The organism is Priestia sp. USM5, from assembly GCF_058323215.1.
Window position 1 is genome coordinate 1,761,513 of record NZ_JBSGKN010000001.1, and the last position, 57,671, is coordinate 1,819,183.

Genomic DNA, 57,671 nt, shown 5'->3' on the forward strand with positions numbered 1-57,671 from the left:
GTTTGGTGTCGGCCAAGCTTTAGGTGAAGCGATTGTAAAACAAAATCCCGATAAGTTTGCTGAGACAGCTATGCCAACAGATATGCCGAAAACAGGTATGGGCGGGGCATCTGAATCAACGATGAACCCACTAACAGCGATCTATATTGCACTAGGTTCGTTAGCTGTATTAACAGCTGGAGTTATTTTACGCAAGAAACCAGTAAGCAAATAATATTTTTTCTCCTTTTCCTTATGAATTACAAGTCAAGAGTCCTAAAAAAAGAAGAGAGGTTGTTCTCTCTTCTTTTTTATAAACAGCTGTGAAACGAGGTGACGATGTGAAAAAAGCGATTGTTCTCGCCTACTGTATATTAAGTTTAGTCCTGCTTGTTAGCGGCGGACTATATTTTAAAGAACAAATGGTAGAAGCAAAAGAAATGAAGCAACAGAATGCAGCTAAGCAAAAAGAAAAAGAAGCACAATCAAAGGATTTAAAAAGCCGGGTAACGCTTGAAGAGGAATTTGCTGTATTAAAAAAGCATAAAACAGAAGCCAAACAGTTAAACAAAGAATTCAAAGGAATCATTCCTGCAAAAGTGTCCATTCCAGCTATTCATGTGGAGGCTTCAATTGAACAAGTAGGGTTATTAGACAGCGGTGAAATGGCAGCGCCATCTACAGAAAATGGAGTTGCTTGGTTTGAACCAGGAGCTAAACCTGGCGTAAAAGGAAATGCTGTACTAGCAGGACACGTAGACAGTAAAACCGGTCCTGCCGTCTTTTACAATCTAAAAAACTTAAAAAAAGACGATGAAATTACCGTAAGAGATGCACAGGGGACCACGCTTACCTTTGTTGTTAAACGTACAAAAAGCTATCCGCGAGATAAGGCACCTTTAAACGAAATTTTTGGGTACAGCAACAAACGTAATTTAAATCTAATTACGTGTACAGGCACGTTTGACCGTGCAGAAGGAACCCATCAAGAGAGGTTAGTTGTATATACAGAACTAAAAGCTGACCAAGCAAAAGAATTGGAGCGTGAAGCAACTGCACCACAACCTCCCACACATGTAAAGATGAGCGGTAATTTGCTTACGTGGTACGCGGTACGAGAAGGCAATATTATCGGTTACCGAATTTATAAAAAGAACCCAGGCGGAACATTTGTCCATATTGGCAGCGTTTCGGAATTTGAGCGAAAAAGCTTTGCCGACTCCGACGCATCTCAGTCTCGTTATTATGTAACAGCTGTTAACGAGTCAGGAAAAGAGTCTGCCCCATCTAGTATAGCGAAATAACAAAAAGCTCTCTTCAAACGGAGAGCTTTTTGTTATTTTTGATTGTCGATTCAAAAGATCTCTTCTGGCTTTCTATTTATCTAAATGCTATTAGTTTTAATAGATAAATAAAAATTCCTTAAAAATAATACTTGAATAATATAAATATTCAGATTATTATGTACTAATAGTCTTTTTGGTAATTAAAAGGAAAAAAACAAAAAGAATCTAAAAGAAAAGGAAGAGAAAGTATGGCACAACCTAATTTGCAAACAGAGCAAAAACCACATCCAACAACCTTTCTAGACAAACTATTAGGAAGAGTAGAAGCATTCGGAAACAAACTACCTGATCCTTTTATTTTGTTTGTATGCTTAGCGCTTATTATCGTATTAGCGTCTGTTGCTATTAATAGTATGGGAGTAACAGTGGTCCATCCTGGTACTAATAAGACTCTTCCAATTAAAAGTTTGTTGTCGCATGAAGGCATTCAGTATATCTTAACATCGATGCTGACCAATTTCACTGAATTTAAGCCCCTAGGACTTGTACTTGCTATGATGCTTGGAGTCGGACTTGCAGAAAAAGTAGGTCTGCTTGAAGTGGCCATAAAGAAAACGATTTTAAATGCTCCAAAAGCTCTTATTACATACGCCATCATTTTTACAGGAATTATGGCCAACTTAGCGGCAGATGCTGCTTTTGTCATCGTTCCTCCGCTTGCAGCAATGATATTTTATACAGTAGGAAGGCACCCGCTTGCTGGATTAGCGGCAGGATTTGCTGGGGTGGGATCAGGCTTTACAGCGAATCTTATTATATCCGGAACCGATGGATTGTTATCGGGCATTTCTACTGAAGCTGCTAAAACAATTGACCCAAGCGCTGCTGTCAGTCCTGCAGCGAACTGGTACTTCATGGCGGCTTCTGTATTTGTTTTAACTATTATAGGAGCGATCGTCACTGAAAAGATTGTAGAACCTAGACTGGGTAATTATAAAGGAAAAAAACGCAATGATTTTGGTGAAATTAGTGAGGCAGAAGCAAGAGGCTTAAAAAACAGTATCGTTGCTGCATGTATTTATGTCGTTGTACTAGCTGTTTTCTTATTTTGGCCCAACTCTCCTCTACGAAATGAGGACGGCGGAATTGTTCCATCTCCTTTTTTAGATGGTATCATTCCGATTACGCTGCTGTTTTTTGTGGTAGTTGGCTCTGTTTATGGAATAACAGTAGGGAAAATCAAAAGTTCTAGAGATATACCTGCTTATATGACTGATTCGATGAAAGATATGGCAAGCTACATCGTCCTTATTTTTGCGGCTGCTCAATTTATTGCCTACTTTAATTGGACGAATCTTGGAACGTGGATCGCAGTAGAAGGAGCGGATATATTGAATGCATTACATCTAACAGGCTTTCCCGTTGTAATTGGTTTTGTATTTTTAACAGCTCTGCTGAATCTTCTTATTTTCAGCGGCTCTGCTCAATGGGCACTAGAAGCACCTATTTTTATTCCATTGTTCATGCTGTTAGGGTACAACCCTGGATTTATTCAAGCAGCTTACCGAATAGCAGATTCGTCTACCAATGTAATCACTCCTTTAAATCCTTACATGATTGTCATTTTAGCCTTTATGAAAGAATACGAGCCAAAAGCAGGGCTTGGAACCATCATTTCACTTATGCTTCCTTATACTTTAGCCTTCTTAGGAATTTGGATTATAATGTTGATTGTTTTTGCTGTATTCGGTATTCCTCTAGGACCAGGTGTATATATGTATTTGTAAAGAAAAATCCTCTTCTACTCCACGAAGAGGATTTTTTTATGTTAGAAATTCTAACAATTATAAATGATATTTCAGCTTATGTGTACATAGGAAAATAAATAACAAAAAGAAAAGAGGATAAAAAAACAAAAATTTTCTGAATAAATTTGCAAAAAGTAGTTGCTAAATACATATAAATCAAATATGATAGTAAACATAACAAAACATGTTATATAATCTAACATTAAATTTAGGGGTTATTTATTCGTACTTAAGGGGGAAATCATCATGCAAATGGGCGATTCAGTATTTATGTTTTTTTCAGCATTATTGGTTTGGATTATGACACCAGCTATTGCATTGTTTTACGGAGGCATGGTTCGAAGTAAAAACATGTTAAGTACCGCGATGTATAGCGTAGGTTCATTAGCTGTCATATCTGTTCTTTGGATAGTAGCTGGCTATTCGTTAGCATTTTCGACCGGTGGCAATGCTTTTATTGGAAACTTGGACTGGGTGGGATTAAAAGGCGTTGGATTCACTCCAAACGGGGACTACAGCGCAACGATCCCGCATAACATGTTTATGATGTTTCAACTAACATTTGCTGTGTTAACAGTAGCTATTATCTCGGGTGCTTTTGCAGAGCGCATGAAGTTTTCAGCATTTATCTTATTTGCTATCCTATGGTCATTATTTGTATATGCACCCGTTGCACACTGGGTTTGGGGAGTTGGCGGATGGCTTCGTGAACTAGGAGCTATTGACTTTGCTGGCGGAAACGTCGTTCACATTTCATCAGGTGTAGCAGGATTAATTCTAGCTCTTGTTGTTGGAAAACGAAAAAATGCCGATGCTGCAGCACCTCACAATTTACCGCTAACTCTTTTAGGCGGAATGCTGATTTGGTTCGGGTGGTTTGGATTTAACGTTGGAAGTTCCTTAACTATTAACAGCGTTGCAATGACGGCTTTCATTAACACGAATACAGCGGCAGCAACAGGAATTATCGGCTGGCTTGTAGTAGAGTGGATTATTAATAAAAAGCCTACGCTGCTTGGAGCCGTTTCGGGAGCGATTGCTGGACTTGTAGCTATTACACCAGCTTGTGGATTCGTTACACCGTTTGCTTCTATTGTAATTGGTTTTATCGGCGGAGCAGTTTGTTTCTGGGGTATCTTCTCACTTAAAAAGAAAATCGGTTACGACGATGCGTTAGATGCATTTGGTCTTCACGGTATTGGGGGAACATGGGGAGGTATCGCAACGGGTTTATTTGCCACAACTTCTGTAAATGATGCCGGCGCGAATGGTTTATTCTACGGAGACCCAAGTCTACTATGGAAACAGCTGGTGGCTATCGTAGCAACGTATCTATTTGTCGGCATCGCTACCTTCATTATTGTTAAAGTGGTTGGGTTGGTAGTATCTCTACGCGCAACACAAGAAGAAGAAACGCTCGGGCTTGATATTACGCTGCACGGTGAAAGAGCGTATCACGAATCGAATATGTAAAAGGGGTGGGCACAGTGAGTGATGTTTTAACAAAAATTGAAATTATTACGCGCCCTTCAAAGTTTGAAGAGCTTAAGCAAGAACTAGCAAAAATTGGCGTGAGCGGTATTACGGTTACAGATGCGTTAGGATGCGGATTGCAAAAAGGCATTACGGAACTTTACAGGGGGGTCAAAAAACAAGACAATATGCACGCCCGAATTAAAGTGGAAATTGTGGTCTGCGAAGTTCCCGTATCCGACGTTGTTGATAAAGCAAGAAAAGTACTAAATACAGGTCAGCCTGGAGATGGGAAAATATTTATCTATGAATTAAAAAATGCGATTAAGATCCGAACAGGGGAAGAGGGATCACAGGCATTACGAAACAATAGTTAAACTCGGGGAGAAGCGGAAAACAAAGGGTCATAAAAAGGTGCATAATATGCACCTTTTTTTAGGTTAAATAGTTACAAGGCATGTTTCTTTATGGTGACATGCTTTTTTGTTATATATACAGCCAAAGAGTATATTGTAGAAAATAACTATATTTTTATTTTTTCAGCTTCTCTTTGTATATGAGATTGAATCTATTATGAAAGATTGCGAGAAAAAAGGGGTACATAAACAGTAATCTTTTTCATCGTTTCCAGAAATAACATTTTTCACAAAGATATTCGAGATTATTATGGAATTAAATAAAAGCGGAATGACCATTTTGCTCGTTGAACAAAACGCTTATCAAGCACTGCAAATCGCGCATCGAGGCTACGTGATTCAAACGGGAGAAATTATTTTGCAAGGAAAAGGACCGGAATTAATTCACAATGAAAAAATAAAAGAAGCTTATTTAGCTTAAAAAACAAACCGCATCGCGTTTTAACGCTGCGGTTTATTTTTGTTCACAGGGGATGATTTGGATAAAGCAGGTAAGCATTGCTATTATCTGGTTTAGTTTCTTAATTAAGTAGGGAACGTTTAAAATAAGATTATTGAATAAGTGAGTAATTAGATAACCTCCTAGATGAAAGGAATGCTTCAATTTAAAGCTTTTTCATAAAAAACAAAAAAAGTTGAAACTTTTTTCATCAAAAAACGTTTATAAAGTAATAGAAAAAAATGGGTACGGTTATTTACACTCAAAAAGGAAGTGAGAGCGTGGCGACGCTGAAAACTAATTATTTGACTGACTTATGCTTAATCTATAGAGAAAGTCAATTTTATGTAATGCAAATACCTAGTTTCTACAAAAAAATGGCTAGCAAATACTTTCAGTTTCAGCCCCAAGAAAAAATAATTGCGTATTTACACAGCTCTTTTATAGCGGGCCTAGATAAAAGGGGAATTTGCTTTACAAATAAGGGGATTTACTGGAAAAGCAGAGGGATGAAAAAAGGAAAAATGTTATGGGAAGATTTCGCTAATATTCAATCCATTACCATTCGAAAAGAAGAAATGATTTGTTTTAATGACGTGGAGAAATTTCAAGTCAATCAAAACGATTACTCAGCTAGAAAGCTAGTATCTCTATTAAAAAAAATCAAGAAATTTATTCGCACTCATTCCCATGAATATATGTGTCAAGACTATATATATCCATGTGTATCCTCAAAAGAATTAACTTCTATTTGTTCATCTTTTCAAATTCATCAAACACCTGATCCAAAAGATGTGTTGTCGGTAGCAGGACAACTATGTGAAGAAGTTGAAAAAGAGATGCGAAACAGGCTCTATTTACCTGCAAAAGAAAAAATTGTAGCTCATTTAAATACATATCCTCTTCAAAAAACCGAGGGGATTACCGTTTGTTCTAAAGGAATTTATTTCTCAAAATCTTTTAAAACAGTTTATTACCCTTGGCACTTATTTCGCCACGTGAGTATTTCAGTGGAAACAGAGGAATTAAAAATTGCTAAAAAACATTCGTTATCTCTCAACTCAGCTGCCGTATCAAGCGGAGAAGTAATGCTGTTTCTCAAACAAATTAAACAGCATGTGCAGGCTTTGCATGAAAAAGAAATCGATATTAAACAAGATAATAAGTTTGCATGGAAAATGTTAATTTAAAAAACAGGTTAACGGTAATCTGTTTTTTTGTTTTGTAGTTCTTTAGAATCATTTATTTGGAATATTGAAAGACATCATACAAGTAAACAAGACTAGAATATTGGAAGTTAAGAAAATTTTTCCATGACTATAAGGTTAATTTTACCAAAATGTCTTTTTCGTTTGGATAATTATGCTAAAATAGAGCTCGAGTTTATTTTAAGGAGCTGACAACAAGATGGAACGTAATTATTCAATTGATTTTATTAAGTTTTTTGCTACAGTGTTTGTGGTTTGTATTCATGTTAATCCATCACATGACGATTTCTTTTTAGGGAACCAGGAAAATGTGCTAGATGTCATTGTTGACACATTTGCACGATTCGCGGTTCCTTTTTTCTTTATTGTATCAGGGTATTTGTTTATGAATAAAATTCAAAAACATCCAAAACCTTCTGCATACTTAAAAAAATACACGTGGAATATTTCAAAGCTTTATGCATGTTGGTTCATCTTTTATTTATTGTTTGGTGTAGTTCTGCGCTTATTTCAAAACCACGGAACATTAGCAGAGCGAAAAGATGCAGTAGCTGATTATTTAACATCATCCATCACATTCAAAGATATCTTTTATTATGGAAGTGACACAAGCGGATTTCAGCTTTGGTACTTGATTGCGTTAATTTGGGCTGTTGTTATCGTTTTCTTATTTCAAAGATGGAAAAAGATCGGTTTATTAATGATTATCAGCACCGTATTATATGTAACTGGGTTATTTGGACAGTCTTATTCTTTATTTTTTCCACTTTCTTTTCAAACGAGAGATGCCCTGTTCTTTGGTTTATTCTATACAGTATTAGGAGCTATGTTTGCCCTTTATGGTAAGCAAATTCTGTCAGTATTAAACGTAAGGCCCATGATTTATTTAGCCAGCTTTTTTGTGTTTTCAGCGTTAGAGATCGCCGAGCGCTACTGGTTGGTCAATATCCAGCACAGCAAGCCCGGAGACTATTTTATTTCTACGATTTTTTTATCGGCATCATTGTTTTTATTCGTATTAAGCAGTCCAAGTCTTGGCAAAAACTCGTTTTTTTCAAAGGTTGGGAAAAATTCAGTTGGCATTTATGTCGTGCATATATGTATATTAAATGAGACCTATCGATTGCTTCGTTCCATAGATTCTTCTTTCTTTACAAATAGTATCGTCGCATATGTACTTATCGTCCCAGCAGTTTTTTGGTGCTCGTACTATTTATACAGAGGGATTCAATGGACAAAGGGAAAGTTACATGCAAAGCCGCACAAACATTCGTTTACAAAGCTACAGCATAAATAAGAAAAGCACCGGAGCAAGGGACTGACCCCAAAGCTTCCGGTGTTTTTTTGATAAAAAATGAGTAATTTAAAACCTAATTGGCTTGAGCTTCGTCTAATGTATTGAAAAAGAGGTGAGTGAAGTGAACGATTTGCTATTTGCATTAGTAGAGCAAGAAGAGTATGAAATTCTTTTAGAAGAGGCTATGAATGAATATGGTCAATCCATCTTGCAGCTTGTATATTCTTACGTGCGAAATTCTACTGTTAGTGAGGATTTGACACAAGAAATTTTTGTGAAGTTTTATAATTCTCTTTCTACGTATTCTAAGCAATCTAGTTTGAAAACTTGGTTATGGCGCATTGCTATTAATCACTGCAAAGATTATTTAAAAAGTTGGTACGTGCGAAAAATGCAATTTACAGAACATATACATATGATTTTTGAATCAAGCAAAGAAATGATCGAAGAAGAAATGGTAAAAAAAGAGGAGTCTGAAGAATTGGTTCAAACTGTAATGAGTCTTCCATTAAAGTATAGAGAACTCATTTATCTGCATTATTTCGAAGAATACACAATTAAAGAAATAGCTGAGCTTTTATCTATTAATTCTAATACGATTAAAACACGATTACGGCGTGGAAAAGAATTGTTAAAACAAATGATAGAGGAGGGCTAATATGGATGAAAGATTACGTCATCTAAAAGGCTCAATGAAGCAATCTGTATTCCAAAACCTGCAGTTTACTGACAAGCACAAGCAAGCTATTAAGCGAAAAATAAAACAAGAAAACATTTTACTGCCAGCGCTACAGCTTCTGTCAGTTGAAAAAAATGGAATAGAACTTGTTCAAAAACTACGGAGTAGAGGAATTCAAGAGTTTGATGAACAAGAAGGGTTTGTGTACATTCTGCTGCATCAGCTTGAGCAAAAATCATACGTAACAAGCCGCTGGAAAGAAGATCAGAAGAAATACTATCAGCTGAATAGTAAAGGTAAAAAGGTAATGAAAAGCTTAGAAAATGGAAGTCAACGATCAGCTTTTGTCCTTCAAGGGTTATTAGGAGGAGGACAATGAAAAAAGAAGAATTTTTACAGTCAATTACTCAAGAAATAAAACATAAAGAAGCAAAAGAAGCAGTGTATCAAGAGCTTGATGCCCATATTAAAAACTTAGAACGAGAATCTATTCAGCGCGGTGTTTCTCAAGAGGAAGCTGAAAAAAAAGCTGTTGAACAAATGGGCAGTTCAGCGGAACTAAGCAGACGCTTTCAAAAGCTATACCGCACAAAGATTGATTGGATCTTAGTTTCATTATTTGTTGCAGCGTTAGGCTTAGGAATGTTGACAATTAAGCTAGGTTCATCTATATCAATGGAAACCAAACTTATTACTGCATTAATTGGACTAGCCCTGACAGCAGTATGTGCTTTTCAAAACTACCGCAAGTGGAGAGAGTGGGGGTGGGTAGCATTTATAGCTCCTACACTCCTCCTTGTAGTATTTAATCTGCATATATTGCCAGAAAGGATTCAACCAAACGTTCAAGGTACAACCGTAGTAAACCTATCTTTTTTTAGCCTAGATTTAAATTTCATTTTAATATTTTATTTAATAGGTTGGGGATATATTTTACAACGTAGGTCATGTAACGTTCCCATTATAGCAGTACTATTTATTTTAACCTTAGTCTTATACGGGCGTTTAACTAGTATTCCTAATGTGATGATGTACATCATCATGATCGCTTCTATGTTTATATTTAGTGCTCGTAAACATGCTAAAAAGATCACTTTGTTGTTTCTGCTCACACTGTTTATAATTATAGCCGTTATGCTGCTCCTTTCAGGAAGCTCTTATTACTTAAGTCGTCTATCAATTGTGCTGCATCTAGGGAAAGATCCAGCAGGGGCAGGCTACGTCCCTGTACATCTTTCTCGCCTGTTCCATCAAGCTGAGTGGCTTCCTCAAGCTAATCCATCAGAGGGATACCGAATAGGTGGAATCGACACAGAATTTGTATATGCAGGTTTGACCTATGCCTACGGCTGGGGAATTTCAATTTTTATTATGCTAGTGTTGAGTGCTTTATTAGTAAAAATGATACTGTTAATTAAACAGATTCGCGATCCGTTTGGAAAAATGCTTGTTTCCGGAAGCGTAAGCGTGTATGCATTTCAGTTGCTTTATAATTTAGGTATGTCGTTTAATCTCCTTCCAATTATGGGTGTATGGTTGCCATTTATAAGTTATGGTATGGGTCCCACAATTGCAAATGCGGTGTTCATTGGCATTGTGCTTAGTATATATAAAACAAAAGATATACCGATAAAAGAGCTGGCTAACTAAGCCAGCTCTTTTATGATGCAATAGCATACAAAAGCTGCTTTTGCATTTTAGGAGATAAAGGAATATTTTGATACAATTCGTAAATATGATGTTCGTTCCGGTGATAACAAATCCAATCCTTGTATGTTCCTTTTAAGAAGATGCGAAAAAACACGATTCGCTTATTCGTGCCGCCTGTTTTTAATTCAATTTTCAAATCATCTGTTTCTAATGTATACTGTACTGTAGAAGAGGAGAGAGCAAGTTTAGTTGTTTTTTTACTTGTTTTAATGAATTCGGCAAGTTCAATGATCTTCATTTTTTTACCTCACTCTATTGTAAATTAGGGGTATCTTATACGTATGATGTGTACAAAGAAAATAGAATCGTTTTTTTATAGTTTAGAAGAAGGATCTTCAGCCCCTTCGTTAAGGGATTTGCATAAAAGGTTGACGTTTTCTTTGAATACAAATAAAATGCATATTAAGAAGTATTTCCCTCATTGTAACTACAGAAAAAGAAGAATTAAGGGGGCTCAATATGTTGACTGACTTAGTCGTAAGTCAAAAAGTAGTCAAGGTAAATGAATTCACTGTTGTAGGAGTGCCTATTCGAACAGATGAACCTGTGGAAGAAACGGGCACAGGTCTTATTCCTGAGCACTGGCAGACTTTTTATAAACAACAGTTAGCTAATAAAATCGCCAATAAAGTAAATGGTAATACATTTGCTCTTTATACAGAATTTGAATATAATCAAAAAATGGATTTTACATTTGCTCTCGGCTACGAAGTTTTACCCGGCGGCGAACTGAAAGAGGATATGAGAGAGTTCATCATCCCAGAAGGTGAATATATGGTGTTTACAACAGCTGTTGGGCCAGCTAGACAGGTAGTCGTAGAGGCTTGGGCTTATATTCGCGAGTGGGCTAAAAAAAATCATCGTGCCTATAAAATAGATTTTGAACTATATGATGAACGCTGTATTGATCCTGAGTACAGTCAAGTTGATATTTATGTTTCGATTTAATAGCTAGTTTTGCTAAGTAGTTAAGATGCAGAGAAGCGTTTTTTGCTGCGTTCTTACTTTTGACGATAGGAATACAAAAGGGGTTTAGTGAGAGTGATCAGCAACGATTTATTACAAGCTTTAAAAGACGGATATAAACAGAGAATTAAATGGGTACTTATAAGTCAAATGGCACTGTTCATCACCGTAGCAGTCATACTTGTATCAAATTTTGTCACTAAATTTTCGTTTAACCAATTGAGCTTTATTTTTGTTTTGGTTAGTATAAGTTCGCTGTTATCAGGGGTAGAGCACGTATTGTTAAAACGTGAGAAGTGGCAATGGATTTTTGATTTTATTTTAGCTGCTTTTTTTATTGGTTTATCTATTTTTTTACACCGTTAAAGCGCCTGGTTCAGCGCTTTTTTATTTTGAACAGCTCAGCACACAAATTCCGGACCTTTCTAGTATAAACAAAACAAAAATAGGTATTTATGACGAAGATAGTCAGAAAATTTAGTAAAAAAGTCTTGTATCTTGTCTTTATTTCGATTATGATAAGTTTACACCCTTCGTATTCACTTCTTTGGATGTCAGTACCTCTATTTTTACACTACAGAAAAGAGGTGAAGCCATTTCTTCAGTTTTCCTGCTAGCCTGCATATTAACCCTTTTAGCTATTTTATTTAGTAGCAACTACCCTCAAAATTAAAGGAGAGATCCGCGCTTATGTCAAAAGCTCCTGTAAAAAACGATATTGAACTTCAACTATCTGAAACGCACTTTTTTCAACTGCTTGATTTAATTTATTTAGGTAACTGGATGGTCACAGCATGTTCTGGAGTGGAAGATGAGCATGCACAGGAATATACGGATGTAGAAAAACAAATGTTTTCACACGCAGAGCCTTTCCTTGAAAAAGGACCTTTTCACACGCTAAACAGTGAGGTTATGTTTACAGAAGAACATGAAGATTCTCTTCAAGATATTATTGGAGAATACGATAACGAAGTGTTTTGGGAAGCGCTAGCCTATCGCATGGCTAAACGAGATGTGATAGAGCAAATAGGACCCACTAAAGAAATAAAAAATGAAGTTTTTATGCAAATTTTTCATCGAGAAATGGATTATATACGAGAGTTTGAGACAAATGGAATTAAACGAATAACTATACCGCCTTTGCAGTAAAGGAGACAAATCGGCTTTCAACCTTGAAGGCCGATTTGCTGTTAAGCTGAAGCTTTTCTATTCCGCCTAAGAGGCGGGAGAGATCGGTATGTAAAGCTCCGCCATAACCATTCACACGGACCGTAATAGAAATAATAAAGCCACCACTTATTAAGAAAAAGCTGGAGTGTATAGATGATGAGACAAATAACCGTGCTTTCCGTTAAGGTAAGAGTTCCGTATAAACCAAAGACTCGAACCATCCACAGGCAAATTAAAGTTTGGCTAAGGTAAGTTGTTAATGCCATTGTTCCACTATACTTAAAAAGACCCAGCATTGAAGCATAAGGAGAAAATTGCAGGAATAACAGTAAGGTGGTAAGATAAAAAAAACATAGAAAAATGCCGCTCAAACTTGTAAAAAGGTGAATGGCCGCCTGCTGATAGAGTTCGTATCTTAAAATCTCTATTTTTAGCATGGCCAGAATAATAGTTAAAGTGAAACCTGCTGCGCCTGTTATTGACTGAATTTTCTTGAAAAAAGAACGATTTTGTTCGATATTATGTACCAATCCTTTTTTAGCAGTATATAAGCCAAATAACAACATAGAAAATACGGGAAAGATAGAAAACGGTAGATTTAATAGCATAGGCACCACTTCAACATTCAAACGATAAAACAGCCAAGATAAATAGTCTGCTTGCCTGTAGGTGGATAAATATTGGGTTAAGACATGTTCATGTAAAGCTTTATACTCCCACTGAGCCTCCTGCAAGACGTGTGCTGGAATAAAAAACTGCATACAAGCCAAAAGATAAAAAAAGCATAGCAAGCCTATTGCCCACAGCAAAATCGTCTTAGCTTTTCGATTGTAAAAAAAGAATAATAAAAAACCGCCAATAGCATACACATGCAAAATGTCTCCATACCAGAAAAAGACAAGATGAAAAAGCCCGATTAATAGCAAAGCAGCCATTCTTCTTGACCATAAAGCAGCGGCAAAGTACTGCTTTTCTTCAGCTCTATGCAAAAAAATTCCGCATCCAAGTCCAAACAAAAAAGAAAAAATGGTAAAAAACTTCCCTTGCACAAACAGCTGCAAGAACAAATCAATATAAGCATCTATTCCTTCATACTTATAAGAAACATTGTACAGCTGAAAAATAAATATCGGAGAAGTAAAAGCCGGTATATTCACTAAAAAAATGCCCAGCAAAGCAATGCCCCGAATAATATCAAGAACAACAAGACGTTCGTTAAGGGGAAGTGGAGAAGGATTCATCGCTGTCGCTCCTTTTGGTTAGATATGTACATCTTAACACGGCAGTGGCGAAAAAATAGGTGGAAGTACAAAAAAATAAGCGGAAAGATTCATAGCTTTATGGATGAAAAAGTTGGATAATAATGGTATGGTCACCCATATCAAATATGAAAGGTGGAGAAAAAGATGAAAACAGCACTTGTGTTAGGTGGAACGCGTTTTTTCGGAAAAAATTTAGTTCAGACATTGCTTTCTAAAGGAGTACAGGTTACGTTAGCAACGCGAGGTAAAACACCGGATGATTTCGGCGACCGAGTTGAGCGAATTTTTCTTGATCGTGTAGAAAAAGATTCTGTAATCGAAACAACAAGAGGAAGAAAATGGGATGTTATCTTCGATCAAATATGCTATTCTTCACACGGCGCAGCTGTTGCTGTTGAAGCTTTTCGTCATAGTACGAGTCACTATGTACTTACCTCGACTCTTTCAGTATATGGTTCTTTAGAAAAAACGTGTTATGAAGAAGATTTTGATCCATACAAGTATCCTATTTCATATACACGCCGTGAAAATATTTCCTATCAAGAAGGAAAACGCCAAGCCGAGGCAGTATTCTTTCAAAAAGCACCGTTTTCGGTAACAGCTGTCCGTTTTCCAATTGTTATGGGAAAAGATGATTATACGGACCGCTTGCGTTTTCACATAGAAAAAATTATGCATGGAGAAGAAATTGGTGTACCGGCTATTGAAGCAGAAATGAACTTCATTTCACAGGAAGAAGCAGGTGAATTTTTAGTTTGGTGTGCAGAACAGAAGCTAAAAGGGCCGATTAACGCTTGTTCAAATGGTACCATTTCACTCAAAAATTTATTTTCATATATTGAACAAGCAGCGGATAAAACAGCAAGAACAACCTCTCGTTTAACGGATGAAAATAGTTCTCCGTACGGAGTAGATCATTCTTGGACGATGAGCAATGAAAAAGCTAGCTTTTGGGGATATTCATTTACGAACCTGCAGGACTGGCTGCCTTCATTAATCAAAACTGTCGTTGAAAGCGAAAAGAAAGTACCTTTAAGTTAGAGAACAACAAAGACTGCACGTTTAGCAGTCTTTTTGCTGTTACAAGCAGAACATTTTTATTTTATGAGCAAAAAAGGTACGCTAAGTATACATCATTATATAGAAGAAAGAAGGATACACTATGGCAAAACATCACTTTCATTTGCAAGCAAATTGGCCAGGAGGCCGAAATGAAGTGGGAACAATTGAAGCAGGGCAATTAAAAACAAGCATTTCTATTCCACCAGAAATGGACGGGCCAGGAGCCGGGACAAATCCAGATGAAATGCTGCTAGGAGCAGCAGCCACCTGCTACATTATCACGCTTGCAGCGATGCTAGAAAGAAGTGGAATCCATCAGGAGGCTTTAACGATGGAATCAGAAGCTATCGTGGACGTAACGAATGGTGTGTTTACGTACGAAAAAATCATTCATAAACCTCACGTGATCGTCACACCTAAATTTGCGGCCCAAGAAGAGAAAATCAATCGACTTATAAAAAAAGCAGAAACGTCCTGTATGATTTCAAGAGCCATTCAAGGAAATGTAGAGATCGAATTAGAACCTCAGCTCACAGTAAAAGCGTAATGAATCCATTACGCTTTTGTTATGTTTATTTCTAAAAAATAGCACATTTAAGATTGTAAAATACTCAAATTTGAATATAATAATTTAAGTAGCTATCATTTCTGTTCATCAAAAAGATGACGCGAAAGGAGGAACTGAAATGGTTTCATCAGAAAAACATATTCGTTTTATCGTAGCAGGATTGCTGCTCGGTATTTTTATGTCAGCCATGGATAATACCATCGTAGCGACGGCTATGGGGAAAATCATTTCTGATCTAGGCGGATTAGATAAGTTTGTTTGGGTTACGTCCGCTTATATGGTTGCCGTGATGGCAGGTATGCCGATATTTGGTAAACTATCTGATATGTACGGCCGTAAACGGTTTTTTATTTTTGGGTTAACCGTATTCTTACTTGGATCCGCATTGTGTGGTTTAGCACAAAGCATTGTGCAGCTAAGTATTTACCGAGCGATTCAAGGAATTGGAGGAGGAGCGCTTCTTCCGATTGCTTTTACCATCGTATTTGATATTTTCCCTCCTGAAAAACGCGGGAAAATGACGGGATTATTAGGTGCCGTTTTTGGCTCAGCAAGCGTATTTGGTCCACTTCTCGGTGCTTACATTACGGAATACATCAGCTGGCACTGGGTGTTTTACGTGAACGTGCCAATTGGACTTTTATCGTTATTTTTTATTATGCGCTTTTATAAAGAGTCAAAAAGTCATAAAAAGCAAAAAATTGACTGGGCTGGTGCAGCCACTCTTGTCATTTCAGTAGTAAGTTTAATGTTTGCTCTTGAACTTGGAGGAAAAGAGTATGAGTGGTCTTCTCCGCAAATTTTATCTCTTTTTGCTATCTTTGCTGTGGCGCTGTCACTCTTCTTTTTTGTGGAAAAGCGCGCGCAAGAGCCGATTATTTCATTTTGGATGTTCAAGCGCCGTTTATTTGCAACATCACAGATTCTCGCTTTCTTATACGGAGCAACGTTTATTATTTTAACGGTATTTATTCCTATTTTCGTTCAAGCTGTCTACGGAGGTTCTGCTACAAATGCAGGTTTAATTTTAACTCCGATGATGTTAGGCTCAGTAGCAGGAAGTGCGATCGGCGGGATTTTTCTCACAAAAACAAGCTTCCGAAACTTGATGATTATGTCCGTTTTTTCATTTGCAGTAGGAATGTTCTTGTTAGGAACAATGGAACCTGATACACCTCGTTGGATGCTCACGGTATTTATGATTTTGACTGGATTTGGCGTAGGGTTTAGCTTTTCTCTTTTACCAACGTCGTCAACTCATAAGCTAGATCCACAGTTTAGAGGTTCTGCCAACTCAACAAACTCATTTGCTCGTTCTTTAGGAATGACGCTGGGAGTTACGATTTTTGGAACGATTCAAAGCAATACATTTACAAATGAGCTGCAGCGCAATTTTCAAGGTATGGGAAATGGATCACAAGGAGCATTTTCTCAAATAGGAGATCCGAGTGCAGTTTTTCAATCAAGTGCCCGAAACAGCATTCCGCCTCAAATATTAGATAAGATTGTTGATGCTATGTCTACATCGATCACGTATGCATTTATGCTTGCTCTTATTCCAATTGCAGTAGCTATTATTACTGTCTTTTTAATGGGAAATGAACGAGTGGAAGTTCCCCCTAAAAAGCGGGTAGAAGCTAAGGAACCGGCAGCTCAAAAATAGAAAAGGCACGAATTTATTCGTGCTTTTTTTACTAAATAAGATGCATGTCAAGAGGTGAAAGGTGTTATGAGTGTTAAATTAGTCATACTGGGCTTATTAATGGAAGGAAATAAGCACCCTTATGAAATTCAGCAAACCATTAATGAAAGACAAATGAAGCACTATATTAAACTTGCAAGCGGTTCTTTATATTACGCTTTTGATACGCTCGAAAAAGATCAGTTGGTGAAAGTAGTCGATGTGATTCGAGAGACGAACAGACCTGAAAAGACCGTTTATTCTATCACGGATGCAGGAAGAGAAGAATTTGAACGCCTTTATTTTGAACAGCTGTTAAAAAAAGAGCATATGCATAGACCTGTTTATGCTGCTCTTTCATTTACTTCTTACGTGGATCAAAAAAAAGTGGCTTCTGCTTTAGAAAAAAAGATTGAGGAAACGGCAGCTTATTTAGAAAAAATGCAAAATTTGTACCAAGTTAAAAAGGTCGATCATTCCATTGCAAATCTGTCGATCATTATGCGCACGATTATGCATTTGAAAGTAGAACTAACTTGGTTCACTCATTTACTCGAAGCGGCGAAAAGCAGCAAGCTTACAGAAGTAGATGATGGTTATTTTAAAGACGTTGAAAAAATCGTAGATGAGTTTTAAAAAAAGAAGCAAAACACTGCTTCTTTTTTTAAATAGTCATAAAATACATTTTAAGCAATTTAATTTTGCCAAAAGCTAGGTCAATAACAATTAATTAACACCTGATTCGACCTTTAATCAGCTTTACTTATAAAACGCTTTCAAAAAGTAGTAAGACTATTAAAAAAGTAAAAAAAATTAAAGAAATATAGCGATTTCATTTTGATTGACGAGTAAAAGAGTGGTAAAATATAAGCAGATATCAGATACACACGCAGTGAGATTTATCACTCGTTGTAAAGATGTCAGACGATAAGGTAATCGACATTCAAAATGGAAAGATTGTTGAGTACGACAATTATTATAACTCGTTGGGGGTTTTATCATGGGTAACGAAACGTCGAATAGAGGGGAGCCTTGGCAAGGATTTTTGGGTCCGAACTACGGCTATGTATTAGAACAGTATGAGTTATATGAAGAGCAGTCAGATCTAGTAGATCCAGACTTAAAAGAATTATTTGATTATTGGGGTGCTCCTCCATTAAACGAAAGTGAGCAGGTTCAGCAAGCTGAATACGCACAGACTGCACCTTCAGCTAACACATCTAAAATTGCATCGGCTATTAAGCTAGCGGAAAACATCCGTGCTTATGGTCATCTATACGCGTCAATTAAGCCTCTTGAAAGCGAGAAGAAAGATCCTGTCTTGCTTCACTTGGAAGATTACAATTTAACGCAAGAAGATTTAAAATCAATTCCGGTTGATATTTTATGTACGAATGCGCCATCACACGTCAAAAATGGTTTAGACGCAATTAACTATTTAACAGATGTCTACACAAAAACCATTGCGTTTGAATTCCATCACGTACATAACATGGAAGAGAATAAGTGGCTGACTGATATGGTCGAGTCAGGTGCTATTTTCCAACCTCTTTCAAATGAGAAAAGAACTTCTGTATTAAAGCGTTTAACAGAAGTAGAAGGCTTTGAACAATTTTTACATCGTACATTTGTCGGACAAAAACGCTTTTCTATTGAAGGCGTAGATATGTTAATTCCACTTGTAGATGAACTGATTGCACGCTCAGTGGAAACAAGCCCAAAAACGGTTAATATCGGTATGGCTCACCGTGGACGTTTAAATGTATTAGCACACGTATTAGGCAAGCCGTATGAAATGATTTTTGCGGAATTCCAGCATGCGCCTAACAAGGAATTAGTTCCTTCAGAAGGTTCAATCGGTATCAACTACGGCTGGACGGGAGACGTAAAATATCACCTGGGTGCCGACAAACAAATTAAAGCAGAGAACACAGTTCGAGCTCGTTTGACATTGGCTAGTAACCCTAGTCACTTGGAGTTTGTTAATCCGGTTGTGGAAGGGTTTACAAGAGCGGCTCAAGATGAGCGTGATGTGAATGGATACCCGAAACAAGATGTAAAAAAATCGTTCGCGATTTTAATTCACGGAGATGCTGCGTTCCCTGGTGAAGGTATTGTACAAGAAACGCTGAACTTAAATCAATTGACTGGTTATCAAACAGGTGGAACAATCCACATTATTGCTAACAACATGATTGGATTTACAACAGAAAGCGTCGATTCTCGTTCAACAAAATATGCAAGTGACTTAGCAAAAGGGTTTGAAATTCCAATCGTTCACGTAAACGCGGATGATCCGGAAGCCTGTTTAGCGGCTGCTTATTTTGCTTATGAGTATCGCAGACGTTTTAACAAAGATTTCTTGATTGATTTAATTGGATACCGTCGATTTGGCCACAATGAAATGGATGAACCGTCTGTAACGCAGCCGAAGATGTATGAAATTGTGACAAAACGTCCAACCGTTCGTGCTATGTATGCAAAGCAGCTCGAAGAACAAAACGTTATTCAAAGCGGTCAAGCAGATCAAATTAATGAAGAGTTACAAGCGAAGTTAAAAGCAGCTTATGAGAAAGTACCGCCAAAAGCTGAAAAACAACATAGAATTATGGAAATGCCACAAGCAGTCTTCAAAGGAATTTCAGATATTGATACATCTGTTACAAAAGAAGAGCTGTTTGAAGTGAATCAAGAGCTAGTGAAATACCCTGAAGGATTTAACGTATTTCCAAAACTTGATCGCATCTTATCTAAACGTGCCAAAGCGTTTGAAGAAAATGAAAGCGTGGATTGGTCATTGGGTGAGGCATTTGCATTTGCTACGATTTTAAGAGACGGCACGCCAATTCGTATTACAGGCCAAGATTCTGAACGTGGTACGTTTGCACATAGACATCTTGTTCTTCATGATCATAAGACAGGGGATGTTTACTCACCACTACACGCAATGAAGAACGTAAGCGCTTCCTTTGATATTCGTAACAGTCCATTATCTGAAGGTTCAGTGCTTGGATTTGAATACGGCTATAATGTATTTGCTCCTGAAACGCTTGTTCTTTGGGAAGCACAATTCGGTGATTTTGCCAATGCAGGTCAAGTTATTATTGACCAGTTTATTGCAGCAGGTCGTGCTAAGTGGGGACAAAAATCTGGAATGGTCTTATTGCTGCCACATGGCCATGAAGGTCAAGGGCCAGAACACTCAAGCGCTCGTCTAGAACGTTATTTACAGCTAGCTGGAGAAAACAACTGGACAATCGCAAACGTAACAAGCGCTGCGCAATATTTCCACTTACTTCGACGACAAGCTGCCATTTTACAGCGCGAAGAAGTAAGACCGCTAGTAGTTATGACACCAAAAAGTTTGCTTCGTAATGCTTTTAGTGTGTCAAACCTTGAAGAGTTTACAAAAGGCTCTTTCCGCTTAGTAGTAGAACAGCCTGGATTAGGCAAAAAAGAAGATGCAGTTGAACGAATCGTTCTGTGCAGCGGAAAAATCAGCAGTGAGTTAACGGAACGCTTAAACAAAGCAGAAGATGATAAAGATTGGCTACACGTTCTTCGTCTAGAACAAATTTATCCGTTCCCAAGACGCGTAATTGCTGAAATCTTTGCTCGCTATAAAAATTTAAAAGAGATTGTCTGGTTACAAGAAGAGCCTGAAAACATGGGCGCATGGAACTATGTAGAAGATCGACTGCGTGAAGTAGCACCAGAAGGAGCTACTGTTGACTACATCGGCCGCACAAGACGCTCAAGTCCAGCTGAAGGAGATCCAACAGTTCACAGACAAGAACAAGAACGTATTTTACAAGATGCATTAACTAAAAATGAAATTGCTAACGACGTTGTTACACGATAAGGAAGGGGAATGAACCATGGGAGAGATTAAAGTACCGGAATTAGCAGAATCAATTTCTGAAGGAACAGTTGCACAGTGGCTAAAACAAGTAGGAGATTTCGTTGAAAAAGGCGATTATATCGTTGAACTTGAAACAGATAAAGTTAACGTTGAAATTACAGCTGAAGACTCTGGTGTGCTAACAGAACTTCTTGCTGGCGAAGGCGACACAGTGCAAGTTGGTGAAACAATTGCACGTCTTGAAGCGAAAGAAGGAGCTTCAGCACCAGCACCAGCAGCACCAAAAGCTGAAGAAAAACCAGCGGAGGAAGCACCAAAACAAGAAGCTGCTCCAGCTCAGCAAAAAACAGTTGAAGAAGTAGCGCCAGCAGCTGAAGCGCCTCAACAAGGAAATCAAAAACAATGGCTGATTGCTTCTCCTGCAGCTCGCAAAGCAGCAAGAGAACGCGGAATCAAGCTAGATCAAGTACCAACTACTGATCCTCTTGGCCGCGTGCGTAAACATGATATTGATTCATATGCAGATCAAAAATCAAATGAGCAAAAACAGCAGGCACAAGCAAGTAAGCCAGCTAACCCGGTATCTCCGTCTCCAGCGGCAAGTGAAAATAGCGACAAACCTGTTGAACGCGAACGTATGTCTCGTCGTCGTCAAACAATTGCCAAACGTCTCGTTGAAGTTCAGCAAACAGCGGCTATGTTGACAACGTTTAACGAAGTAGACATGACGGCTGTTATGGCTCTTCGCAAACGACGCAAAGACAAATTCTTTGAACAGCACGACGTAAGACTTGGCTTTATGTCATTCTTCACAAAAGCAGTAGTAGCAGCACTTAAAAAATACCCATTATTAAATGCTGAAATTCAAGGCAACGAGTTATTAATTAAAAAATTCTACGATATTGGTATTGCTGTGTCAGCTCCAGACGGTCTTGTTGTTCCAGTTGTACGTGATGCTGACCGTAAAACATTCGCTGGTATCGAAGGATCTATCGTTGATTTAGCGAAAAAAGCGCGCGACAACAAATTAGCATTAAAAGATTTACAAGGTGGAACGTTCACAATTACAAACGGCGGTGTATTCGGTTCATTAATGTCTACACCAATTTTAAACGGGCCTCAAGTTGGTATTTTAGGAATGCACAAAGTTCAGCTTCGTCCGGTAGCAATTGATGAAGAGCGTATCGAAAATCGTCCGATGATGTACATTGCACTTTCTTACGATCACCGTATCGTTGACGGCAAAGAAGCCGTAAGCTTCCTAGCTACTGTTAAAGAACTATTAGAAGATCCAGAATCTTTATTACTAGAAGGTTAATAAAAAGAACCTGCTATTCTCCGAGAGAATAGCAGGTTCTTTTATGTTCGCTTAATGCCTGCAACATAAGCAGGACCCAAAAAAGTCATGCTAGCGAGTGTCAGAGCCATTTCTCTAGGTGACTGCTTCATATCTTGTTCTAGCCAGTGCTGAATGACGCCAAGATGGGCTGACGTTACATAAGACATTAAATGTTCAAGTGGAACAAGCGGAGGCGTTTTACTATCCATGAGCTCTAATTTTTCCAGTATATTAGTTTTCATAACTTCTTTAATTTTAAGATGAAAGCCAGGGTTGCCTTTTGGACCAAGCATAACCTGCATAAAACGCGCATTCTCTTGAATATATTCAAAAAGCGCAATAATAAACGGCAAAGGCTGTTCTTTCAAATTAGCAGATACAATCTCATTTGGATTTGCTTTTTTGATAAATTCTTTTATTTCTTGAATGACTTCATTTTCACTTTTTTCAAGCAAATCGTATTTGTCTTGGTAGTGTAAATAAAAAGTTCCTCGATTAATATCGGCTTTTTTCGTCAGATCTCTGACCGTTACGCCTTCAAATCCTTTCTCTTCCATTAATTCTGTTAAAGCATCTCGGATAAATTTCTTCGTTCGAATAATTCTACGATCTGTTTTTGAATTCCCCACAGTTTTTAAACACCTACTTTTTTCTTTAATAATGAACAGTTATGTGTTTTGTGTTAAGTAAGCGACATTCCCATGATTATTGCATATTGAGAATGCAGGTAAATTTATTATAATTTACATAGTGATCACTAATCAACAGCATGTACATTATCTTTCCGTCAACGTGTATATGCTTAAAGAAGGGAATATCTATATGAAATTAAGTAACCAAAAGCTTATATATCTTTCACCAATTATAGTGGTAGCAGTTATTTTCATTTTTACCCTAACGTTAATTCCTTCAGTAAGCCAAGCACCTAAGAATTTGCCAATCGCATTTGTAAATGCCGACGAAGGAATGACAGTTCCAGCAAAGGGTAAGGTAAATATAGGAGATCATATAAAACAAAATATGAAGAGTTCAAGCGCTGAACAGTCTTCGGTTAAATGGATTTTTGTATCAACTACTAAAGAAGTTGAAAAAGGGTTAAATAATCAAAAATACTACGGAGCGCTTATCATTCCAAAAGATTTCACCAAAAAACAGGTGACTCTTCAGACGGCTCAGCCTGAGGCACCTGCTATTAGATTGTTAGTGAATCAAGGAATGAATACAGCTGCTTCAACACTAGCCAGTCAGGTGCTAAACGGAGCAGTTGATCAGATGAATGAAAATATGCGCTTGCAGCTAGTGAAAAGATTTGAACAAAGCGGAACGCAACTAAGTGCAAACCAAGCATTAGCACTCGCTGTACCGATTCAAAAGACAGTGATAAACGTCAATAAAACAGGGACTCATAGTGTCAACGGAAATGCCCCCGTTTCATTATTTCAGCCGCTGTGGATGGCAAGCATAGCAGGGGCAGCAGTTGTCTTCCTCAGCATCCACAAAATCACGTTTTCTTCTCGCAAAGAGAAAATTGTTAACCAAGTAGGGTTCGTAATCATTGGTGCTACACTTGCTTTAGCTGCAGGTTTCGGGCTAGCGTGGCTAGCTGAAGTAGTTGGAATAAGCGTTCCTTCATTTTTGGATACAGCACTATTCTTAGCTATTGCTTACTTCAGTTTTTTCACCTTGATATCAGCCGCACTTTCATGGTTAGGACTAAAGGGACTTCCGATTTTCGTTATTATTCTATTTTTTGGCGCACCGCTGCTTCCAATGGCCCCAGAAATTATGCCTGATTTTTATCGAGAGTGGATTTATCCATGGCTGCCAATGAGGTTTATGGTAGATGGCGTAAGAGAACTATTTTTCTTTGGAGAACATCTGACATGGAATCATTCTGTATCTGCTCTAGCTCTTATCTCTTTAATAAGTTTGTGTGCTCTGTTTGCTTCTGCTTTACCTGCATCTTCTGTAAAAAAAGAGAAGTCTCGCTCAATATAAAAGATACTGCAACTGAATGAGAAGGAGAGATAATGATGAAGCCACAAATCCTAATCGTTGGTGCCGGACCTACTGGCCTTGTGATGGCCTATAATTTAGCAAGACATAACATTTCTTTTCGAATTATTGATAGAAACGAAGGGCCTGGGCAAGCCTCCCGGGCAATGGCTATTTTACCGCGAACCCTTGAATTTTATCAGCAGTTCGGTTTTGCAGATGAAGTCATAGACCGAGGGATTAAGATGGAAGATGTATACGTCCGAGTAAAGAATAAAATAAAAGCAAAAGTTCATCTAGGATCTTTAGGAGAAGGATTAAGTCCTTTTCCTTTTGTTCTTACATTTCCACAGGACGACCACGAGCGGTTTCTGCTTGAAAAATTAAAAAATCTTGGGATTGAAGTAGAATGGAAGACGGAGTTACTATCTCTAGCTGAACACGGAGAAGGGATAAAAACTTTATTAAAAGCCCAGCAAGAGGAAACCGCTTATTTTAAGTATATTTGTGGATGTGACGGAGCACACAGTACAGTTCGTAAACAAATGAATATAGAGTTTAAAGGAGAAAAATATAAACAGCATTTTTATGTGATGGATGTTCACGGCTCTGGTGAAGTGATGAAGGATCAAAAAATCAGTATTTCATTTAGCAATGAAGAATTTTTGATTTGTATGCCTGTTAGAAGTAAAGGAACGTATCGAATGATCGGCATTATTCCTTCAGCTCTTTTGGATCAAAACGATATAAAAGCTGAAAATATTCAAACTTTTCTTCAACAAACATTTGGTGCTGAGATTGAAAATATAAATTGGTTCTCAACATACAATATCCATCACAGAGTAGCAAGTCGTTTCCGACAAGGGCGTATTTTTCTAAGTGGAGATGCAGCCCATATTCATAGTCCTGCAGGCGGCCAAGGAATGAACACAGGAATTGGAGATGCAATCAACCTTTCATGGAAATTAGCAGCTGTCCTTCAACACAAAGCGGCACTTTCCATATTAGATACATACGAAGAAGAAAGGTTACCTTTTGCAGAGCTGCTTGTAAATACAACTGATCGCGCTTTCAAGCGAATGGTGGCAAGAGATAAAACGAGTCAATTTTTTAGAAAGCATATCTTTCCGCCTGTACTATCCTTTTTATTTCGCTTTCCTTATCCCCGTCACAAAGCATTTACAATTTTATCTCAAATCCGCATTAAATATCGAAATAGTAACCTAAGCAGCGGACAAGGGACAAATGTGCAAAGTGGTGATCGGTTACCTTATGTGGAAGGGAATTTTGAATCTTTACGGTCTTTAAACTGGCAAATACACGTCTATGGAACAGCAGCACAGAAGCTAAAAAAGAGCATGAGAGAAAAAGGCTTCTCTTTGCATGAGTTTTCTTGGAACCCCTATATGAAGAAAGCAGGGCTTCAAAAAGATGCACTGTATGTTATTAGACCGGACGGGTATATCGGTTTTATTAGCAGCGAACAGCGTATAGAGCTTCTTTATCAATATTTGAATACTCATAAAATCCTTCCTTTTACAAATGAATAATAACTAACGCTAATAAAAAGCTAAGACAACATGATTTTAGCTGAAAGAAAATTGGATCGATGAATCGAGACTCTTCAAGGAAAATCAACTTTATTCGGATTTTTTTATGGTCATGTAAACGTAGATTTCATCTGTTTAGTTTACTCAAGCGGTTGATTGGAGGGCAAGGCGCAGACTCCTGCAGGAAAAGCAGAACAGGTGAGACCCCGCAGGAGCGCAAGCGACGAGGAGGCTCAGCGGCCGCCCGCGGAAAGCCAAGCCTTGCACGGAAATCAACCGCGGTGTCAAAAGCGCTCCATACTAAGCCTCCTTTATCTCATTTGTGCGTCTTTAGATTGAATTGATTTTGTTATGTCTCAATCTCTTTATTTTTGTTTACAATTTCGAAACAACTTGGAGATGTTTTTGCTAAAGCTGTTTGATAAGATAGACGAAGAGAAATATCAAATGAAAGTACGTGATACATTGAATAAAAGGATTTTAGTAGTAGATGATGAAAAAAGTATTGCCACAGCGGTATCTTACGCTTTCAAGCGCGAAGGATATATTGTAGACACAGCATCTGACGGTGAAGAAGCACTTGAAAAAGTAAAAAGCTTTCGACCTGACGTGATGATATTAGATGTGATGATGCCAAAACTAACCGGCTATGAAGTATGCCGAAAACTTGAGAATCGAAGAGGAATGGGGATTATCTTGTTAACGGTTAAAAATGATATCGTCGATAAAGTTCTAGGTTTAGAGTTAGGCGCTGATGATTACATGACCAAGCCATTTGATGTAAGAGAACTTGTAGCTAGAGCTAAAGCACTTGTTCGGCGAATAGAAAAAAATGAAGCTCCTGAAGCTGTGGGAGAAATCACGGTGGGAAAAGTGAAAGTGAACTTAATTCAGCGCACGTTACATGTTGCCAATGAGTTAGTTAAGCTTACACCAAAGGAGTTTGATCTTATTGCTTTATTGCTTGCCAATTTAGAGAGAGTGTACACACGAGAAGATTTACTAGATCTTGTCTGGGGAATGGATTATGCAGGCGGTACACGTACGGTAGATATTCACATGCAGCGCCTTCGAAAAAAAGTAGGAGAAGCAGAGCCTTATTTGCTTCAAACGGTATACGGGGTTGGATATAAAGCGACTGCAGGAATCAATGAATGAAAATCAGCCTAAAAGCTAAGATGGGACTCGTTCTTGCTTTTTTAATTATTTTAACAGTAACCGTACTGAGCGTACTTGTATTAAAAGGAATTGAGACCAATCAGCGTGATCAGCTAGAAAGTGAACTTATTCAAAAAAGCAAAGCAGCGGAGCAAACGATTCATCAAAGTTATGTAACAGGTGACCCGTCTCTGAATACAGATTCCTTTCTTCAGCAAAAAGGACAGCGCCTTGCATCTTCAATTGCATCACAAAGCGGAATGCAAACAGTCCTATATAATCAAAAAGGACAGGAAGCAGGAAGCTCTATTCCCATCGGCCAAAAAGATGTGGATGTTTCTGATACGCTTAGCTATGCTTTGAAAGGAAAAATAGCCTATCAAATCTCGGGTTCTTCCCTTATTTACTTTGCACCTGTGTCAATCGAGAATCAATTTATTGGAGTCCTTCGTTTTGACCATTCCCTAAAAAATAATCAGCAGTTTATAGCTGACATTAGGCACTTATTTCGTATGGGGGGAACGATTGCAGCGGCAGCAGCTTTTTTAATTGGCTATGCTTATTTTTATCGCATTGCTTCTCTCATCGCTACGCTTCAAAAAACTTCACAGCAGATTCGAAAAGGCCATTATTTAACTGATGTGCCCTTCAAACGGCGCGATGAACTCGGAGAGCTCAGTCAAGGCTTGTTTTTTATGAGTACGTCGATTGAAAAAAACATCGATCAAATGAATAAAGAAAAAAGAAAGCTTGAGTTCGCCATTTCGAAACTGCAGTCTCTCGAACAGCAGCAAAAGCAGTTTATCGGTAACATCAGCCACGAATTTAAGACGCCTTTAACATCGATCAAAGCTTATGTTGACTTACTTGATATGTATCGAGATGATCCTCAGCTTATGGAAGACGGTGTGCAAAACATTCGTAAAGAAACGAATCGCCTCCATGAAATGGTGGATAAAATCTTAAAGCTTTCAGCACTTGAGAAATATGATTTCGAGCAGCGACCAGAGCAAGTTGAATTGAAACGGCTTCTAGAAGACATATGCGATCGTATGAAAGGAAAAGCTGCTAAATTTGATTTGACTCTTCATACAAATATAAAAGAAGCGGTTGTTTGGGCTGATCGCGAAAGCTTAATACACATTTTTATTAATTTAATTGACAATGCTATTAAATATAATGAACCCGGAGGAAAAGTGGAAGTAGCATCTTATACTTTAGAGAATTCTATCATTGTAGATGTAGCCAACACCGGAATAGGAATTCCACCCGAAGCAGAAGAGAAATTATTCCAACCATTTTTCACCGTAAATAAAGATCGGTCGCGTTTATCCGGAGGAACAGGTCTTGGCTTAGCATTAGCCAAAGATTTAACTGAAAAACAAAACGGTGTTATCAAGCTGCATCATTCTGACTCTACATGGACAACTTTTAAAGTGTCGTTTCCTTTAAAAAACGAGAACTGAGTTAGCTAAAAGGAGTGAACCGTTATTGAAACGGTATAGATTAATGATATATATCGCAAGCACTTTTCTTATTTTAGCATCATGCGGCCAAGGAGAAGGTCATAGAGAAACGGTTGAAAAACCAGACAAGAAAATTACTGTATTGGACCACGTAGATCAAGATGGAAAAATAGAAGTGAAAGACGTTCAAGATATTAACGGAGTAAGAGCGTTTCAATTTTTGAATGAAAACACAGTGATTGTTAGTCAAGAAAATAAACAATTTCGGTCGCACGATTTCGGTCCCAAAGAGGTATATGCGCAGAATTTAGCTACTTATAATCTAAAAAACAAGTCTACTTTTGTGTTGCATCCAAGCAATGAAATTCAACATGCGGCGAAGCTTTCTCCAAATGGCAAATATCTTTTTTATAAAGTTGCAAAAGGCGAAGATACATTTGGTTATATAATGAACGTTCAAACAAAAAAAACAGTTGAAATCAAGAATGTTCTTCTCTACCCATCAAGCGGAGAGTGGCTTAATAATTCAGAAGTAATGTTTATTACAATGGAAGGAAAGCTTTCTAAAGCAAATGTAAAAGGAAAAGCAGAACCTCTATTGCACAGAGACGATCGAATCTTAGATGCAGTTAAAGGGATAGGTGGCATTTATTATATTGGTGTAAACAACCAGCTTTTTTTTCTTCATAACGAACAGACGGACCCTGAAAAAATCCGAGATAATGTGGTTTCTATTATCCCGTCTCCAAATGGAAAGCAATTAGCGCTCGTTCAGCAAAAAGATGCTCAAACGAGAACGCTGTCTATCACAGATTTAAAAGGATCAGAGGCCTTTCAGCTTGCTCTGTCCACTCAAATTTTTGGTGTCAGCTGGTCTCCCGACGGTTCGAAATTAGCTTATAATTTTATTTCTGAAAAAGAGGGAGATAAAGGGATATTCATAGCAGATGGATTAACAGGAGATGTTACACACTTAAACGTAAATTTAGACTATGCCGCTGATCAGCTTGCCTGGAGTCAATCAGGAAATAAACTAGTTGCATCGAGCTTTACGCAAAATCAAGTTCATACGTATATTATCTTTTTGAAATAGACTGCTTAGGCAGTCTTTTTTTTACGCATACTAAACTTCTTTAAGAGTGTTTACAAGTTTGAAACAACTGAATAAAAGACAGAAACATTTATGTTTTATTCTTTCTTTACAGGCTTTTATAGCGTATCAAAAGCCATGTGAAAGGAGTAAGACATCATGAAATACTTTTTATTTATTTGTTCTTTAGCTTTTGCGCTGATGATAGCAGGGTGCGGCACAAGCAATTCTTCATCAAAGCCTGCCGGAGAATTCACAAAAAATGGACAGGCTCAAAAACTAGAAAGCTCATCAGCTTCTTCATCTTTAATGAAATCTAATGTAGACGAAACAGTGGTAATAGCCAATCCAGAATCGGTTACGGCTTTAGTTAATAAAAAGCATCAGCTTCCTGAATCTTACCAGCCTTCCGATTTAGTCTATGCCGACGTTCCGTTTATCTTTAACGAAAAAATAGAAAAACGAATGCTTAGAAAGCCTGCGGCACAAGCGCTTGAAGAACTTTTTCGAGACGCGGAAAAAGAGGGGATCAGCTTACTTGGTGTATCTGGTTATCGATCTCACGAGCGGCAAAAAGAGCTTTTTGCATTTTACGCAAAGCGAGACGGTGAAGAACAAGCACGCACTTATAGCGCCTACCCAGGAACGAGTGAACACGAAACGGGACTAGCAATCGATGTCACAGGAGGAAAGGGAATATGTGCTGCGGCAGACTGCTTTGCTGATACACTAGAAGCTCATTGGCTTTCAAAACATGCGTATCAATACGGATTCGTTATTCGATATCCTCAAGATGAAGAAGAAGTTACCGGTTATAAATACGAACCATGGCACCTTAGATATGTAGGAAAAAAAGCAGCCGCATCCATTTTTAATCAATATATAACGTTAGAAACCTATGCAAGTAAGACAAAAGCTTAATCAAAAGTTCTATAGTTGGAAAACGAAGGAAAGAAAAATGAAAAGTCAGGTTTATCACTCTCACATATGATACAAACTGATACTATAACATGCTTGCTATAGAGGAAGGGTATCGATGTATAAAGATATTGCGATTGAACTGATATGTGGATTTTTAGCGCTATTTATTATGCTGAAGCTTTTAGGTAAGACACAGTTTGCTCAAATTACTCCGTTTGACTTTATTACAACGCTTGTCCTGGGAAATATTGTGGGGGATGCAGCTCTTGAAAAAGGAGTAGAATTAACTGAAATTCTTTATAGTGTTTTGATTTGGGGGCTTCTGATTTACGCAGTGACAAAGCTATCTCAAACCTTTACAGGATTTAGGGGAGTTCTTGAAGGCAAGCCTTCAATGATTATTTATAAAGGGAAAATTCATTATAAAGAGCTTAAGAAAAACAACTTGGATTTAAATCAGCTTCAGCATCTAATGAGACAGCAAGGGTATTTTTCACTGTATGAAGCAGAATATGTCATTTTAGAAACGAATGGAGAGGTGAGCGTCGCTCCTAAACATGAATTCGGCCCTCCGACGAAAAATGATTTAAACATCCCTTATTCTCAAACTAATTTACCTATTGCTTTAATCATGGATGGAAAAGTAGTGCCTGGCAATTTGAAAGAAGCAAACGTAGATGAAAAGTGGTTAAAAAAACAGCTGGCAATCAAGAAAATAAAGGAATACAGCGAAGTTTTTTATGCTGAATGGCAGCAAGAGCGAGGACTAGAAATAACAAAATTCTAAAAACCCTTTCCTTTTAAGGAAAGGGTTTTTAGCTTTCTTTTAATAGCTTAGCAAAATCCTCAATCGTTGTAGAATACGTGACGTACAGACGGGGAATAAGATAGTTTTCATTTTTTTGTCCACTTTCAGTAAAAAATTTTGGAATCGTTGAAAGACCAAATGTATAATTCTTTTTTGTTTCTTCGACTACGCGGCTATTGACCTTTCCGTAAGGGTAAGCAAGAGCAATAACGGGCTGGCTCGTGATGGCTTCAATTTTCAGCTTTGATTCAGCTAGCTCATAGGATAAATTTTTCGTCTTAGTTAAATCCGGATGAGTAGCGGTATGAGACTGAATAGAAAAAAATCCTGAATCAACAAATTTTTTTAGATCCGCTGGAGACAAACGGTTGGGACGGCCAATAAAATCTGAAATCACAAAAATTGTAGCCGCTGGATGAAACTGAGGGCTGGCTGCTCTTTGAAAAATAGGCAAGATAGTAAGATTATTTTTATATCCATCGTCAAATGTGATAAATATAGGCTTTTTTACACGCTTCAGCTCCTGCCATTTTTCAAATGTTAGCGGCGTATATCCTTGCTTTTTAAGATAAAGAAGCTGTTTCTCAAAATTTTCAGGTGTCACATACAGTTCTTTTTCCCCGTGGTCTGTGTAGGAATCAATAGAGTGGTAAATCAGTATAGGTACTTTCACTTGGCTAAAAGCGGGGGAAGGGAAAATAACAGTTAGCAATAAGATAACAAAAACCGAAATTTTTCTCATAACAATCCTTTCTAACGCGCAGTGATGACGAGACTATCTTAGTATGTCAAAAGAAAAGGAATGTATAAGCCAAGCTTTCTTTTTTACAAATATAAGCCTTCTTTTTTAAATATTTTATGCAGAACCAAGTGCTCAGCAGAGTTCACAACGGCAAACTGTTTTTTAGAAAGAGAATGAGGAGAAAAACGCATTAACTTAGTAAAGTCTGATGGCAGCGTAGTAGATGAAACATCAGTAGAGAGTATAGGGGCAGACAAAGATGTTTTCGAGCCGATGTGAAAACCCCAATCTCCAAAAGAGGGAATAATGGTGTGGTAGCTCAACGTATAAAACTGAGAAGCTTTCATCGTCTTATTAATGCTCCAAAAAACGATAGGTGTGTCTCTAGGAGAATTTGACTGACACACGACCAAGCCGCTGCGCGATAGTGAACGTTGGAGAAGTTCGTAAAATTCTTTTGTATAAAGAGCACTTATTTTTTTGTTAGTAGGATCTGGAAAGTCGACAATGATAATATCATAAAACGCTGAATTCAAAGAGAGGTAGTCAACAGCATCTTGAATATGAACGGTGACACGAGAATCTTCAAATGAGCGTTGATTTAACTTCTTTAATTCTTTTATATTCATCGCAGCATTTACAACGTCAGCATCTATTTCCACAAGGTCTATTTCTTTAACTTTCTTATATTTAAGGACTTCTCGTAAAGCTAAACCATCTCCACCGCCCAGAATAAGAATGCGGCGAGGACTTAAGGAAGCTGCAAAGATAGGGTGTACAAGAGCTTCATGGTACGCATGTTCATCCAATGAACTAAATTGCAGCTGTTCATCCAAATACATTCGAATATCAGATGCTTTAATCAGCTGAATATCTTGAATACTGTTTTTCTGATGAAACAAAATGTCATGCTGGCCTGATAAGATCTGCTGTAGACTAACGTGATCTGAGTCATCTCCACGATCGAGAAGACGAGTGCTTTCAGCATGCTGACGATTTTTTGTTGGCGTTTCGACGTGTTGAATTCCGCGAGAAATTGAATATACAACAGCTTTTTTTGAAGCTAATTGCTTCAGCAACGCATAACCAATTTCAATTATTTCTTTGTCTCCGCACGTATAAAAATCTAATGAAGCGTAGTTTTCCTCCGGCCAAGTATGAATAGACAAGTGAGAGGTAGCTAATACGAGAATGCCTGTAATGCCGTGGGGCGTAAACTGGTGAAAATAACAGTGCAAAACTTCCATCTCTGCATCTAGTGCAGCTTCAATAAGAATTTGCCTTAAAAGTGAGGGATCATTTAATATCACTTCATCGCATTCGAACGCATCCATTAGCAAGTGTTCGCCTTTAATATCCACTACTTCAGCCTCCTTTCTGAGCATTATTTTCACTATCTTATGAAATTTTTTAGAAAAAGGAAACGCAAGCACGTTAGTTTATAAATATTTTTGGGAAATAACTAGTTATCATCGCATAGAAAGGCGGTTGAGGCAAACATATTTTCGTTGAAGGAAGAGCCGAACAATGAATCCATACTCTTAGTAGAAATCGAAACCTTTCGAATTTTTTCATTGATAGGATGAACGTAGGCTTCATGTAGGCAGGATTTCTAGCGGTTGATTGGAGAGCAAGGCGAAGACTCCTGCAGGAAAAGCGGAACAGGGGAGACCCCACAGGAGCGTAAGCGACGAGGAGACTCATCGGCCGCCCGCGGAAATTGATAGCACTAGCTCACTTATCCAATTTATTCATCTTTACATTGGATTGATTTCGGTATGTCTCAATCTTTCTACTCTTTATCAGCATTAAACCAGCCTTTTCGCTTGAACCATAGAATTAAACCAAGCGTTATCAATCCCATGAAGCCAAGCACAAAGAAATAGCCATAGTGCCACTTTAGCTCAGGCATATTTTCAAAATTCATTCCGTATACGCCAACGATAAAGGTAAGGGGAATAAAGATAGATGAAATAACAGTCAGTGTCATCATAATTGAATTCATCCGGTTTGAATTAAGAGAAAGATAATTATCGCGCATATCAGACGTCATTTCCCGGTTTGATTCAATCATATCGGCTAATTTTAATAAGTGGTCATAGACATCTTTAAAATACCTTTTTTGTTCAGAATGAACATCTAAGCGTTCAGAATTTATAACACGGTACAATAAATCGCGCATAGGCAAAATGGTTCTTCTGATTTTTAGCAAATCACTTCGAAGTTTAAATACATCTTCCATTAAAACAGAGATGGATTTTTTGGCGTCTATGTTTTCTATATCATTCAGCTCATCTTCAATTTGATATACAGTGGGAAAATATTCATCTACCACTTTATCCATCACAGAATACGCAAGGTAGCTTATTCCTTTTTCTTGAATCGAAGGTGTATGAAGCAGCTTTTCCCATACTTTATCAATTGCAGCTGACGGGTGAAAATGAAAAGTAACCATATAATTATCGCCGATAAAAAGATCAACTTCTTCAGCTTCTAACGTTTGCCGATTTAACGAATGAAGGACAAAAAAACTGTATCCTTCATAATAATCGAGTTTTGGACGCTGCAGAAAATGAAAGCAATCTTCAATCGCTAACGGATGAAAGTGAAAGGATGATTGAAGCAGCAGCGCTTCTTCTTCAGAAGGGCAGTTAAAGTCAATCCAATAGTACTGAATAGAGGGGTCGTGAATCTGATCTAATTGTATATGTTTCACAAGTTTGTTATCGTTCATAAGAGCTAACGTTCGTATCATTTGAAAACTCCTTCGTGTTTTTATAGCCATTTTCAATGTAGCATAAAATCAATAAACTAAACGTATTTTTTTAAAAATTTTCTTTCTCCTCTTTTTATAAAACTAGTAAGGGGGAAAAAGTTGAATTATAATGATAGTAGTAGCTCGTATGGAAAGGGGAATTGTTTTGAATAAAAACGAAGCACTTCGAATGTTTTTCTTAAAACATGCAGATCAACTAACGGAAGAATGGTATGAAAGCCTTGAAGACAATGACCCAGAATCGGTTTATGCATCTACTCATCCGGAAGTCATTTCAGTATTAAAAGGTCAAAATAATGAATTTCATTTATACATAGCCGATGTATTTATAAAAAGTGAAAAAGAATTTTTTGATTCATTTGAAACGTGGATTTTAAAGATTGCGGAAGACGGAGAGCATGTAAGAACGCCTATTCATTATATTATTCGAGAATTTTTCCGAGTTAGAAAACAGTATTTAACATATTTAAATCAATTTGTAGAAGCGTATGACCAAGATATTACGCAAGAAGAACTAGACGAATGGAACGAATTGATTGTACGCGTGTTTGATATCACCGTTTATAAATTTGTTGAAGAGCACCATCAGCATTCAAGACGGTTGCTTGAAGCACACAAAGAGCTGATTAACGAACTGAGTTCCCCAGTTATTCCATTGAGCGATCATATTGCGATTCTTCCGCTTGTTGGGGATATCGACACAGCAAGAGCGCGACGAATTTTAGAGAATACGTTAACTCGCTGTGCTGAACAGCAAGTGAATCACCTTTATATTGATATTTCAGGAGTAGTTATTGTTGATACGATGGTTGCTCATCAGATTTTCCAGCTGATTGATGCCTTAAAATTAATAGGCGTAGAATCAACGATCTCTGGGGTACGTCCTGAAATCGCAATTACCGCTTCTCATTTAGGTTTATCGTTTGAAAATATATCAACAAAATCAACTCTTGCTAATGCGATGGCTTCACGTATGAGGAAATAAAAAAACAAGAATTATTTTTAATTCTTGTTTTTTTATTTCAATTCATACTTGACATATAGGTTAAACAGGTATTATGATTTTACTAATTTAATAAATAAAAAGAGTCGTATTACATACGCTAATATACAAATGCATCTCTGTAATTAGCGGACAAGAATTGAACAAATAATATGAAAACGCTTTATATAGAATACGAGAATATTTAGGAGGAAATGGAAATGAACATCTTATGGTTTTTCCCTACAGCAGGCGACGGACATTATCTAGGCACAACCGAAGGAAGTAGAACAAGTGATATTCACTACTTAAAGCAAATCGCACACGGGCTGGATTATCTAGGATATGACGGTGCTTTGTTGCCTACTGGTTCAAATTGTGAAGATTCGTGGGTGATTGCATCGGCACTTGCTTCCGTTACAAACCGACTGAAGTTTTTGATTGCACTTCGCCCGGGTGTCATGTCTCCCACACTTTCAGCACGGATGGCTTCGACATTCGATCAAATATCAAACGGCCGACTTATGTTAAATATTGTGACGGGAGGAGATCCCGTGGAGCAAGCAACGTACGGTAACTATTTAAGCCATGATAAACGCTACGAGTTAACAGATGAATTTTTAACGATTTGGCGAGATGTAATGGAAGGAAAAAAAGTGGACTATAAAGGAGAACATCTTGATGTAACAGGTGCGTACATTCCGTCGCCTCCTGTCCAAAAACCGTATCCTCCGCTGTACTTTGGCGGGTCTTCTCCAGCGGGCAAAGAAGTAGGCGCAAAGCATGCAGATGTATATTTGTTATGGGGAGAACCTCCTGCAGTGATCAAGACGAAAATTGATGAGATGAAAGAAAAAGCTGCAAATGAAGGCAGGGACATTCGCTTTGGTATTCGACTGCACGTTATTGTAAGAGAATCGGAAGACGAAGCGTGGGAATCTGCAGATAAATTAATTAAACATGTTAATGATGATACGATCAAAGCGTTTCAAGATAAGTTTGCGTCATTTGACTCCACTGCCCAAAAAACACAGTCAAGTTTGCACAGCGGCACAAAAGATCGAGGTGCGCTGGAGATTGCTCCGAATCTATGGGCTGGAATCGGCTTAGCACGAGAAGGAGCTGGAACCGCTCTTGTTGGAAGTCCTGAAATTGTAGCGGATCGTTTAAAAGAGTACAAAGAGCTAGGAATTGATACGTTTATTTTATCAGGATACCCGCATCTAGAAGAAGCATATACGTTTGCTGAGCTAGTATTTCCACATATTCAAAAAGAACGAAGCAAGAGATAATTCTTGCTTCGTTCTTTTTGAATCGTAAAAAAATAAATAACCCAGTTGACTTATAGGAATTATAGGTGTATTATAAAGGTAGTTCATTTAGTCAGAAAATTTGTGATAAAGGGTGAAGAAAATGGAACGTTATGACGTAATTCAAGGCGCAGAATCTTTTTATTATAAAGGCAGCGACATTGGTATACTTGTTTCTCATGGATTTATGGGGACTCCTCAAAGTATGGAATATATCGGAAAAGAATTAGCTAAAAAAGGTTTTACTGTGTACGGTTTGCGACTAACGGGACATGGTACTCACTACTATGATATTGAACAAACAACGTACGAGGAATGGAAGCAAGACTTTTTAAATGGGTATCAGCGTTTGAAGCAAGAATGCCGTCATGTATTTATCTTAGGTCAGTCCATGGGAGGCACTCTCACCTTTCATACAGCAAGCCAAGGATTAGATCTTGACGGAGTTATTGCAATCAATCCGGCTATGACGTCCATTCCTTCAATGGAGCCTTACCGCTCTCGTCATACGCCTCGTTATTTAAAAGAAGACCATCCTGATATTAAGGATCCAAACGTACATGAAATTACGTACGACAAAGTACCAGTGCGCTCTATGCGTGAGCTGCTTTCTTTAATGGACGAAACAAAAGAACGCTTATCTTATGTAACATGCCCGGCTTTAGTACTAACATCAACCGTTGATAACGTAGTACCGCCTGAGAATTCAGCTTATATCTTAAACCATATTCAATCAGCAGAAAAAAGACAGCACATGCTTCGAAACTCTTACCATGTTGCGTCGATGGATTTTGATAAAGACACAATTGTTGCACAAACGGCACAGTTTGTACAAGCAACAGTTGCCAAAAAAAAAGTGCATGAGCGAATTTTTTAATTTTTAAATTCGCTCCGTTTCTTTTTTACTTCAAGTAAGATAAAATGAATCTTGAATGAAAACAAAGGAGTGTACATACATGATTCATTTAGAATGGAACGATCGTCCAACAATTAAACAAGTAAAATGCATACATACAGATGCAAAAAAATTCGTGGTTGAAAATGTTTTAACAGCAGGAAAAACATATGATGTAAAAAACGAAACAGAAGAATTTTATTTTGTTGTTGATAACACTGGCCAAGTCGGCGGCTTTTATAAAGAATACTTTGAAGGCTAAACAAAAAAATCATCGTCTCGGCGATGATTTTTTTATTGCAATAATTAAATGGAGCTTTTCTTAATGAAAACGAATGAACATACTTTTAAAGAGAAATTCCATATATCTCATCATTTCGAAAAAAAGCTTTATGATAAAAATAGGATGTAAGACCTAAATTCTTCCGTTTCTTGTTCTGATTAAAAGGGTAACTGACTATAAATACCCATGACAACAATTATTTTACAATGTAAAATGAAAGCGACGCTTAACAGAAAAAGGAAAAGAGGAGGTCATACGATGAAAAAGCGTAATACAGCAGCTTTTACATTTTTAGCATGGACAGCTTTTATTACAGCACTATTAGCTATGTTTATAGGAATTTATACCTTAGATGCATCATTACCGGTAAAAGGTTATTATGCTGTTGGAACATTATACTTAACGATGTCCGCTTTTGTGCTCCAAAAAACCATTCGTGATAACGAAGAAGATACGGCGCACGAACGCAAATATGACAAAGCAGAAGAAGAATTGTAGAGCTAAAAAAAGCATTTTTCTAGCTCTTTGAAAAACATCCCCATTTTTGGGAGATGTTTTTTTATATAAAAAAACAGGGAACTTGTCACTCCATGTCGTATTAATAAAGAAGGAGGCGATTGAATTGACACAACTAATGATTAATAACGTAAATTTTCACGTTGATATGTTTGAAGAAAAAATGATTACTGATGCGAATACAGGTGAAGAGTTGAAAAGGCTAAACTTTTCTTTTTCGGTTGTAGGCAAAGCAGCTTATGATAAATATGATGCATTTTTTGAGGATCCGTACTTTGAAGTAACAAATATGGAGACAAAAGAAACGCTAACACTAAAAAACATTTCGCATAGCACATTTTATCAGTCACCTGAAATTACAGATCATACAAATATTGTTTTCAGAGTGAAGCTGCAGCAAGAACCTGTTAAAGAAAAAGAACAAGTGAAAAATGAACGTCCAACAGAGAGCACGGTCAACGAAATGCTTTTATCTAGAATAAAGTTTAAGGCTCTTGTCGAAATACTTGAAGAAAAAGGACTTCTAACAGAGAATGAGTTGTATACTAAAATTGAAGAAGTAGCAGAACGAGATTTTGATATTCTTCGAGATGAATTAAGTCATTCTAAAAAAGAGGTAAAAGCGTAAAAATACCCCACTCTGCAGGGGGATTTTTTATTTATATCCATTAATTTATAACCCTTTTGATAAATTATTCATATATTACATCACGATGAAAATAAAAAGGGTGAGGATAATGCCGATTGTTATTAATCATGTAGTGATTCCAAATGTTACAGGAGGAGTCGTTACATTTGGCGACACGTACTATGTTTCTCCAAAAAGTAACAGTAAAACTGCGCAAGGTTCAGGGTCTTCAAATACAGGAATTTGTGTAAATACAAATTCGGGACTTTCTAATACAAATACGCTCGATCCGGATGGTTCTGACCAAAACGGCTTCGGAAACGGATAAGGAAAGAGATGTTTTACTCTTCTTTCTACACGCCTTTTCAGTATTCGTTTTATCCGTATTTTATGCCTTCTTTTGCACGTCCAATTGGATTTGTCGTGTCACCTGATGGAGCGATGGATAACTGGTGGGGCAAAAAACCATCTTGGTGGGGGAAAATCACGCCTTCAGCCGGCGTTTTCCCTCCTGTTACCCAGTATTATACGGGCAGTTTAGTTCCTTATAGTTTAAGGGGCTATTACTAATATAAAAAAGAAGTTCAGATTAAGCCAACTTGTTAGCGCCTATTTCCTAAAAATAGGCGTTTTTTTCCGTTTTACTTGATTCAAAGTTATTTTTGCTGAATAATAAAGAAAAGAGAATTTTTAGAAGTAAGCTGTAAGTAAGGAGATGTTCAATCATGACAGATAAATGGAGAGTTCATAAAATAAAAAGTGATTGTGAACCTTGGCTGTTTTTAGAAGGCTGGGAAAAAGATATTATTGAAACCATTGAATTTGAAAAAAAAGAAGAAGCGCTTCGCTACTACGCGATGATGATTTATGAATTTCATCAAAAATATGCAAGCGTGCGAAGTGATGAACTAGCTCTCTTTAGCTTTTGGAACGAAGGCGAAAAGGAATTTTGCGAGGCCTGTGATGATGATCTTCAAATCTTCCACGGTGTTTTATTTGCTAAAAACGATGAAGTCTATTCATTAGAAGAAGATGAAGAAGGATTAAAAATGCTTCGTACTAAATAAAAACGTCCTGCGGGGCGTTTTTTTTATATAAAAAATGAACGATTTCAATCGCTCAAGCGTCATATAGGTGATGAAACAAAAAGGAGGGGTGACCGCTTTGGAACAAGATGATTTCATCCTTGTCCAAAAAGCATTACAAGGTGATGATGATGCCTTTTCATTATTATTTCAGCGCTATCATTCATTTTTATATAAATACCTTTTAAAGCTGACATTAGATGAGGACTTATGCAGTGAATTGTGTCAGGAAGCAATGATGAAGTGTTACGTGAATCTTTCTTCATACAAAAATGAAGCAAAGTTTTCGACTTGGATGATATCCATTGCTTCAAGACTGTACATGGATTATTTTCGTAAGCAAAAACGTGAAAAAAGCAGTCTTCAGCGAATAAAGCAGGCTTTATCGCATCAGCTTCAGTGGAAAGCTAAATACAAAGGAGTGGAGTGGAGCGAGATGTTTTCCGATTTTAATGAACTCGATTCACGCTTTCGAATTCCTGTCTTGCTTCGACATTATTACGGATATACATACGATGAGATTGCCCATATGCTGAATATGCGAGCAGGAACGGTCAAATCAAGAGTAAATAAAGGAGTAAATATACTGAGAAAGGAGTGGAAAGAATGAGGGAAGAAAATGACAATCAGTCCTTACATTCTTTAAAAAAAGATTGGGAGCAGCTAGAGAGTTTAGCAAGTCATGAACGTATTTCTCTTCATACAATTCAAGAACAGCTTCTCATTCAAAAACAAAAGCAGAAAAAAGCTTTCCGGAAAGAGTTATGCTTATTTACATTAACAGCACTTGTTATTTTAACGGTAATGGCAACGGCTATTTTACAAATACCTGCCTTATTTATCGCCATTGAGGTAATTGGCATCATTGTTGCGCCTCTTTCTTTTATCGTTTTTCACTATAAACGAAAAAAGGAGATGTTTTTATAATGAATGAAAAATGGATTATTGTGCTGTTTATTTCACCATTTCTCCTTCTTCAAAGCTTTCTACTTTTTATCAATGCAAAAAAACGCGGCGCCCATCCATGGTTTTGGGGAATATGGGGACTGATTCAAATTCCAATGCCAACGCTTTTTTATTGGTTTTTTATTATTTGGCTTCCAGCACGAAAAAAAGGGGGATGTAAATGAAGGACATTAACTGGTTGTTAATTGCTCCAATTCTATTCTTACAATTGCTTTTAATGATTCCAGCGTTAATAAGCTGCATAAAGCAAGAAGAGACAAACGGACCAAAATGGTTATGGGGACTCATCATTTTATGTGTAAGTACAGTCGGTCCCGTTTTATATTTTGTTTTAGGACGTAAAAAACAGTGAGGTGGAGCGAAGATGTTTATGCAAGTAGAAGGACTGACAAAAACGTACCGTAATATAACCGTTGTAGATAACCTTTCATTTAATCTCGATAAAGGAAAATGTGCAGCATTGTTAGGCCCTAATGGTGCAGGTAAGACGACTACTTTGCATATGATTGCAGGTCTTACTGCACCTAATAAAGGGAAAATTTCTTTTGAAGATAAACAGCATCAAGACGTACGATCATTTATTGGCTTTCTGCCGCAGCATCCTACGTTTTTTAATTGGATGACGCCTCAGCAGTATTTAACTTTTTTAGGCCTTTTATCTAACATTTCAAAAAATGTGCTTTCTCAACGAATAGATGAAGTACTTGAAACGGTAGGTTTAAAAGGAAAGGAAAAGCAGAAAATTGCAGGCTTTTCTGGAGGAATGAAACAACGTTTGGGCTTAGCACAGGCCTTGTTACATAAACCTGAACTGCTAATTTTAGATGAACCCGTTTCGGCTTTGGATCTTGAAGGCAGAAAAGATGTCCTACTCATTATCGAAACATTAAAAAAAGATACGACCATCCTTTTTTCAACTCACATTTTGCATGATGCAGAACAAATATGCGATAACATGATTATGATTAAAAACGGACGCATGAAATGGAATGGAACAAAGAGTTCGCTGCGCCAAGAGTTTGCGGATCCTGGTTTTACGATTGAAACAGAAGAAAGGCTCCCTGCATCATTTAGCAGTCTACCAATTGAACAGGTGCTGTTTCATTCTCCTTATAAAGCCACTGTAAGTGTAAAAGATACATCTCAGCAGCAGCAACTGCTTCAACTGCTTGTTGATCAACAAGCAAATCTTGTTTTATTTGAACGAAAACAGCATTCTCTCGAAGATGTGTATCTAGAGGTGATGAACAAATGAACACATTTGGAGTCTTATTTAAAAAGGAACTGCATGAATTATTTGCGAACGGCAAAGGAATTTGGCTGCCAATTTCTCTGATTTTGCTAGGCATCACACAGCCTTTAACGAATTATTATATGCCACAAATCATTGACATCGCAGGAAACTTACCAAAAGGAGCCATTATTCAACTTCCTACGCCCACCGGTCAAGAAGTATTGCAAGGTGTCCTTTCACAATACAGCACAATAGGAATCTTACTGATTGTACTAGCAAGCATGAATATGATTTCAAATGAACGACAAAATCATGCGGCTGTACTTGTTATGATGAGACCGGTGAGCGTCATTCAATACATTATGAGTAAATGGGCTGCGCAAATCGTACTGGTTATTGGCTCAACGTTTATAAGCTATATAGCAGCGTGGTATTATACAAATCTTTTATTTTCACATGTGGATTGGACTCATATGATAGTTAGCTTTCTTTTATACAGCCTGTGGCTGATTTTTATCTTGTCCGTGCTAGTGGCAGCTGGAACCTTTCTTTTACAAAGCGGAGGAATTGCTGGAGTAAGCATTTTGATTATTGCGTCACTTTCATTTTTAAGTAATTTGTTTACGAATCAATTAAAGTGGAGTCCTGCAGCGCTGTCACAATACGCCGGTCGTATACTTGAAAAATTGCACTGGTCACAAAGTGTCACCTATACCGTAGTTGTTACATTAGTGAGCTGTTTTCTTCTTTTAATTGCTGCTGTTTATAGATACAAAAAAGTAGAATATGTATAAAAAGACTTCTGAAACGAAGTCTTTTTTCTAGGGAATTAATTTGCAAATCCACGCAATATAAAGAGCAGCGGGGACTAAAAGAATCTGGGCACATACTGTCCCGCATAAACGAGAGATGACGAGTGTACCAACCATTTTATTCATAGATTGCTTAGTCGATTCACCTTTCATTACCTTTTCAGTTAGAATGGCTACTTGCGGATCTACAAACACTGCAAGGGTAATCATCGCTAGTCCGTTAATAAGACCAGAAGACATCAGAATCGATTTAGAAAGAGTAGGCTCGAGCGTAGAAGCATAAAGAGTGGAAAGAACACCTACTGTATAAATGGTCGTAGCTATTAAATTTAAAAGAAGCAATCGCTTGGGCACTCCGCCTATTCGCAGCTGAGACAGCATAATCCACCTAGGACGCTTCACGTGTTTTTTTGCTTTTTCCAGCGTATGTATGGAAGTAATGTTTTTCATCATTTTGGGTACAGATCCTGCTACTTCTAGGTGTGAAATCATGCGAGAGAAGATTGATACAAAGCTAGGAATTAAAAGAGCACCTGCGATTGTCCCAATAGAGGCCGCGAGCAAAATGGTTTGAAGCTGATGAAGCAGAAGGGACAAATCTTCTTTAGACTGGACCGCATCTCCTAATTTGCCGGTCAGCGGAGCTTGCACCATATTAGCTGTTCTTGAAACGATGACAATAATATTAAAAAGAGATAGGGCCACGACTAGTTTTCCAGTTTTCAAGCCCGCGAGTCTCACAGAGTAGGCTAGTGTTTCAATCATGTGAATAATTCCTACAAATACACAAATAATCAGTAATTTTTCCATCATAATAAGTAAGTTCCTTTCTTTGATACACGCACTTCCTTATTATGTATAATTTTGGTTCATTTGTAAATAAAAAGCCGCTTGCTACCAAGAGTAGCAAGCGGCTTTTTATTATCGATGCTGGTTAATATCACGAAGTATATCTTTGCTAGCCTGATAATCTTTTTCCCGTTCTTTTTCCACCTGTAGACGTTTGTCTAGTTTACGGCTATATTCAGCATACCCCACGCCGTGAGAAAGCTGCATGGCCTTTTCCATTTCTGACGTGTACGTTAGGTGAAGTGCGATAATGAATCAATCCTTTCAGCATTTTTCACTTGTGGCACATGTATTGCTGCTCAAGTGTTTCGATGTTTATAATTCTTGAAGTCTTTCTAGAAATCGTTTTCCCTGTCGCTTTGGATCTAAACATAAATGATTAAAATTTCATAACATTCCAGGTAAAAGCCTTTTTTTCTTGCGTAGTATCCCATATAATAGCAGGAACAACGTTTTTAAAGGAGTTATATATGAACAATACAAAACGAGTATGGTTTGATTTACTTTTTTATATCGCTATTCCTTACCTAATATGGAATCAGGGAAAAGATATTATTGGTGATTACTATGCCATTTTGCTTTCAACAGCACCAGCGTTTGTGTATACCATTTATACATTTATTAAAGATCGCCAGTTTAACGTAACAGGATTGTTTATTGTCATTACGCTGCTGGCACGTACCATTATTGATTTAATTTCAGGAAACGCAGCGACGATGTTAAACAATCAAGTATACTTTATGATTGGACTGGCTGTAGTTGTCCTTTTTACCATTGTGATAAAAAAGCCAATTGGTTTGTACTTTTTTGTAGATACGGCGTACTTAATGGGCTATAAGCGAGAAGATTCTCTTAAGCTCTTCCACCAGCCTGATTTATTCAAGATGATGAACTGGCTTACAGTACTGTTCGCAGGTCGCTATGTATTTTTAGCAATTGTAAAATACGTATTGATTCAAAAGTACGGAGTAGAAGGGTACGGGAACATGATTGTATTCCGTCAAGCCGTTACGTGGGCATTCTCCATTTTAATTGCCGTCTACACGTATTTTATCTATAAAAAAATTCAAGATAAAACAGGGATGGATAATCCAATGAATCCAAATGTAAATGAATAAAAGGAGAAGCGTGCGTTTAGCTAACGTACGCTTTTTTTGTTACAAAACAGTGAACAATACACAAAACACTAACATCTCATTTAAAATTAATAGTAAAATAACGCTATTAGAAACGGGATGAAAGTAGGTCAAGAAATGAAACTATTATTAGCATGTCAAAAGCAGCCTTATCGGATCTTAGAAATGATTATGGTGTTTTTCACTTTAATTTTTGTCGTACTGTCGTTTTTTGATTACCGTCAGCTGTTTTTTCTTGTGTTTACCCTTGGAATTGTATTTGCTATTCGAGCGTTTGAAATGCAAGAAGGAGAGAAAAAGACGCAAGGAAACATCTGGCTGCTTGTCGGTGTTGTCATGATTTTGCTAGACATAGTTTTATTTGTTGTATATGCCATTAATCGATCTTAACTAAAAGAAAAAGGCTTCCGTGCAGAGGTTCACCTCTAGCTGCGGAAGCCTTTTTGATTAAGGAATCATCCACGATAATACATTGGATTGTAAAAATGTTAGTAGGCAGACAATCAGCAGTAAAAATAAGCTGTGCTTCACCGTAAAACGAAGCAAATCGGATTCTTTTCCTGCCAGCCCAACCGCAGCACAGGCGACGGCGATGGACTGCGGTGAAATCATTTTACCGGTTACTCCGCCCGAAGAGTTTGCTGCAAGCGCAAGAAGCGGATCCATTCCAATAGACGTGGCCGTGATTTTTTGCAAGTTGCCGAACAATAAGTTGGCTGATGTATCTGATCCTGTAATAAAAACACCAAGCCAGCCGAGTACAGGAGAGAAAAAGGGAAATAACGCGCCTGTTTTAGCTAAAAGCAGACCTAAGGTTGTACTCATTCCAGAAGCATTTGTCACGTAAGCAAATGCAACTACGGACATAATGGTAAGAAGCGGCAGCGCTAATTCTTTGCACGTCTCGTTAAACGTAATAAACCAGTCTTTCCAAGAGATGTTGACGATAAATTTTGTGACAACAGCAGACAACAGGATAGCTGTGCCCGCAGCGCCTAGTAATTCTAACTTATACACTGCAGCAATTAGTTCTCCATTTCCATTTAAAATTAAATTATTTAACCAAGGTACTTCTGGCATAAACGTTAAATAATGTCCGACGGAATTGATAGCGCTCAAAAAAGCGTTAGCTCCTTCATAGTGCCCCGTCAAAGCGGTTTTAATTTGAGGGATTCCCCATATAGAAATAAAGATCGTTAAAATTAAAAAAGGTGACCACGCCTTTGCAATTTGAGCCCCCGTGAATGCGGGCTGACCTTGAGTTTCTCTTGGCTCAGCCGAAGCGGAAGCTACTTCATGTGCTGCTTTTTCAGATTGAAAGCGAAACGTTGTTTTCGGTTTCCAGAATTTTAAGAAAATAGCGAGCGCAAAAAGTGAAACGAGTGCCGATAAAATATCGGGAAGTTCAGGCCCTAAAAAGTTAGAGCTGACAAACTGTGTAAGAGCAAAAGAGACGCCGGATACTAAAATAGCAGGGAGTACTTCTACTGTTTTCTTAAATCCAGCCATTACAAAAACCAAATATAGCGGAATAAATACAGAAATAAAAGGAAGCTGGCGGCCTACCATTTTAGAGATTTCCATTGCCGCTACTCCAGTAGGACCCTCCATAGCCGTGATAGGAATACCAATTGCACCAAAAGCAACGGGTGCTGTGTTTGCTAATAAACATAAGCCAGCGGCATACAGCGGATTAAAACCTAGTCCTACAAGCAAAGCTGCTGAAATCGCAACAGGTGCACCAAAACCAGCGGCACCTTCAAGAAAAGCCCCAAACGAAAAAGCAACTAACAAAGCTTGAAGTCTGCGATCTTCTGTAATAGATACGACAGAGGTACGAATAATATCAAACTGACCGGTTTTGACGGTTAGTTTGTAAAGAAAAACGGACGTAATGATAATCCATCCAATCGGCAGTATACCGTATACGGCTCCTTGACTAGCTGACATAAAAGCCATGCTAGCCGGCATTTTATAGGCAAGCATCGCAACGGCAAGTGCGACCAGTAAGGTTGTAATCCCAGCCATATAACCTTTCATTCGTTTAATAGCCAGAGCCCAAAAGAAGTAAAGAATAGGAATCAAAGCGATTAATGAAGACCAAATGACGCTGTTTCCTACAGGAGTGAACTGCTGTGTCCATGTCATAACTAACACCTCATTTTCAAATTAGTGAACTACGAATTTAGTAAAACGAAACCATTAAAACTACGATGATAAGGTCATCTGATGACTTATGTAAAAATGAATTCGCTTACATTATATTCTAATACTTTCGTGATAGGCAAGTACTAAAAGAAACTTTTTTTCTAAAGAACGGACATTTTTTTGTTGATAAGAAGAAAATACTGGTTGAAAATCCCAAGAATAGGTGATTAAATGATTGTAAGCGCTTAAAATATATCTTTTCATCTATTCTACTAATTATTCTTCTTATTAATCTACTACTTTCAGTCGTATTATACATGGCACTTCTGTATGTTATTAGTGAAACGTTGTTTGCTATTACAAAACGAGAGGAGTCAATTTATTGAGTACGTTAGAACTTCCAGGTCATTTAAAATCCATTTTATCTCATCCTTCCACACTTGAAGAACAGCATATGAATCACTTCCTTGGAAATAACGGGTCCGTGCATGTTAAGCCAACTTCAGAACAAGAAATAGCAGCCGTTTTAAGGTATGCGGCGGAACACGGAAAAAAAGTCGTCATTGAAGGGAACGGTACCAAAAAAGGCTTTGGCGGGCTTATAGACACAGCAGATCTTTTGCTTTCGCTGACTGAATACAGCGGAATTGTTGAACATACAGTAGGCGATATGACGGTTACTGTAAAAGCTGGTACGCCGTTTGGAGAGCTGCAAACGTATTTAAAAACGTACAATCAGCAAGTTTCACTTGATCCAGCTCTAGGAGACTACGCTACAATCGGCGGGGTTATTGCAGCGAATGAAAGTGGCCCAAAGCGCTTGTCTTATGGATCAGCTCGAGATGCAGTAATCGGTATGAGAGTCGTATATTCAGATGGAACCATTGTTCGTTCAGGGGGAAAAGTCGTCAAGAACGTGGCTGGCTATGATATGAATAAGCTGTTTATTGGTTCAATGGGAACGCTCGGCGTTATATCCGAAATAACGTTAAAGCTGCGTCCGCTGCCCAAGTATCAAAGCGTTCTTTTTCTTTCTTTTTCAACAGGCAATATCGAAGAAATTCATGCGTTTGTTAGCAAAGTCTTAGACTCCATGATAGAGCCCGTTTCCTTGGAATTATTAAATCCTTCTCTAGCTGAAGATGTAATAGGGCAGCATCTGTTTACGCTTGTAATCAGCTTTGAAGATGTGGAAAGTTCCGTTCATTATCAAGAGAATTACATCAAAAGCATTCAGCCGTCTGATACGATTTTAAAAGTGCTTCATGAAAAAGAAGCCGAGGTATTTTGGGGATTTTTTAGTAACATTAGTCCAAATGGTGCATGCTGTTCTTCCGAAGAGGAAACGGAAGCCACTTTAAAAGTCGGTGTACCAAATATGAATGTACTTGACGTGATAAACAAAAGTACTGCTTTAAAAACATCCCTTCCCATGCTGGTAAAAGCACATGGAGGAGTTGGACACGGTCTTTGCTCAGTCTACATAAAGGGCTCAGAACAAGCCGTTCTTTCCGTTATCACTTCATTTACTGAAACGGCTAAAACGTACGGAGGATATGTGGTCGTTAAACATTTGCCTTTTATACTGCGTCAAAAAGTAAATGTGTGGGGGGAAAAACCTTCTCATTTTCCGTTACTAGCAGGAATTAAAGCAAAGGTGGACGCTAAAAATGTGCTTAACTATAAACGATTTATAGGAGGAATCTAAGTGAATTCAGCGAAAGCGGATATCAAAGATGCTCCATGTCAAAGCGTTAGCAATTATTTGTGGAAAGACGCGCCAGACGAAAAAAAATGGGCGGATTGTGTACACTGCGGAATGTGCTTGGAGTCTTGTCCTACTTACGAAATAACGGGGCAAGAACAGCATTCACCAAGAGGACGCGTGCACCTTATCAAATCGGTAGCAGAAGGAAAGATAAGCGTGAATGAACAGTTTACAGATCCTGTATTTGCTTGTTTGGACTGCCGTGCCTGTACAACTGCTTGTCCTGCAAATGTAGACGTTGGCGGACTCATTGAAGAAGCTCGCGGCCAAATTCGTCAGGCGATGCCTTTGACGGGATGGAAAGGAATGATCAGCAAGTTTTTTCTAAAGGAACTTTTTCCTCATTCCCATCGCTTAGAAGCTGCAGGAAGTCTATTAAAGTTGTATCAAAAAAGCGGGATGCAAAAAATGGTTCGCACAACAGGCATGTTAAATATGATGCCAACACATCTAGCAGAAATGGAACATGTAATGCCTAAAATTACCCGTTCTGTTCGAAAAAAATATAAAAAAGAACGCGTTCTGAAAGCAAAAGCCGAAAGAAAAGCCGAAGTTGCTTTTTTAACGGGCTGCATTATGGACGTCATGTTCAGTGATATTAACGAAGCGACTCTTAATGTATTAAGAAGAAACGGAAACGACGTTGTTATTCCTCATTCTCAGACGTGCTGTGGTGCTTTGCACGTTCATGCAGGAGACCGAGACATGGGAAGGCAGCTTGCAAAAAAAAATATAGAGGCGTTTCAGCATGCCGATACCATTATTGTAAACGCTGCGGGATGCGGCTGCATGTTAAAAGAGTATCCTGAACTATTTAGAGAAGAAGAGCAAGAGTGGCTTGAAAAAGCCGAAGTCTTTGCTAAAAAAGTCCAGGATATTTCAAAATACCTTCACGATACGGGATATCGCCCTCCGCAGGCGAAGCTGCATACGCGCATTACGTATCACGACGCTTGTCATTTAGCTCATGGTCAAGGAGTTAGAGAAGAACCAAGAGATATTTTGCTTTCTATTCCGGGAGTTGAAATGGTTCATATGGCTAACGCAGACAGATGCTGTGGAAGCGCAGGAATTTATAATTTAACAAACCCTGACATGGCGGGAGCCGTGCTTCAAAGTAAAATGGAAAATGTGCCCCCTGACGTAGAAATGATTTCAATGGGAAACCCAGGATGTATGCTGCAGATGGCAGTAGGAGTGAAAAAATATGGACGAAGTCAGCAAATTGTTCACACGGTACAGCTTTTGGAGTGGGCCTATCAAAAAGAAGAGGAGGAAGCGCATCGTGTTGAAGAAAAATAGAATAAAAGATCTTCACGTGAAAAATCTTTCTCAACTAGTAGATGCTCATTCTATTTTGTATCACAAAGAAGATTTACTTGCGTACGACTGCGATGGGTTTACTATTCACAGACACTTGCCTAAAGCGGTGTTATTTCCTAAAAATACGAAAGAAGTTTCTAGCATTGTTAAATACTGCAATGAACATGACTTGCCTTTTCTTGCAAGAGGAGCAGGCACAGGACTGAGCGGAGGAGCGATTCCGCTTAATAACGAAGTGATTATTAGTTTAGTAAAAATGAAGCGGCTGCTTAGCGTCGACTATGAAAACAGACGTGCCGTTGTAGAGCCCGGATTTATTAATCTTAAGTTAACTAATTCAATCTCTGAAAAAGGATATTATTATGCACCCGATCCTTCGAGTCAGTATTGCTGCACCATTGGTGGAAATGTAGCGGAAAACGCGGGAGGGGCACACTGTCTAAAATATGGCGTAACTACCAACCATATTTTAGGGCTAGAGGTGGTGCTTCCAAATGGAGATGTGATTGAACTTGGCAAGCAAGGTATTCCAGATGAACCGGGATATGATTTATTAGGACTTTTAACAGGATCAGAAGGGACGTTAGGAATCGTTACGAAAATTACGGTGCGCATTTTGAAAAACCCCGAAGCCAAACAAACGGTACTTGCCTATTTCGACCGCGTAGAAGACGGCAGTCAAGCGGTATCCGACATTATATCAGCCGGCATTGTGCCCGCTGCGCTTGAAATGATGGATAAAACCGCCATTGAAGGAGTGGAAGCTGCTGCGTTTCCAGTCGGACACCCTAGAGATATTGAAGCTCTTTTATTAATTGAAGTAGACGGCATTTCAGCCGGTATCGAAGAGCAAATCATACGTATTTTAGACGTATGCAAAAAACAAAACGTACGGGAAGTGAAAGTAGCTGAAAGTGAAGAAGAGCGCGCCAGGTGGTGGGCAAATCGCAAAACAGGATTTGGAGCGATGGGAGCTATATCCCCTGACTACCTCGTACAAGACGGCGTTATTCCAAGAAGTAAACTGCCTCAAGTGCTGAAGCGAATCAACAAAATTAGCGAAGAAGCAGGCCTTCGTATTGCCAATATTTTTCACGCTGGAGACGGGAACTTGCATCCGCTTGTATTATTTGATGCTAGAAAGCCAGGGGAAACTGAAAAAGCACTCGAAGCCGGAAGCGCATGTTTGCAAGTATGTGCAGAAGTAGGAGGAACGATTACCGGGGAACACGGTGTGGGCATTGAAAAAAAAGAAGAAATGCGATTTGTTTTTAATGAAGATGAAATTCAAGCACAAACGAATATACGAGAAGTATTTAATCCTAAAAATCTATTAAATGCAGGAAAGCTTTTTCCAAGTCCGAGCCGCTGCGCTGAAGTCAAAAAAGAAAAGAAAAAAGTGGGTTATTTTTAGAAAATTCTTGAAAATACATTCGCTCGATGATATGATTTTTTTAACAAAAATAAAACGCTGTTTTGTAATAAGAAACAGCACCGCATATGTTCGTCTTAACCATTTTGGCAAAAAGAATTGAAAGCGCGTCCAAATTTAAAAATGTAAAGAAGTAAGAGGAGGAAACAGACGGTGACAAACTACAAACAAGTTGGAAATCTGAAAGTAGCTCCAGTTCTCTATCAATTTATTAATGAGGAAGCTCTCCCGGGCAGCGGCCTAAGTACAGAAAATTTTTGGTCTGATTTTGAAGCGTTAGTAACTGAGTTAACCCCCGTAAATAAACGTTTGTTAGAAAAGCGTGATCAGCTTCAAGCTCAAATTAATGCATGGCATCAAGAAAATCCTGACGGTGACTTTAACGAATACAAATCGTTTTTAACGAGAATTGGCTATTTAGAAGACAAGGCAGAAGATTTTCTTATTGGTACAGAAGGAGTAGACAGCGAAATTGCCTATCAAGCGGGACCACAGCTTGTGGTACCAGTGAATAACGCTCGGTATGCTATTAACGCTGCTAATGCACGCTGGGGTAGTCTCTATGATGCACTTTACGGCACTGATGCAATCAGTGAAGAAAATGGAGCTTCGCGCACGAGTTCTTATAATCCAATTCGAGGAGAAAAAGTTATTGCGTTTGCAAAGAATTTTCTTGATGAAGTTATTCCGCTCGTTCAGTCTTCTCATGCAGAAGTGGTTCAGTACAGTCTTGAAAATGGGAAGCTTGTTGCTCAATTAAACGATGGCAGTTTAACAGAGTTACAGGAAGAAGATAAATTTGTAGGGTATCAAGGGGAAGAAGAAAGCCCTGATGCTCTTTTATTCAAAAACAACGGCCTGCATTTTGAAGTTCAAATTGATCGTACGGATTCGATTGGTAAAACAGACGATGCGGGTGTAAAAGATATTTTAATGGAAGCAGCTCTTACGACGATTATGGACTGTGAAGATTCAGTAGCGGCAGTAGACGCAGAAGACAAAGTAGACGTTTACCGCAACTGGCTGGGATTAATGAAAGGTGATTTGACGTCTACTTTTAAAAAAGGAAGTCAAAACATGACAAGGCGTTTAAATCCAGACCGTACCTATATTTCTCCCCACAAGGAAAAGATTTCACTGTCTGGCCGTTCGCTTATGTTTGTTCGAAACGTTGGGCATTTAATGACAAACAGCGCTGTTTTAGATCGAAATGGCAACGAAATCTATGAAGGTATTTTAGACAGCGTGATTACTAGTTTAATTGCCAAACACACCTTGCTTAAAAACGGTACGTATCAAAATTCTAAAAAGAGCTCTATCTATATCGTTAAACCGAAAATGCACGGCTCCAAAGAAGTGGCTTTTGCCAACACGTTATTTAATTCAATTGAAGATATGCTAGGGCTTGAGCGTCATACGATTAAAATTGGCGTAATGGACGAAGAGCGCCGCACAACGCTTAATTTAAAAGCGTGCATCAAAGAAGTAAAAGACCGAGTGGCGTTTATTAATACTGGATTTTTGGATCGAACAGGTGACGAAATTCACACTTCTATGGAAGCAGGAGCTGTTATTCGTAAAAATGATATGAAGGCGTCTAAATGGCTTCAAGGCTACGAGCAGTCTAATGTAAATGTAGGGTTAGCAAGCGGGTTCCAAGGCCGCGCTCAAATCGGAAAAGGAATGTGGGCAATGCCGGATATGATGGCCGAAATGCTGAAGCAAAAAGTGGGGCATTTAAAAGCAGGAGCGAATACGGCATGGGTGCCTTCACCAACCGCAGCAACGCTTCATGCTCTTCACTATCATCAAATTGATGTAAGAGATGTTCAAAACGAATTGCTTACTAAGTCCACTGATTTACAAGATGACATTTTGCAAATTCCTGTGGCCGAAAAACCAAATTGGAGCAAAGATGAAATCCAGCAGGAGCTAGACAACAACGCTCAAGGAATACTCGGCTATGTAGTAAGATGGGTCGACCAAGGAGTAGGGTGCTCAAAAGTACCGGATATTAATAATGTAGGGCTAATGGAAGACCGGGCAACGCTTCGTATTTCCAGTCAGCACGTAGCCAACTGGCTTCATCATGGGATTTGTACAAAAGAACAAGTAACGGAAACGCTAAAGCGAATGGCAAAAGTAGTGGATCAACAAAATGAAAATGATCCTCTGTATCAGCCAATGTCATCGAACTACAGCGCATCCATTGCTTTTCAGGCAGCCTGCGATTTAGTATTTCAAGGCTATGATCAGCCAAACGGCTATACGGAGCCCATTTTACACCGCCGTCGTATCGAAGCAAAGGCAAAAGCAGCTATAAAACAGTAAAAAAAACGGCCTGTCAGCATAGAAATGGCAGGCTGTACTTACATCTTAAGAACCTGACTACCTATGATCCTTATTAAAACAAAGCAGATGGGAAAAGGAGCTATGTCATGAAATTTGTAAGGTTCGCTGTACAAGATAGCCGTCATACAGGTGTACTAAAAGAAGATACGATCAGCGTTATTGAAGGAAATATATTTGAGAAATGGAACTATACAGGACAGACTTTTTTAGTAAATGAAGTAAAGCTTTTGGCTCCTTTAGAGCCGAATCAAATTATTGGAATAGGCGCAAATTATGCAGCTGCAAAATCGGAGCTTCCAAAGGAAATGCCTTCTATTCCTGTCTTCTTTTTTAAGCCCACATCTTCTGTGATTGGCCCAAACGAAGACATTGTTATTCCAACTGCTATTAAGCACGTTAAGTTTGAATCTGAGCTTGCAGTTATTATTGGAAAAGAAGCGAAGAACATCGCAAAAGAAGACGTACGGGACTATATATTTGGGTATACAATTGGAAACGATGTAACGGCTCCGGATTATTTTCATAAAGACGGGCACTGGACCATTGGAAAATCCTTTGATTCATTTACGCCTCTTGGCCCCGTAATCGAAACAGAGCTTGATTTTAAGTCCATTCATGTAAAAGCGTTTTTAAATGGCGTTGAAAAACAAAACAGCTCAACAGATTTAATGATTATTTCCGTTGGAGAAATGATTGCTTACCTTTCTACTGTTATGACCCTTAAGCCGGGAGATGTGGTTTTAACAGGAAGTCCGGTCGGCGCGGAACTGGTGAGCACAAACGATATTATTGAATGCACCATCCGAGAAATTGGGACCCTCCAAAATCCGTTTGTTGCAGAGAAAGAACGTGTAAACGTATAAAAGTGATAAAAAATGCCCGGCAGTAAAACGACACATAGAGGAGAGAGGAAAAATGGAGCGAGAAAATATGGTGAAGTCTGTAAGCCGGGCATTGGATATTGTCACAATTGTCAGCATGGAAAGAGAAGGGGTAGGAGTCACAGAAATTGCAAAGCAAATGGACATTAATAAAAGCTCCGTATACCGTATTCTAACTACTCTTGCTCAGTATGGCTATATTGAACAAGATCAAGAAACCGGGCGGTACAAGCTTGGGTATAAGTTTTTAGAAGTAAGTTCAAAGCTTTTAGATTCTATTGATCTACGAACGGAAGCAAAGCCGTTTTTGCAAGAACTTGAAAGTGAGACAAATGAAGTTATTCATCTTGTTGTCTACGATCAAGGTGAAGTAGTGTATATTGAAAAGCTAGAAGGAAATCAGACGCTGCGCATGCACTCAAAAGTGGGGAAAAGAGCGCCTATGCACTGTACGTCTGTCGGTAAAGCTATCCTAGCTTTTTTACCGCTTAACACGGTAACAAGCATTCTTGAAAGAAAAGGCTTACCAGCTCATACCGATCACACCATTACAGATGAAGAAAGCTTTCTCCGGGAACTTTCAGAAGTGAAGCAAAAGGGATATGCGCTGGATTTAGAAGAAAATGAATACGGAATTACCTGCATCGCAGCCCCTATTTTTGATCACCTTGGTCAAGTCGTTGCTGCAGTCAGCATTTCCGGTGCTACGATGCGTATGACCAATGAGCGATTAACGTACCTTCAAGAACGCATGGTTGATATAGGCAAGAACATTTCGGAGCGGCTCGGCTACAAAACGGAATCTGTGAAAGACAAAAGTTTGTTCTGATTCTTAGAGAACAAACTTTTTCTATATAATAATCTGTAAAATAACGTAATTATATTATGTAAACTATAGGCTAGGATTTTTAATTGATGTTTTATTCATGATACAATAAAGTTGTTAGAATATATACGTAAAGGAGATAAATTATGGAACAGTTTGAGCGCAATATTGAAAAGTACGCCGAGCTAGCTGTAAAAGTCGGTGTAAACATTCAAAAAGGGCAAGTATTAAACATTAATGCTGATATTTCTTCCGCTGATTTTGTTCGTGAGATTGCGAAAAAAGCGTACGAAGCCGGAGCAAAGTCTGTTGATGTAGACTGGCATGACGATCATTTAGTTCGTTTGAAATATGAAAAAGCGGATGAATCTGTATTTAATGAATTTCCTGCTTGGAAAGCTCAGGCAAGAGAAGAGCTTGTGAAAAACGGAGGCGCTGTTTTATCTGTAATTTCAAGCGGTCCTGACTTACTAAAAGGAGTAGACGGCAAACGTATTGCTGCGTTCCAAAAAGTAAGCGGAAAAGCAATGAAAAAATTCCGTGAAGCGATCCAATCTGATAAAATTAGCTGGTCCATCGTAGCTGTTCCTTCCAAAGACTGGGCAGCTAAAGTATTTCCTGATGTTCCAGAAGAACGGCAGCAAGAAAAACTATGGGAAGCTATTTTTAAATCTGTGCGCGTAGACCAAGAAGATCCAGTGGCCGCATGGGAAGAGCATAATGCTTCATTACATACAAAAGTAGACATTTTAAATGAAAAGAGATTTTCTAAGCTTCACTATAAAGCGCCAGGAACAGATTTAACAATTGAACTTCCTGACAAACATATTTGGGTGGGCGCAGGCAGTGTTAATGAAGAGGGTAACTCGTTCATGGCCAATATGCCAACAGAAGAAGTATTTACACTCCCAAAAAAAGACGGCGTAAATGGTCAAGTAACAAGCACAAAACCGCTTAGCTACGCAGGAAACTTAATTGAAAACTTCACGCTAACATTTGAAAACGGAAAAATTGTGGATGTAAAAGCAGAAGAAGGCGAAGAAACGTTAAAGCACCTAATTGAAACAGATGAAGGTGCCAAATACTTAGGAGAAGTAGCCTTAGTACCGCATCAATCGCCAATTTCTCAGTCAAACATCATTTTCTATAACACGCTGTTTGACGAAAATGCATCCAACCATTTAGCCATCGGCAGCTCGTATTCCTTCTGTTTAGAAGGGGGAAAAACGATGTCTAAAAAAGAGCTATCACAAAACGGAGCAAACGACAGCATCACCCACGTTGACTTCATGATTGGCTCAGCTGAAATGGACATCGACGGCATCAAAGCTGACGGTACAAGCGAGCCTGTGTTTAGAAAAGGGAACTGGGCGTTTTAATAAACAGTTTAATCTATGAAGTCTCTACAATAATCAAGGTAATAAACTTATAGCCACTTCTCGATTTATAGAAGTGGCTATAAGTTTTTTTTAATGTAAAGAGGAGAGTAATACGTTAAATGAATGAATTAGTAAAAATTGTTTTAAATAGCGTA

The 57,671-nt window shown here is 38.2% G+C and carries 61 protein-coding genes and 1 pseudogene (2 of these 62 cut by a window edge); 53 read left to right on the forward strand and 9 right to left on the reverse strand.

The features are described 5' to 3' along the window. The 11 genes and pseudogenes from ACWATA_RS09660 to ACWATA_RS09710 form a co-directional block, all read left to right on the forward strand. Positions 1-214, forward strand: the 3' portion of a protein-coding gene (locus tag ACWATA_RS09660) for a hypothetical protein (RefSeq protein ID WP_033579419.1). It extends 1,130 nt beyond the left edge of the window; 214 of the gene's 1,344 nt are visible here — the last part of the coding sequence; the start codon falls outside the window, past its left edge; the stop codon is at positions 212-214. Positions 215-320: 106 nt separating this feature from the next. Beyond that, entirely contained in the window at positions 321-1,283 is a 963-nt protein-coding gene (locus ACWATA_RS09665) for a class F sortase (protein ID WP_033579418.1), read from the forward strand. A gap of 230 nt (positions 1,284-1,513) precedes the next feature. Continuing rightward, positions 1,514-3,052, forward strand: coding sequence for an AbgT family transporter (locus ACWATA_RS09670; protein WP_205689623.1), 1,539 nt, complete (start codon positions 1,514-1,516; stop codon positions 3,050-3,052). A gap of 267 nt (positions 3,053-3,319) precedes the next feature. Beyond that, the gene (locus tag ACWATA_RS09675) at positions 3,320-4,546 is read left to right on the forward strand and encodes an ammonium transporter (protein ID WP_028412855.1); all 1,227 of its coding nucleotides are present in this window, start codon (positions 3,320-3,322) and stop codon (positions 4,544-4,546) included. A gap of 14 nt (positions 4,547-4,560) precedes the next feature. Next, positions 4,561-4,923 carry a P-II family nitrogen regulator gene (locus ACWATA_RS09680; RefSeq protein WP_013057611.1) on the forward strand — a complete coding sequence of 121 codons (363 nt, stop codon included), beginning with the start codon at positions 4,561-4,563 and terminating at the stop codon, positions 4,921-4,923. A gap of 271 nt (positions 4,924-5,194) precedes the next feature. After that, a pseudogene (locus ACWATA_RS09685) lies at positions 5,195-5,383 on the forward strand (ABC transporter ATP-binding protein); the annotation flags it as partial. A gap of 527 nt (positions 5,384-5,910) precedes the next feature. Continuing rightward, positions 5,911-6,591, forward strand: coding sequence for a hypothetical protein (locus ACWATA_RS09690; RefSeq protein ID WP_223546143.1), 681 nt, complete (start codon positions 5,911-5,913; stop codon positions 6,589-6,591). A gap of 217 nt (positions 6,592-6,808) precedes the next feature. Next, the gene (locus ACWATA_RS09695) at positions 6,809-7,906 is read left to right on the forward strand and encodes an acyltransferase (protein WP_099000300.1); all 1,098 of its coding nucleotides are present in this window, start codon (positions 6,809-6,811) and stop codon (positions 7,904-7,906) included. 121 nt (positions 7,907-8,027) lie between these two features. Continuing rightward, positions 8,028-8,564 carry a sigma-70 family RNA polymerase sigma factor gene (locus ACWATA_RS09700; RefSeq protein ID WP_099000299.1) on the forward strand — a complete coding sequence of 179 codons (537 nt, stop codon included), beginning with the start codon at positions 8,028-8,030 and terminating at the stop codon, positions 8,562-8,564. A 1-nt stretch (position 8,565) separates the two neighbouring features. Further along, complete coding sequence (locus tag ACWATA_RS09705) at positions 8,566-8,964, forward strand: PadR family transcriptional regulator (RefSeq protein ID WP_033579410.1); 399 nt, start codon at positions 8,566-8,568, stop codon at positions 8,962-8,964. Beyond that, positions 8,961-10,235, forward strand: a complete 1,275-nt coding sequence (locus ACWATA_RS09710; RefSeq protein WP_473049786.1) for an FtsW/RodA/SpoVE family cell cycle protein — start codon at positions 8,961-8,963, stop codon at positions 10,233-10,235. Before ACWATA_RS09705 ends, ACWATA_RS09710 begins: the two co-directional genes overlap by 4 nt. Positions 10,236-10,245: 10 nt before the next feature. Here ACWATA_RS09710 and ACWATA_RS09715 read toward each other — a convergent pair whose 3' ends face one another. Beyond that, entirely contained in the window at positions 10,246-10,533 is a 288-nt protein-coding gene (locus ACWATA_RS09715; RefSeq protein WP_028412858.1) for a hypothetical protein, read from the reverse strand. 221 nt (positions 10,534-10,754) lie between these two features. Here ACWATA_RS09715 and ACWATA_RS09720 point away from each other — a divergent pair, with 221 nt between their 5' ends. The 3 genes from ACWATA_RS09720 to ACWATA_RS09730 all read left to right on the forward strand — a co-directional run bounded on the left by ACWATA_RS09720 (position 10,755) and on the right by ACWATA_RS09730 (position 12,410). After that, entirely contained in the window at positions 10,755-11,243 is a 489-nt protein-coding gene (locus ACWATA_RS09720; protein ID WP_028412859.1) for a GyrI-like domain-containing protein, read from the forward strand. Between the two features lie 93 nt (positions 11,244-11,336). Beyond that, positions 11,337-11,627, forward strand: a complete 291-nt coding sequence (locus tag ACWATA_RS09725; RefSeq protein ID WP_013057601.1) for a hypothetical protein — start codon at positions 11,337-11,339, stop codon at positions 11,625-11,627. Between the two features lie 324 nt (positions 11,628-11,951). Continuing rightward, positions 11,952-12,410, forward strand: coding sequence for a hypothetical protein (locus ACWATA_RS09730; RefSeq protein WP_033579407.1), 459 nt, complete (start codon positions 11,952-11,954; stop codon positions 12,408-12,410). Positions 12,411-12,451: 41 nt separating this feature from the next. On the opposite strand, the gene ACWATA_RS09735 is transcribed toward ACWATA_RS09730, so the two are convergent. Next, positions 12,452-13,672, reverse strand: coding sequence for a DUF418 domain-containing protein (locus ACWATA_RS09735; RefSeq protein ID WP_473049787.1), 1,221 nt, complete (start codon positions 13,670-13,672; stop codon positions 12,452-12,454). Positions 13,673-13,837: 165 nt separating this feature from the next. Here ACWATA_RS09735 and ACWATA_RS09740 point away from each other — a divergent pair, with 165 nt between their 5' ends. The 6 genes from ACWATA_RS09740 (at position 13,838) to odhB (ending at position 22,184) form a co-directional block, all read left to right on the forward strand. Continuing rightward, positions 13,838-14,734 (forward strand): NAD-dependent epimerase/dehydratase family protein, encoded by an 897-nt coding sequence (locus ACWATA_RS09740; protein WP_028412863.1) that lies wholly within the window; start codon positions 13,838-13,840, stop codon positions 14,732-14,734. Positions 14,735-14,855: 121 nt separating this feature from the next. Further along, positions 14,856-15,302, forward strand: a complete 447-nt coding sequence (locus ACWATA_RS09745; RefSeq protein WP_099000296.1) for an OsmC family protein — start codon at positions 14,856-14,858, stop codon at positions 15,300-15,302. 139 nt (positions 15,303-15,441) lie between these two features. Then, positions 15,442-16,986: an MDR family MFS transporter gene (locus tag ACWATA_RS09750; RefSeq protein WP_028412865.1), complete on the forward strand. Its 1,545-nt coding sequence runs from the start codon at positions 15,442-15,444 to the stop codon at positions 16,984-16,986. A 66-nt stretch (positions 16,987-17,052) separates the two neighbouring features. Continuing rightward, the gene (locus tag ACWATA_RS09755) at positions 17,053-17,640 is read left to right on the forward strand and encodes a PadR family transcriptional regulator (RefSeq protein ID WP_028412866.1); all 588 of its coding nucleotides are present in this window, start codon (positions 17,053-17,055) and stop codon (positions 17,638-17,640) included. 364 nt (positions 17,641-18,004) lie between these two features. Beyond that, a complete protein-coding gene (sucA, locus tag ACWATA_RS09760; protein WP_028412867.1) occupies positions 18,005-20,866 on the forward strand; it encodes a 2-oxoglutarate dehydrogenase E1 component in 2,862 nt (953 codons plus the stop codon). Positions 20,867-20,882: 16 nt separating this feature from the next. After that, a complete protein-coding gene (gene odhB, locus ACWATA_RS09765) occupies positions 20,883-22,184 on the forward strand; it encodes a 2-oxoglutarate dehydrogenase complex dihydrolipoyllysine-residue succinyltransferase (RefSeq protein WP_099000294.1) in 1,302 nt (433 codons plus the stop codon). Positions 22,185-22,225: 41 nt separating this feature from the next. On the opposite strand, the gene ACWATA_RS09770 is transcribed toward odhB, so the two are convergent. Then, a complete protein-coding gene (locus ACWATA_RS09770; RefSeq protein WP_028412868.1) occupies positions 22,226-22,834 on the reverse strand; it encodes a TetR/AcrR family transcriptional regulator in 609 nt (202 codons plus the stop codon). 193 nt (positions 22,835-23,027) lie between these two features. On the opposite strand from ACWATA_RS09770, the gene ACWATA_RS09775 reads away from it, so the two are divergent. From ACWATA_RS09775 to ACWATA_RS09810, 8 genes are all read left to right on the forward strand, one after another. After that, the gene (locus ACWATA_RS09775) at positions 23,028-24,203 is read left to right on the forward strand and encodes a YhgE/Pip domain-containing protein (RefSeq protein ID WP_028412869.1); all 1,176 of its coding nucleotides are present in this window, start codon (positions 23,028-23,030) and stop codon (positions 24,201-24,203) included. Between the two features lie 35 nt (positions 24,204-24,238). Next, positions 24,239-25,750: an FAD-dependent monooxygenase gene (locus ACWATA_RS09780; protein ID WP_228123010.1), complete on the forward strand. Its 1,512-nt coding sequence runs from the start codon at positions 24,239-24,241 to the stop codon at positions 25,748-25,750. A gap of 59 nt (positions 25,751-25,809) precedes the next feature. Beyond that, positions 25,810-26,094: a hypothetical protein gene (locus tag ACWATA_RS09785; protein WP_473049788.1), complete on the forward strand. Its 285-nt coding sequence runs from the start codon at positions 25,810-25,812 to the stop codon at positions 26,092-26,094. Between the two features lie 121 nt (positions 26,095-26,215). Then, positions 26,216-26,908: a response regulator transcription factor gene (locus ACWATA_RS09790; RefSeq protein WP_028412871.1), complete on the forward strand. Its 693-nt coding sequence runs from the start codon at positions 26,216-26,218 to the stop codon at positions 26,906-26,908. Beyond that, a complete protein-coding gene (locus ACWATA_RS09795; RefSeq protein WP_028412872.1) occupies positions 26,905-28,374 on the forward strand; it encodes a sensor histidine kinase in 1,470 nt (489 codons plus the stop codon). The genes ACWATA_RS09790 and ACWATA_RS09795 overlap by 4 nt, the downstream gene beginning before the upstream one ends. Before the next feature lie 25 nt (positions 28,375-28,399). Continuing rightward, positions 28,400-29,467, forward strand: a complete 1,068-nt coding sequence (locus ACWATA_RS09800) for a TolB family protein (protein ID WP_028412873.1) — start codon at positions 28,400-28,402, stop codon at positions 29,465-29,467. A 156-nt stretch (positions 29,468-29,623) separates the two neighbouring features. After that, positions 29,624-30,385, forward strand: coding sequence for a M15 family metallopeptidase (locus ACWATA_RS09805; RefSeq protein WP_155010040.1), 762 nt, complete (start codon positions 29,624-29,626; stop codon positions 30,383-30,385). Between the two features lie 115 nt (positions 30,386-30,500). Then, a complete protein-coding gene (locus tag ACWATA_RS09810; protein WP_028412875.1) occupies positions 30,501-31,172 on the forward strand; it encodes a DUF421 domain-containing protein in 672 nt (223 codons plus the stop codon). A gap of 28 nt (positions 31,173-31,200) precedes the next feature. Here ACWATA_RS09810 and ACWATA_RS09815 read toward each other — a convergent pair whose 3' ends face one another. The 3 genes from ACWATA_RS09815 to corA form a co-directional block, all read right to left on the reverse strand. Next, positions 31,201-31,935 (reverse strand): polysaccharide deacetylase family protein, encoded by a 735-nt coding sequence (locus ACWATA_RS09815; RefSeq protein ID WP_367077076.1) that lies wholly within the window; start codon positions 31,933-31,935, stop codon positions 31,201-31,203. An 83-nt stretch (positions 31,936-32,018) separates the two neighbouring features. Further along, positions 32,019-33,296, reverse strand: coding sequence for a polyamine aminopropyltransferase (locus ACWATA_RS09820; protein WP_028412876.1), 1,278 nt, complete (start codon positions 33,294-33,296; stop codon positions 32,019-32,021). Positions 33,297-33,727: 431 nt separating this feature from the next. Continuing rightward, positions 33,728-34,690: a magnesium/cobalt transporter CorA gene (gene corA, locus ACWATA_RS09825; RefSeq protein ID WP_473049789.1), complete on the reverse strand. Its 963-nt coding sequence runs from the start codon at positions 34,688-34,690 to the stop codon at positions 33,728-33,730. A 130-nt stretch (positions 34,691-34,820) separates the two neighbouring features. Here corA and ACWATA_RS09830 point away from each other — a divergent pair, with 130 nt between their 5' ends. The 15 genes from ACWATA_RS09830 to ACWATA_RS09900 all read left to right on the forward strand — a co-directional run bounded on the left by ACWATA_RS09830 (position 34,821) and on the right by ACWATA_RS09900 (position 43,404). After that, positions 34,821-35,696 (forward strand): STAS domain-containing protein, encoded by an 876-nt coding sequence (locus ACWATA_RS09830; protein WP_049165233.1) that lies wholly within the window; start codon positions 34,821-34,823, stop codon positions 35,694-35,696. 218 nt (positions 35,697-35,914) lie between these two features. Further along, a complete protein-coding gene (gene ssuD / locus ACWATA_RS09835; RefSeq protein ID WP_028412879.1) occupies positions 35,915-36,985 on the forward strand; it encodes an FMNH2-dependent alkanesulfonate monooxygenase in 1,071 nt (356 codons plus the stop codon). A gap of 121 nt (positions 36,986-37,106) precedes the next feature. Continuing rightward, complete coding sequence (locus ACWATA_RS09840) at positions 37,107-37,880, forward strand: alpha/beta hydrolase (protein WP_028412880.1); 774 nt, start codon at positions 37,107-37,109, stop codon at positions 37,878-37,880. Positions 37,881-37,959: 79 nt separating this feature from the next. Then, positions 37,960-38,160, forward strand: coding sequence for a DUF6501 family protein (locus ACWATA_RS09845; RefSeq protein WP_013057578.1), 201 nt, complete (start codon positions 37,960-37,962; stop codon positions 38,158-38,160). A 279-nt stretch (positions 38,161-38,439) separates the two neighbouring features. After that, complete coding sequence (locus tag ACWATA_RS09850; RefSeq protein WP_013057577.1) at positions 38,440-38,679, forward strand: YiaA/YiaB family inner membrane protein; 240 nt, start codon at positions 38,440-38,442, stop codon at positions 38,677-38,679. Between the two features lie 124 nt (positions 38,680-38,803). Further along, the gene (locus ACWATA_RS09855; protein WP_028412881.1) at positions 38,804-39,325 is read left to right on the forward strand and encodes a hypothetical protein; all 522 of its coding nucleotides are present in this window, start codon (positions 38,804-38,806) and stop codon (positions 39,323-39,325) included. A 109-nt stretch (positions 39,326-39,434) separates the two neighbouring features. Further along, on the forward strand, positions 39,435-39,653 hold the full coding sequence (locus tag ACWATA_RS09860; RefSeq protein WP_013083687.1) for a spore germination protein: 219 nt from the start codon (positions 39,435-39,437) through the stop codon (positions 39,651-39,653). A gap of 8 nt (positions 39,654-39,661) precedes the next feature. Beyond that, positions 39,662-39,895 carry a hypothetical protein gene (locus ACWATA_RS09865; RefSeq protein ID WP_028412882.1) on the forward strand — a complete coding sequence of 78 codons (234 nt, stop codon included), beginning with the start codon at positions 39,662-39,664 and terminating at the stop codon, positions 39,893-39,895. Between the two features lie 155 nt (positions 39,896-40,050). Further along, complete coding sequence (locus tag ACWATA_RS09870) at positions 40,051-40,392, forward strand: DUF1033 family protein (protein ID WP_013057574.1); 342 nt, start codon at positions 40,051-40,053, stop codon at positions 40,390-40,392. A gap of 70 nt (positions 40,393-40,462) precedes the next feature. Next, positions 40,463-41,020 (forward strand): RNA polymerase sigma factor SigY, encoded by a 558-nt coding sequence (sigY, locus tag ACWATA_RS09875; RefSeq protein ID WP_473050214.1) that lies wholly within the window; start codon positions 40,463-40,465, stop codon positions 41,018-41,020. Then, a complete protein-coding gene (locus ACWATA_RS09880) occupies positions 41,017-41,337 on the forward strand; it encodes a YxlC family protein (protein WP_028412884.1) in 321 nt (106 codons plus the stop codon). Before sigY ends, ACWATA_RS09880 begins: the two co-directional genes overlap by 4 nt. Next, positions 41,337-41,540, forward strand: a complete 204-nt coding sequence (locus ACWATA_RS09885) for a transcriptional regulator (protein ID WP_098625794.1) — start codon at positions 41,337-41,339, stop codon at positions 41,538-41,540. The genes ACWATA_RS09880 and ACWATA_RS09885 overlap by 1 nt, the downstream gene beginning before the upstream one ends. Beyond that, positions 41,537-41,728, forward strand: a complete 192-nt coding sequence (locus tag ACWATA_RS09890; protein ID WP_013057569.1) for a PLD nuclease N-terminal domain-containing protein — start codon at positions 41,537-41,539, stop codon at positions 41,726-41,728. The genes ACWATA_RS09885 and ACWATA_RS09890 overlap by 4 nt, the downstream gene beginning before the upstream one ends. Positions 41,729-41,740: 12 nt before the next feature. Next, positions 41,741-42,631, forward strand: a complete 891-nt coding sequence (locus ACWATA_RS09895) for an ABC transporter ATP-binding protein (protein ID WP_473049790.1) — start codon at positions 41,741-41,743, stop codon at positions 42,629-42,631. Then, positions 42,628-43,404 (forward strand): ABC transporter permease, encoded by a 777-nt coding sequence (locus tag ACWATA_RS09900; protein ID WP_098999475.1) that lies wholly within the window; start codon positions 42,628-42,630, stop codon positions 43,402-43,404. The genes ACWATA_RS09895 and ACWATA_RS09900 overlap by 4 nt, the downstream gene beginning before the upstream one ends. Before the next feature lie 27 nt (positions 43,405-43,431). Here ACWATA_RS09900 and ACWATA_RS09905 read toward each other — a convergent pair whose 3' ends face one another. Both ACWATA_RS09905 and ACWATA_RS09910 read right to left on the reverse strand, forming a co-directional pair. Beyond that, entirely contained in the window at positions 43,432-44,235 is an 804-nt protein-coding gene (locus ACWATA_RS09905; RefSeq protein WP_473049791.1) for a lipid II flippase Amj family protein, read from the reverse strand. A 108-nt stretch (positions 44,236-44,343) separates the two neighbouring features. Next, a complete protein-coding gene (locus tag ACWATA_RS09910) occupies positions 44,344-44,490 on the reverse strand; it encodes a YuzK family famiily protein (RefSeq protein WP_014459567.1) in 147 nt (48 codons plus the stop codon). A 251-nt stretch (positions 44,491-44,741) separates the two neighbouring features. On the opposite strand from ACWATA_RS09910, the gene ACWATA_RS09915 reads away from it, so the two are divergent. Next, on the forward strand, positions 44,742-45,389 hold the full coding sequence (locus ACWATA_RS09915; RefSeq protein ID WP_013057564.1) for a VC0807 family protein: 648 nt from the start codon (positions 44,742-44,744) through the stop codon (positions 45,387-45,389). A gap of 135 nt (positions 45,390-45,524) precedes the next feature. Next, positions 45,525-45,797, forward strand: a complete 273-nt coding sequence (locus ACWATA_RS09920; RefSeq protein WP_223260190.1) for a hypothetical protein — start codon at positions 45,525-45,527, stop codon at positions 45,795-45,797. Positions 45,798-45,854: 57 nt separating this feature from the next. Here ACWATA_RS09920 and ACWATA_RS09925 read toward each other — a convergent pair whose 3' ends face one another. After that, positions 45,855-47,555, reverse strand: coding sequence for an L-lactate permease (locus tag ACWATA_RS09925; protein ID WP_028412893.1), 1,701 nt, complete (start codon positions 47,553-47,555; stop codon positions 45,855-45,857). Positions 47,556-47,937: 382 nt separating this feature from the next. On the opposite strand from ACWATA_RS09925, the gene ACWATA_RS09930 reads away from it, so the two are divergent. The 8 genes from ACWATA_RS09930 to ACWATA_RS09965 form a co-directional block, all read left to right on the forward strand. Then, the gene (locus tag ACWATA_RS09930; RefSeq protein ID WP_473049792.1) at positions 47,938-49,263 is read left to right on the forward strand and encodes an FAD-binding oxidoreductase; all 1,326 of its coding nucleotides are present in this window, start codon (positions 47,938-47,940) and stop codon (positions 49,261-49,263) included. Further along, positions 49,264-50,625, forward strand: a complete 1,362-nt coding sequence (locus ACWATA_RS09935; RefSeq protein ID WP_028414362.1) for a (Fe-S)-binding protein — start codon at positions 49,264-49,266, stop codon at positions 50,623-50,625. It begins immediately after the preceding gene. Further along, positions 50,609-52,060: an FAD-linked oxidase C-terminal domain-containing protein gene (locus ACWATA_RS09940; RefSeq protein ID WP_406901333.1), complete on the forward strand. Its 1,452-nt coding sequence runs from the start codon at positions 50,609-50,611 to the stop codon at positions 52,058-52,060. Before ACWATA_RS09935 ends, ACWATA_RS09940 begins: the two co-directional genes overlap by 17 nt. Positions 52,061-52,231: 171 nt before the next feature. Further along, entirely contained in the window at positions 52,232-54,409 is a 2,178-nt protein-coding gene (locus ACWATA_RS09945) for a malate synthase G (protein WP_028412896.1), read from the forward strand. A gap of 107 nt (positions 54,410-54,516) precedes the next feature. Then, positions 54,517-55,293 (forward strand): fumarylacetoacetate hydrolase family protein, encoded by a 777-nt coding sequence (locus ACWATA_RS09950; RefSeq protein WP_473049793.1) that lies wholly within the window; start codon positions 54,517-54,519, stop codon positions 55,291-55,293. A gap of 52 nt (positions 55,294-55,345) precedes the next feature. Beyond that, a complete protein-coding gene (locus tag ACWATA_RS09955; RefSeq protein WP_013057552.1) occupies positions 55,346-56,140 on the forward strand; it encodes an IclR family transcriptional regulator in 795 nt (264 codons plus the stop codon). A gap of 143 nt (positions 56,141-56,283) precedes the next feature. Then, a complete protein-coding gene (locus ACWATA_RS09960; protein WP_473049794.1) occupies positions 56,284-57,516 on the forward strand; it encodes an aminopeptidase in 1,233 nt (410 codons plus the stop codon). 119 nt (positions 57,517-57,635) lie between these two features. Beyond that, on the forward strand, positions 57,636-57,671 hold the 5' end (the start) of the coding sequence (locus ACWATA_RS09965; protein ID WP_473049795.1) for a hypothetical protein. It continues 801 nt past the right edge of the window; 36 of the gene's 837 nt are visible here — the first part of the coding sequence; the start codon lies at positions 57,636-57,638; the stop codon falls past the right edge of the window.

What these genes read in the sequence shown, in the direction of transcription:
- ACWATA_RS09670 (WP_205689623.1), top strand. Translation starts at nt 1,514, where the DNA reads ATGGCACAACCTAATTTGCAAACAGAGCAAAAACCACATCCAACAACC.
- ACWATA_RS09675 (WP_028412855.1), top strand. Translation starts at nt 3,320, where the DNA reads ATGCAAATGGGCGATTCAGTATTTATGTTTTTTTCAGCATTATTGGTT.
- ACWATA_RS09690 (WP_223546143.1), top strand. Translation starts at nt 5,911, where the DNA reads ATGAAAAAAGGAAAAATGTTATGGGAAGATTTCGCTAATATTCAATCC.
- ACWATA_RS09695 (WP_099000300.1), top strand. Translation starts at nt 6,809, where the DNA reads ATGGAACGTAATTATTCAATTGATTTTATTAAGTTTTTTGCTACAGTG.
- ACWATA_RS09705 (WP_033579410.1), top strand. Translation starts at nt 8,566, where the DNA reads ATGGATGAAAGATTACGTCATCTAAAAGGCTCAATGAAGCAATCTGTA.
- ACWATA_RS09710 (WP_473049786.1), top strand. Translation starts at nt 8,961, where the DNA reads ATGAAAAAAGAAGAATTTTTACAGTCAATTACTCAAGAAATAAAACAT.
- ACWATA_RS09715 (WP_028412858.1), bottom strand. Translation starts at nt 10,533, where the DNA reads ATGAAGATCATTGAACTTGCCGAATTCATTAAAACAAGTAAAAAAACA.
- ACWATA_RS09720 (WP_028412859.1), top strand. Translation starts at nt 10,755, where the DNA reads ATGTTGACTGACTTAGTCGTAAGTCAAAAAGTAGTCAAGGTAAATGAA.
- ACWATA_RS09730 (WP_033579407.1), top strand. Translation starts at nt 11,952, where the DNA reads ATGTCAAAAGCTCCTGTAAAAAACGATATTGAACTTCAACTATCTGAA.
- ACWATA_RS09735 (WP_473049787.1), bottom strand. Translation starts at nt 13,672, where the DNA reads ATGAATCCTTCTCCACTTCCCCTTAACGAACGTCTTGTTGTTCTTGAT.
- ACWATA_RS09740 (WP_028412863.1), top strand. Translation starts at nt 13,838, where the DNA reads ATGAAAACAGCACTTGTGTTAGGTGGAACGCGTTTTTTCGGAAAAAAT.
- ACWATA_RS09745 (WP_099000296.1), top strand. Translation starts at nt 14,856, where the DNA reads ATGGCAAAACATCACTTTCATTTGCAAGCAAATTGGCCAGGAGGCCGA.
- ACWATA_RS09750 (WP_028412865.1), top strand. Translation starts at nt 15,442, where the DNA reads ATGGTTTCATCAGAAAAACATATTCGTTTTATCGTAGCAGGATTGCTG.
- ACWATA_RS09755 (WP_028412866.1), top strand. Translation starts at nt 17,053, where the DNA reads ATGAGTGTTAAATTAGTCATACTGGGCTTATTAATGGAAGGAAATAAG.
- sucA (WP_028412867.1), top strand. Translation starts at nt 18,005, where the DNA reads ATGGGTAACGAAACGTCGAATAGAGGGGAGCCTTGGCAAGGATTTTTG.
- odhB (WP_099000294.1), top strand. Translation starts at nt 20,883, where the DNA reads ATGGGAGAGATTAAAGTACCGGAATTAGCAGAATCAATTTCTGAAGGA.
- ACWATA_RS09775 (WP_028412869.1), top strand. Translation starts at nt 23,028, where the DNA reads ATGAAATTAAGTAACCAAAAGCTTATATATCTTTCACCAATTATAGTG.
- ACWATA_RS09780 (WP_228123010.1), top strand. Translation starts at nt 24,239, where the DNA reads ATGAAGCCACAAATCCTAATCGTTGGTGCCGGACCTACTGGCCTTGTG.
- ACWATA_RS09785 (WP_473049788.1), top strand. Translation starts at nt 25,810, where the DNA reads ATGAATCGAGACTCTTCAAGGAAAATCAACTTTATTCGGATTTTTTTA.
- ACWATA_RS09795 (WP_028412872.1), top strand. Translation starts at nt 26,905, where the DNA reads ATGAAAATCAGCCTAAAAGCTAAGATGGGACTCGTTCTTGCTTTTTTA.
- ACWATA_RS09805 (WP_155010040.1), top strand. Translation starts at nt 29,624, where the DNA reads ATGAAATACTTTTTATTTATTTGTTCTTTAGCTTTTGCGCTGATGATA.
- ACWATA_RS09810 (WP_028412875.1), top strand. Translation starts at nt 30,501, where the DNA reads ATGTATAAAGATATTGCGATTGAACTGATATGTGGATTTTTAGCGCTA.
- ACWATA_RS09815 (WP_367077076.1), bottom strand. Translation starts at nt 31,935, where the DNA reads ATGAGAAAAATTTCGGTTTTTGTTATCTTATTGCTAACTGTTATTTTC.
- corA (WP_473049789.1), bottom strand. Translation starts at nt 34,690, where the DNA reads ATGATACGAACGTTAGCTCTTATGAACGATAACAAACTTGTGAAACAT.
- ACWATA_RS09830 (WP_049165233.1), top strand. Translation starts at nt 34,821, where the DNA reads ATGATAGTAGTAGCTCGTATGGAAAGGGGAATTGTTTTGAATAAAAAC.
- ssuD (WP_028412879.1), top strand. Translation starts at nt 35,915, where the DNA reads ATGAACATCTTATGGTTTTTCCCTACAGCAGGCGACGGACATTATCTA.
- ACWATA_RS09840 (WP_028412880.1), top strand. Translation starts at nt 37,107, where the DNA reads ATGGAACGTTATGACGTAATTCAAGGCGCAGAATCTTTTTATTATAAA.
- ACWATA_RS09845 (WP_013057578.1), top strand. Translation starts at nt 37,960, where the DNA reads ATGATTCATTTAGAATGGAACGATCGTCCAACAATTAAACAAGTAAAA.
- ACWATA_RS09850 (WP_013057577.1), top strand. Translation starts at nt 38,440, where the DNA reads ATGAAAAAGCGTAATACAGCAGCTTTTACATTTTTAGCATGGACAGCT.
- ACWATA_RS09860 (WP_013083687.1), top strand. Translation starts at nt 39,435, where the DNA reads ATGCCGATTGTTATTAATCATGTAGTGATTCCAAATGTTACAGGAGGA.
- ACWATA_RS09865 (WP_028412882.1), top strand. Translation starts at nt 39,662, where the DNA reads ATGTTTTACTCTTCTTTCTACACGCCTTTTCAGTATTCGTTTTATCCG.
- ACWATA_RS09870 (WP_013057574.1), top strand. Translation starts at nt 40,051, where the DNA reads ATGACAGATAAATGGAGAGTTCATAAAATAAAAAGTGATTGTGAACCT.
- sigY (WP_473050214.1), top strand. Translation starts at nt 40,463, where the DNA reads ATGAAACAAAAAGGAGGGGTGACCGCTTTGGAACAAGATGATTTCATC.
- ACWATA_RS09880 (WP_028412884.1), top strand. Translation starts at nt 41,017, where the DNA reads ATGAGGGAAGAAAATGACAATCAGTCCTTACATTCTTTAAAAAAAGAT.
- ACWATA_RS09885 (WP_098625794.1), top strand. Translation starts at nt 41,337, where the DNA reads ATGAATGAAAAATGGATTATTGTGCTGTTTATTTCACCATTTCTCCTT.
- ACWATA_RS09890 (WP_013057569.1), top strand. Translation starts at nt 41,537, where the DNA reads ATGAAGGACATTAACTGGTTGTTAATTGCTCCAATTCTATTCTTACAA.
- ACWATA_RS09895 (WP_473049790.1), top strand. Translation starts at nt 41,741, where the DNA reads ATGTTTATGCAAGTAGAAGGACTGACAAAAACGTACCGTAATATAACC.
- ACWATA_RS09900 (WP_098999475.1), top strand. Translation starts at nt 42,628, where the DNA reads ATGAACACATTTGGAGTCTTATTTAAAAAGGAACTGCATGAATTATTT.
- ACWATA_RS09905 (WP_473049791.1), bottom strand. Translation starts at nt 44,235, where the DNA reads ATGATGGAAAAATTACTGATTATTTGTGTATTTGTAGGAATTATTCAC.
- ACWATA_RS09910 (WP_014459567.1), bottom strand. Translation starts at nt 44,490, where the DNA reads ATGGAAAAGGCCATGCAGCTTTCTCACGGCGTGGGGTATGCTGAATAT.
- ACWATA_RS09915 (WP_013057564.1), top strand. Translation starts at nt 44,742, where the DNA reads ATGAACAATACAAAACGAGTATGGTTTGATTTACTTTTTTATATCGCT.
- ACWATA_RS09920 (WP_223260190.1), top strand. Translation starts at nt 45,525, where the DNA reads ATGAAACTATTATTAGCATGTCAAAAGCAGCCTTATCGGATCTTAGAA.
- ACWATA_RS09925 (WP_028412893.1), bottom strand. Translation starts at nt 47,555, where the DNA reads ATGACATGGACACAGCAGTTCACTCCTGTAGGAAACAGCGTCATTTGG.
- ACWATA_RS09950 (WP_473049793.1), top strand. Translation starts at nt 54,517, where the DNA reads ATGAAATTTGTAAGGTTCGCTGTACAAGATAGCCGTCATACAGGTGTA.
- ACWATA_RS09955 (WP_013057552.1), top strand. Translation starts at nt 55,346, where the DNA reads ATGGAGCGAGAAAATATGGTGAAGTCTGTAAGCCGGGCATTGGATATT.
- ACWATA_RS09960 (WP_473049794.1), top strand. Translation starts at nt 56,284, where the DNA reads ATGGAACAGTTTGAGCGCAATATTGAAAAGTACGCCGAGCTAGCTGTA.